52 protein-coding genes and 1 tRNA gene (1 of these 53 running past the window's edge) are annotated in these 57,671 nt (G+C 44.9%); 11 read left to right on the top strand and 42 right to left on the bottom strand.

The genetic code is table 11. From position 1 onward, the window contains the following. Positions 1–1,430, bottom strand: partial view of a glutamine-hydrolyzing GMP synthase gene (gene guaA, locus R7F07_RS22475; protein WP_005383721.1) — the 5' portion only. Its footprint begins 124 nt before the window's first position; the window shows 1,430 of its 1,554 coding nt (coding positions 1–1,430); the start codon lies at positions 1,428–1,430; its stop codon lies off the left edge, out of view. A gap of 99 nt (positions 1,431–1,529) precedes the next feature. After that, positions 1,530–2,996, bottom strand: coding sequence for an IMP dehydrogenase (guaB, locus tag R7F07_RS22470; protein ID WP_017633908.1), 1,467 nt, complete (start codon positions 2,994–2,996; stop codon positions 1,530–1,532). 231 nt (positions 2,997–3,227) lie between these two features. Here guaB and xseA point away from each other — a divergent pair, with 231 nt between their 5' ends. Beyond that, entirely contained in the window at positions 3,228–4,559 is a 1,332-nt protein-coding gene (gene xseA / locus R7F07_RS22465; protein ID WP_017633909.1) for an exodeoxyribonuclease VII large subunit, read from the top strand. A 13-nt stretch (positions 4,560–4,572) separates the two neighbouring features. On the opposite strand, the gene R7F07_RS22460 is transcribed toward xseA, so the two are convergent. From R7F07_RS22460 to trmJ, 20 genes are all read right to left on the bottom strand, one after another. Then, positions 4,573–4,797 carry a zinc ribbon domain-containing protein gene (locus tag R7F07_RS22460; protein WP_005381691.1) on the bottom strand — a complete coding sequence of 75 codons (225 nt, stop codon included), beginning with the start codon at positions 4,795–4,797 and terminating at the stop codon, positions 4,573–4,575. A gap of 309 nt (positions 4,798–5,106) precedes the next feature. Further along, entirely contained in the window at positions 5,107–5,982 is an 876-nt protein-coding gene (locus R7F07_RS22455) for a metal-dependent hydrolase (protein WP_025768864.1), read from the bottom strand. 59 nt (positions 5,983–6,041) lie between these two features. After that, complete coding sequence (gene der / locus R7F07_RS22450; protein ID WP_005381694.1) at positions 6,042–7,538, bottom strand: ribosome biogenesis GTPase Der; 1,497 nt, start codon at positions 7,536–7,538, stop codon at positions 6,042–6,044. A gap of 167 nt (positions 7,539–7,705) precedes the next feature. Further along, positions 7,706–8,866 (bottom strand): outer membrane protein assembly factor BamB, encoded by a 1,161-nt coding sequence (bamB, locus tag R7F07_RS22445; RefSeq protein ID WP_005381696.1) that lies wholly within the window; start codon positions 8,864–8,866, stop codon positions 7,706–7,708. Positions 8,867–8,878: 12 nt separating this feature from the next. Then, on the bottom strand, positions 8,879–9,493 hold the full coding sequence (locus tag R7F07_RS22440; RefSeq protein ID WP_005381697.1) for a YfgM family protein: 615 nt from the start codon (positions 9,491–9,493) through the stop codon (positions 8,879–8,881). Positions 9,494–9,619: 126 nt separating this feature from the next. Next, positions 9,620–10,888, bottom strand: coding sequence for a histidine--tRNA ligase (hisS, locus tag R7F07_RS22435; protein ID WP_054579028.1), 1,269 nt, complete (start codon positions 10,886–10,888; stop codon positions 9,620–9,622). Positions 10,889–10,914: 26 nt separating this feature from the next. Beyond that, the gene (gene ispG, locus R7F07_RS22430; RefSeq protein ID WP_005381699.1) at positions 10,915–12,033 is read right to left on the bottom strand and encodes a flavodoxin-dependent (E)-4-hydroxy-3-methylbut-2-enyl-diphosphate synthase; all 1,119 of its coding nucleotides are present in this window, start codon (positions 12,031–12,033) and stop codon (positions 10,915–10,917) included. A gap of 6 nt (positions 12,034–12,039) precedes the next feature. Beyond that, positions 12,040–12,990: a cytoskeleton protein RodZ gene (rodZ, locus tag R7F07_RS22425; protein ID WP_136976155.1), complete on the bottom strand. Its 951-nt coding sequence runs from the start codon at positions 12,988–12,990 to the stop codon at positions 12,040–12,042. A gap of 435 nt (positions 12,991–13,425) precedes the next feature. Beyond that, the gene (locus R7F07_RS22420) at positions 13,426–14,553 is read right to left on the bottom strand and encodes a bifunctional tRNA (adenosine(37)-C2)-methyltransferase TrmG/ribosomal RNA large subunit methyltransferase RlmN (RefSeq protein WP_017633913.1); all 1,128 of its coding nucleotides are present in this window, start codon (positions 14,551–14,553) and stop codon (positions 13,426–13,428) included. Positions 14,554–14,926: 373 nt separating this feature from the next. Beyond that, positions 14,927–15,352, bottom strand: coding sequence for a nucleoside-diphosphate kinase (ndk, locus tag R7F07_RS22415; RefSeq protein WP_005381702.1), 426 nt, complete (start codon positions 15,350–15,352; stop codon positions 14,927–14,929). Between the two features lie 95 nt (positions 15,353–15,447). Further along, the gene (gene pepB / locus R7F07_RS22410; protein ID WP_005381709.1) at positions 15,448–16,746 is read right to left on the bottom strand and encodes an aminopeptidase PepB; all 1,299 of its coding nucleotides are present in this window, start codon (positions 16,744–16,746) and stop codon (positions 15,448–15,450) included. Positions 16,747–16,907: 161 nt separating this feature from the next. Continuing rightward, a complete protein-coding gene (iscX, locus tag R7F07_RS22405) occupies positions 16,908–17,102 on the bottom strand; it encodes a Fe-S cluster assembly protein IscX (RefSeq protein ID WP_005381711.1) in 195 nt (64 codons plus the stop codon). Between the two features lie 44 nt (positions 17,103–17,146). Beyond that, positions 17,147–17,485, bottom strand: a complete 339-nt coding sequence (fdx, locus tag R7F07_RS22400; protein WP_171342993.1) for an ISC system 2Fe-2S type ferredoxin — start codon at positions 17,483–17,485, stop codon at positions 17,147–17,149. Positions 17,486–17,498: 13 nt separating this feature from the next. Next, complete coding sequence (gene hscA, locus R7F07_RS22395; protein WP_017820567.1) at positions 17,499–19,352, bottom strand: Fe-S protein assembly chaperone HscA; 1,854 nt, start codon at positions 19,350–19,352, stop codon at positions 17,499–17,501. A 21-nt stretch (positions 19,353–19,373) separates the two neighbouring features. Next, on the bottom strand, positions 19,374–19,889 hold the full coding sequence (hscB, locus tag R7F07_RS22390; protein WP_171342992.1) for a co-chaperone HscB: 516 nt from the start codon (positions 19,887–19,889) through the stop codon (positions 19,374–19,376). A 55-nt stretch (positions 19,890–19,944) separates the two neighbouring features. After that, positions 19,945–20,268, bottom strand: coding sequence for an iron-sulfur cluster assembly protein IscA (gene iscA / locus R7F07_RS22385; protein WP_005391554.1), 324 nt, complete (start codon positions 20,266–20,268; stop codon positions 19,945–19,947). Between the two features lie 70 nt (positions 20,269–20,338). Beyond that, positions 20,339–20,722: a Fe-S cluster assembly scaffold IscU gene (gene iscU, locus R7F07_RS22380; protein ID WP_005381718.1), complete on the bottom strand. Its 384-nt coding sequence runs from the start codon at positions 20,720–20,722 to the stop codon at positions 20,339–20,341. 38 nt (positions 20,723–20,760) lie between these two features. Further along, on the bottom strand, positions 20,761–21,975 hold the full coding sequence (locus R7F07_RS22375; RefSeq protein ID WP_025768862.1) for an IscS subfamily cysteine desulfurase: 1,215 nt from the start codon (positions 21,973–21,975) through the stop codon (positions 20,761–20,763). A gap of 28 nt (positions 21,976–22,003) precedes the next feature. Then, positions 22,004–22,510 (bottom strand): Fe-S cluster assembly transcriptional regulator IscR, encoded by a 507-nt coding sequence (gene iscR, locus R7F07_RS22370; RefSeq protein ID WP_005381720.1) that lies wholly within the window; start codon positions 22,508–22,510, stop codon positions 22,004–22,006. Positions 22,511–22,635: 125 nt separating this feature from the next. After that, complete coding sequence (trmJ, locus tag R7F07_RS22365; RefSeq protein WP_005383693.1) at positions 22,636–23,355, bottom strand: tRNA (cytosine(32)/uridine(32)-2'-O)-methyltransferase TrmJ; 720 nt, start codon at positions 23,353–23,355, stop codon at positions 22,636–22,638. Positions 23,356–23,586: 231 nt separating this feature from the next. Here trmJ and suhB point away from each other — a divergent pair, with 231 nt between their 5' ends. Continuing rightward, positions 23,587–24,390 (top strand): inositol-1-monophosphatase, encoded by an 804-nt coding sequence (suhB, locus tag R7F07_RS22360; protein ID WP_171342991.1) that lies wholly within the window; start codon positions 23,587–23,589, stop codon positions 24,388–24,390. Between the two features lie 209 nt (positions 24,391–24,599). Here the strand turns inward: suhB and secF are convergent, their stop codons facing one another. The 6 genes from secF to R7F07_RS22330 all read right to left on the bottom strand — a co-directional run bounded on the left by secF (position 24,600) and on the right by R7F07_RS22330 (position 31,718). After that, positions 24,600–25,547: a protein translocase subunit SecF gene (gene secF, locus R7F07_RS22355; RefSeq protein ID WP_005383689.1), complete on the bottom strand. Its 948-nt coding sequence runs from the start codon at positions 25,545–25,547 to the stop codon at positions 24,600–24,602. 14 nt (positions 25,548–25,561) lie between these two features. Further along, complete coding sequence (gene secD / locus R7F07_RS22350) at positions 25,562–27,418, bottom strand: protein translocase subunit SecD (protein WP_005381724.1); 1,857 nt, start codon at positions 27,416–27,418, stop codon at positions 25,562–25,564. A gap of 21 nt (positions 27,419–27,439) precedes the next feature. After that, positions 27,440–27,769, bottom strand: a complete 330-nt coding sequence (gene yajC / locus R7F07_RS22345) for a preprotein translocase subunit YajC (RefSeq protein WP_005381725.1) — start codon at positions 27,767–27,769, stop codon at positions 27,440–27,442. A gap of 177 nt (positions 27,770–27,946) precedes the next feature. Then, positions 27,947–29,083, bottom strand: a complete 1,137-nt coding sequence (gene tgt / locus R7F07_RS22340; RefSeq protein ID WP_054575095.1) for a tRNA guanosine(34) transglycosylase Tgt — start codon at positions 29,081–29,083, stop codon at positions 27,947–27,949. Positions 29,084–29,230: 147 nt separating this feature from the next. Further along, positions 29,231–30,283, bottom strand: a complete 1,053-nt coding sequence (gene queA, locus R7F07_RS22335) for a tRNA preQ1(34) S-adenosylmethionine ribosyltransferase-isomerase QueA (RefSeq protein WP_318110561.1) — start codon at positions 30,281–30,283, stop codon at positions 29,231–29,233. A 268-nt stretch (positions 30,284–30,551) separates the two neighbouring features. Next, positions 30,552–31,718, bottom strand: a complete 1,167-nt coding sequence (locus tag R7F07_RS22330) for a trypsin-like serine protease (protein WP_053302967.1) — start codon at positions 31,716–31,718, stop codon at positions 30,552–30,554. Positions 31,719–32,030: 312 nt separating this feature from the next. On the opposite strand from R7F07_RS22330, the gene R7F07_RS22325 reads away from it, so the two are divergent. Further along, entirely contained in the window at positions 32,031–32,480 is a 450-nt protein-coding gene (locus R7F07_RS22325; protein WP_017820562.1) for a CBS domain-containing protein, read from the top strand. Positions 32,481–32,603: 123 nt separating this feature from the next. On the opposite strand, the gene aceA is transcribed toward R7F07_RS22325, so the two are convergent. The 3 genes from aceA to R7F07_RS22310 all read right to left on the bottom strand — a co-directional run bounded on the left by aceA (position 32,604) and on the right by R7F07_RS22310 (position 37,178). Further along, positions 32,604–33,917: an isocitrate lyase gene (gene aceA / locus R7F07_RS22320; RefSeq protein ID WP_005381733.1), complete on the bottom strand. Its 1,314-nt coding sequence runs from the start codon at positions 33,915–33,917 to the stop codon at positions 32,604–32,606. Between the two features lie 120 nt (positions 33,918–34,037). Further along, positions 34,038–35,666, bottom strand: a complete 1,629-nt coding sequence (gene aceB / locus R7F07_RS22315) for a malate synthase A (RefSeq protein WP_017820561.1) — start codon at positions 35,664–35,666, stop codon at positions 34,038–34,040. Between the two features lie 606 nt (positions 35,667–36,272). After that, on the bottom strand, positions 36,273–37,178 hold the full coding sequence (locus tag R7F07_RS22310) for a hydrogen peroxide-inducible genes activator (protein ID WP_005383681.1): 906 nt from the start codon (positions 37,176–37,178) through the stop codon (positions 36,273–36,275). 199 nt (positions 37,179–37,377) lie between these two features. On the opposite strand from R7F07_RS22310, the gene R7F07_RS22305 reads away from it, so the two are divergent. The 3 genes from R7F07_RS22305 (at position 37,378) to ppk2 (ending at position 39,863) form a co-directional block, all read left to right on the top strand. Next, on the top strand, positions 37,378–37,989 hold the full coding sequence (locus R7F07_RS22305; RefSeq protein WP_005381738.1) for a peroxiredoxin C: 612 nt from the start codon (positions 37,378–37,380) through the stop codon (positions 37,987–37,989). A 283-nt stretch (positions 37,990–38,272) separates the two neighbouring features. Next, positions 38,273–39,016 (top strand): copper homeostasis protein CutC, encoded by a 744-nt coding sequence (locus R7F07_RS22300; protein WP_086026665.1) that lies wholly within the window; start codon positions 38,273–38,275, stop codon positions 39,014–39,016. A gap of 70 nt (positions 39,017–39,086) precedes the next feature. Continuing rightward, on the top strand, positions 39,087–39,863 hold the full coding sequence (gene ppk2 / locus R7F07_RS22295) for a polyphosphate kinase 2 (RefSeq protein ID WP_005381743.1): 777 nt from the start codon (positions 39,087–39,089) through the stop codon (positions 39,861–39,863). A gap of 62 nt (positions 39,864–39,925) precedes the next feature. On the opposite strand, the gene phoU is transcribed toward ppk2, so the two are convergent. Genes phoU through R7F07_RS22275 form a run of 4 tightly spaced genes read right to left on the bottom strand, consistent with a single transcriptional unit; the run spans position 39,926 to position 45,384 of the window. Continuing rightward, positions 39,926–40,624: a phosphate signaling complex protein PhoU gene (phoU, locus tag R7F07_RS22290; protein WP_005381744.1), complete on the bottom strand. Its 699-nt coding sequence runs from the start codon at positions 40,622–40,624 to the stop codon at positions 39,926–39,928. Positions 40,625–40,654: 30 nt separating this feature from the next. Continuing rightward, positions 40,655–41,473 (bottom strand): phosphate ABC transporter ATP-binding protein PstB, encoded by an 819-nt coding sequence (gene pstB, locus R7F07_RS22285; RefSeq protein ID WP_005381745.1) that lies wholly within the window; start codon positions 41,471–41,473, stop codon positions 40,655–40,657. Positions 41,474–41,475: 2 nt separating this feature from the next. Further along, positions 41,476–43,149, bottom strand: coding sequence for a phosphate ABC transporter permease PstA (gene pstA / locus R7F07_RS22280; RefSeq protein WP_318110560.1), 1,674 nt, complete (start codon positions 43,147–43,149; stop codon positions 41,476–41,478). Positions 43,150–43,179: 30 nt separating this feature from the next. Next, positions 43,180–45,384, bottom strand: coding sequence for an ABC transporter permease subunit (locus tag R7F07_RS22275; RefSeq protein ID WP_171342990.1), 2,205 nt, complete (start codon positions 45,382–45,384; stop codon positions 43,180–43,182). Between the two features lie 207 nt (positions 45,385–45,591). Between R7F07_RS22275 and ppk1 the strand changes: the two genes are divergently transcribed. Together ppk1 and ppx are read left to right on the top strand one after the other, a co-directional pair. After that, entirely contained in the window at positions 45,592–47,682 is a 2,091-nt protein-coding gene (ppk1, locus tag R7F07_RS22270) for a polyphosphate kinase 1 (RefSeq protein WP_171342989.1), read from the top strand. Next, positions 47,666–49,171, top strand: coding sequence for an exopolyphosphatase (gene ppx, locus R7F07_RS22265; RefSeq protein WP_171342988.1), 1,506 nt, complete (start codon positions 47,666–47,668; stop codon positions 49,169–49,171). The genes ppk1 and ppx overlap by 17 nt, the downstream gene beginning before the upstream one ends. 34 nt (positions 49,172–49,205) lie before the next feature. Here ppx and R7F07_RS22260 read toward each other — a convergent pair whose 3' ends face one another. From R7F07_RS22260 to phoB, 3 genes are read right to left on the bottom strand one after another with little or no spacing between them, the layout of a single operon-like run. After that, positions 49,206–50,165 carry a PstS family phosphate ABC transporter substrate-binding protein gene (locus R7F07_RS22260; protein WP_054579024.1) on the bottom strand — a complete coding sequence of 320 codons (960 nt, stop codon included), beginning with the start codon at positions 50,163–50,165 and terminating at the stop codon, positions 49,206–49,208. Next, a complete protein-coding gene (gene phoR, locus R7F07_RS22255) occupies positions 50,165–51,463 on the bottom strand; it encodes a phosphate regulon sensor histidine kinase PhoR (RefSeq protein WP_005383667.1) in 1,299 nt (432 codons plus the stop codon). Before phoR ends, R7F07_RS22260 begins: the two co-directional genes overlap by 1 nt. A gap of 40 nt (positions 51,464–51,503) precedes the next feature. Next, entirely contained in the window at positions 51,504–52,193 is a 690-nt protein-coding gene (gene phoB / locus R7F07_RS22250; RefSeq protein ID WP_005381752.1) for a phosphate regulon transcriptional regulator PhoB, read from the bottom strand. Between the two features lie 224 nt (positions 52,194–52,417). On the opposite strand from phoB, the gene rdgC reads away from it, so the two are divergent. From rdgC to R7F07_RS22235, 3 genes are all read left to right on the top strand, one after another. After that, positions 52,418–53,332: a recombination-associated protein RdgC gene (gene rdgC, locus R7F07_RS22245; RefSeq protein WP_171342987.1), complete on the top strand. Its 915-nt coding sequence runs from the start codon at positions 52,418–52,420 to the stop codon at positions 53,330–53,332. 165 nt (positions 53,333–53,497) lie between these two features. Then, positions 53,498–54,898: a tRNA 5-hydroxyuridine modification protein YegQ gene (gene yegQ, locus R7F07_RS22240; RefSeq protein WP_005381754.1), complete on the top strand. Its 1,401-nt coding sequence runs from the start codon at positions 53,498–53,500 to the stop codon at positions 54,896–54,898. 2 nt (positions 54,899–54,900) lie between these two features. Next, complete coding sequence (locus R7F07_RS22235) at positions 54,901–55,155, top strand: YfhL family 4Fe-4S dicluster ferredoxin (protein WP_005381763.1); 255 nt, start codon at positions 54,901–54,903, stop codon at positions 55,153–55,155. A 42-nt stretch (positions 55,156–55,197) separates the two neighbouring features. On the opposite strand, the gene R7F07_RS22230 is transcribed toward R7F07_RS22235, so the two are convergent. The 4 genes from R7F07_RS22230 to R7F07_RS22215 form a co-directional block, all read right to left on the bottom strand. Beyond that, positions 55,198–55,506, bottom strand: a complete 309-nt coding sequence (locus tag R7F07_RS22230) for a hypothetical protein (protein WP_005381765.1) — start codon at positions 55,504–55,506, stop codon at positions 55,198–55,200. A gap of 323 nt (positions 55,507–55,829) precedes the next feature. Further along, positions 55,830–56,666, bottom strand: coding sequence for a penicillin-insensitive murein endopeptidase (gene mepA, locus R7F07_RS22225; RefSeq protein ID WP_005381766.1), 837 nt, complete (start codon positions 56,664–56,666; stop codon positions 55,830–55,832). A gap of 12 nt (positions 56,667–56,678) precedes the next feature. Further along, entirely contained in the window at positions 56,679–57,011 is a 333-nt protein-coding gene (locus R7F07_RS22220) for a DUF1904 domain-containing protein (RefSeq protein ID WP_104975873.1), read from the bottom strand. A 476-nt stretch (positions 57,012–57,487) separates the two neighbouring features. Next, positions 57,488–57,564: transfer RNA gene (locus R7F07_RS22215), tRNA-Trp, on the bottom strand. Positions 57,565–57,671: the final 107 nt, after the last annotated feature.

Here is a 57,671-nt window from a genome sequence, read left to right as displayed (position 1 = left end):
CAATGAGCAGTCATGAAGTCGATAGTTTCTACCGCACGTAGAGACACAACCCAATCGTACTTACGGCCATCGCCCATTACACCAACAGAACGAACTGGTAGGAATACCGTGAACGCTTGAGATACTTTGTCATATAGGTCTGCAGCGTGAAGCTCTTCAATAAAGATAGCATCAGCACGACGTAGCAAGTCACAGTATTCTTTCTTGATTTCACCAAGAACACGAACACCTAGACCTGGACCTGGGAATGGGTGGCGGTAAAGCATGTTATAAGGCAGGCCTAGCTCTAGACCAATCTTACGTACTTCATCTTTGAACAGCTCACGTAGTGGCTCAACAAGACCCATTTCCATGTCATCTGGAAGACCGCCCACGTTGTGGTGCGATTTGATCACGTGCGCTTTACCAGTCTTAGATGCAGCTGACTCGATTACATCAGGGTAAATCGTACCTTGAGCTAGCCATTTCGCGTTTTTCAGCTTCTTAGACTCTTCATCGAATACATCTACGAATACGTGACCGATAGTCTTACGCTTCTCTTCTGGGTCAGACTTGCCTTCAAGTGCTTTGAGGAAGCGTTCTTCAGCGTCAACTTTGATAATGTTCAAACCAAATTGGTCGCCGAACATATCCATAACTTGTTGACCTTCGTTTAGACGAAGTAGACCGTTATCAACAAATACACACGTTAGCTTGTCGCCGATTGCGCGGTGAACCAGCATCGCAACTACCGATGAATCAACACCACCAGATAGACCTAGGATAACTTCGTCGTCACCCACTTGCTCTTTAATACGAGCAACCGCATCTTCGATGATAGATTCCGATGTCCATAAACGCTCACAGCCACATACGCCAAGAACAAAGTTCTCAAGCATTTGTAGGCCACCTTTTGTGTGTGTCACTTCTGGGTGGAACTGAACACCGTAGTATTTCTTCTCTTCATTCGCCATCGCAGCGTAAGGACAAGTGTCTGTCTCACCAACTTTTACGAAATCGGCTGGGATCTCTACTACTTTGTCGCCATGGCTCATCCAAACGTCTTGAGTTGCTTCAAGGTCTTTAAATAGAGCACATTCACCAGAAACTTTAACCTGAGCGTAGCCAAACTCACGTTCGTTAGAGCCCGCTACTTTGCCTCCTAGCTGTTCCGCCATGGTTTGCATGCCGTAACATACGCCAAGCAAAGGAACACCAGAATCAAACACATATTGAGGCGCGCGTGGAGAGTTCTCTTCCGTTACGCTTTCTGGACCGCCAGATAGGATAATGCCATCTGGGTTGAATTCGCGAATATCCGCTTCTTCTACATCCCAGCTCCATAGTTCACAGTAAACGCCGATTTCACGTACGCGGCGTGCTACTAATTGAGTGTACTGAGAACCGAAGTCCAAGATCAGAATACGTTGGTCATGGATATTTTTAGTCATTTTGAGCAGTCTTTTTAAGGCTAAGTGATTAAAACCGAGGCGAGTGTACTCGCCTCTTCTTAATGCTTCAAGGAAAAAGCAAACGTTTCCGTTGGGTAATTAGTTCCCTAGACGGTAGTTCGGCGCTTCCTTAGTAATTTGAACATCGTGTACATGAGACTCTTGCATACCTGCACCAGAGATACGTACAAATTCAGCTTTCGTACGCATATCTTCGATAGTTGCAGAACCAGTTAGACCCATGCTTGAACGTAGACCACCCATTTGTTGGTGTACGATCTCTTTTAGACGGCCTTTGTATGCGATACGACCTTCAATGCCTTCTGGTACTAGCTTGTCCGCTGCGTTGTCAGACTGGAAGTAACGGTCAGAAGAACCTTGAGACATAGCACCAAGAGAACCCATGCCGCGGTAAGACTTGTAAGAACGGCCATTGTATAGAATCACTTCACCCGGCGCTTCTTCAGTACCAGCAAACATAGAACCAACCATCACACATGATGCGCCAGCTACGATTGCTTTACAGATATCACCTGAGAAACGGATACCACCGTCAGCAATAACCGGAATACCATAATCATTAGCCACTTCTGCCGCATCTGCGATTGCAGTGATTTGTGGAACTCCCACACCCGTTACAATACGAGTTGTACAGATAGAACCAGGGCCGATACCAACTTTCACTGCGCTTACGCCAGCTTCGATTAGTGCTTTAGCACCAGCACCTGTTGCTACGTTACCACCGATGATGTCTAGATCTGGGTAAGCAGCGCGAGTTTCGCGGATGCGGTTTAGTACACCTTCAGAATGTCCGTGTGAAGAGTCGATAAGTAGAATGTCAACGCCTGCTTCAACTAGAGCAGCAACACGCTCTTCGTTACCAGCGCCAGCACCAACGGCTGCGCCAACACGTAGGCGACCACGCTCATCTTTACATGCGTTTGGTTTACGTTCTGCTTTGTGGAAGTCTTTCGCAGTAATCATACCGGTTAGTTGGAACTCATCATTCACAACCAATACTTTCTCTACACGAGCTTCGTGCATTTTCTCTTGCACTTCTTCTCGTGTTGCACCTTCTTTAACTGCTGCCAACTTCTCTTTTGGCGTCATTACTGAAGATACTTTCTTAGAAAGGTCCGTCACAAAACGAACGTCACGACCAGTGATAATACCAACAAGCTCATTGCTCTCAGTGACAACAGGGAAACCTGCAAAACCATGCTTTTCAGTGAGTGCAACAACATCAGCGATGGTCGCGTCAGGGTTTACAGTAACCGCGTCAGTTACCATACCAGCTTCGAACTTCTTAACTTTACGAACTTCGGCTGCCTGCTGCTCAATAGACATGTTCTTGTGGATAAAGCCAATGCCACCCTCTTGCGCTAGCGCAATTGCTAGACGAGCTTCAGTAACAGTGTCCATAGACGCTGAAATCATTGGGATGTTTAGGGTGATGTTCTTAGTTAGCTGAGTGCGAAGATCAGCTGTGTTTGGGAGAACGGTGGAGTGTGCTGGCACAAGTAGTACGTCATCGAATGTCAGCGCTTCTTTGGCAATTCTTAGCATTTGCAATATCTCACAATTAGAGGAGTAAAAAGAACAATCCAATCTCATCGTTTCGCATAATGAGGGTAACCTGCGTTAGCAACTAGCTACATTTGGATTAGATATTGCGGAGGGATTATACGGTTAACGCAATCGCTTGACCACAAATTTTTTAATTTTTTTCTTGCAATTACCCCCTTGCTATGTATTATATTGCCGCTAATTTCCATACTCACGTCTAAGAGATTAGCTGTGCTCTCCAAGACCAATCAAAACATCTTTACTGTTTCTCGTCTCAACGCGGAAGTTCGTTTACTCCTTGAAAACGAAATGGGGATCGTTTGGCTCGTCGGAGAGATATCCAACTTTTCAGCTCCTGTCTCTGGTCACTGGTACCTCACTCTTAAAGACTCTCGCGCTCAAGTTAAATGTGCCATGTTTCGTGGTAACAATCGCCGCGTTACTTTCAAACCCGCTAACGGTAATCAAGTCCTAGTAAAAGCTCGTCTGTCTCTTTATGAGCCTCGCGGTGACTACCAATTGATCATCGAAAGCATGCAACCGGAAGGTGATGGCCGTCTTCAACAAGAGTTTGAAGAGCTGAAAATGAAGCTTGCAGCAGAAGGGTTGTTCGCGCAAATCAATAAGCAATCTTTGCCTGAGCACCCTAAACGTGTTGGCGTCATCACATCGAAAACTGGTGCCGCGCTTTACGATATCTTAGACGTATTGAAACGTCGTGATCCTTCCCTACCTGTTGTGATTTATCCGACAGTGGTACAAGGTGAGGACGCAGCCATTCAAATTGCACAAGCCATTGGTCGCGCTAACAGCCGTGATGAATGTGATGTACTAATTGTGGGCCGAGGTGGTGGTTCATTAGAAGACTTATGGTGCTTTAACAACGAGATATTAGCTCGCACGATTGCAGCAAGCCAAATTCCTATTATTAGCGCCGTTGGACATGAAGTTGACGTGACAATAGCTGATTTTGTCGCCGACGTACGCGCGCCTACTCCATCAGCAGCCGCTGAGCTAGTAAGCCGTGATAACAGCCACAAAGATCAAGCTTTAGTTACCCGCCAGCATAAGTTAGCGAGCGCGATGCGTTACTACCTAGCACAACAAAAGCAGCAATCTGCTCAATTAGTGCACCGTCTAGAGAGACAGCACCCAAGCTATCGCTTGCAACGTCAGACGCAACAGTTAGATGAGTTGGACATGCGCTTACAGCGAGCGATGAGTCGTTTTATTGCCTTGCGTCAACAGCGAATCGAGCGTCAACATTATCGGCTGCAATTAAATTCTCCTGTAACACGCCTTGCCGAGCAGAAGTCGAAGCTAGAACGTGTTGAGCAAAAGCTCATGGATGCAATGGATCGCAAATTACTGACTATGCGCCATCAACTCGCGATTGCCGCAGAAAAGTTGGACACCGTCAGCCCACTAGCGACATTGAAACGAGGTTACTCAATTACTCAAACTGAGCAAGGTAAAGTAATTACGCAATCTTCAGATGTAAAGTCGGGAGATGTATTGATTACCCGGTTAGCCGAAGGCGACGTTCGTTCTACCGTTAACTGAATACAAACTCTGGTTAACTGACTTTCTGGAACTCAAATCGGACACGTGATTTTGATTTGAGTTCATTACACACATTACAAAAGTAACTCGCAGCACCGCATGCTTGCAGCTTCTCCAGCTCCGCCTCACAATCAGGGCAAAAACCTACTTTTTTAAAATCCGATTCACACTGTGCACAATGGTATTGTCCTGTCCATTCCAGTTCGACATTGCAAGTCGGGCAAATGTTCTGCTGCATATCCCGTTCCTCTCTCTAAACTAAGCAATTTCGAGTAACGCATGCTACTCAAAATAACGAACAAGTATGTTGATCTTCATCACCGCCCCAACAAGTTTCACGAGGCGTTAACCATACTTGATACGTAGGATCTTATACTGATCGTCTGATATTTACTCCTTGATCAGCGATCACCCCTTAAAAGAATATTTATATAACCACACACCGAAAGCATAAGTTACATATTCTGCATTCCAATTTAAAAGAGAATAAAAAACCTTAAAGAGATTTAATTAAACGAAAAATCAGAGTTTAATAAAAAGATCTTATTCAAAAAGCAGTGTTTACATTGGTGTGCATTTCGATAGTTTGAGCGTCGAGCTTAACGAGTTTAACTTGGATAAAAGCAAACTCATTTAAATGGCTCGCATGCGTTCCACCACAAGGGATTACCGCTAATTGACCTTCCCCTAAATCGCACTTCCAATAGCGAGAATCCGTTAATCTGTCACCGTGGCATTCCATGGTGATCATCGCATCTCGTCGAAGCCATTCCACAAGTTGGCTATTCACTTTTTTTGCAATCGCCTGGAGGTCATTCAGCATATCTGCACTGTTTAATCCTCTTTTACGGAGTGTTTTGCCTAAACGGTACGTATCGAGGCACTTGTCTGGAGTAACATAACTCGTAACTTGTGCATAGCTATTAAAGTCATAATAACCATGTGGGTCTTTGCGGTCTGCGTCTTTTCGCCAATAGTCTTCCGCTAGTACTTTATTCAACGCCAAATACGCTAAGTGTCCTGCAGTGTGGCCTCGACTCAAAGCGCGTTGGTAATCCTTATCTACCGCCAATGTCACCAAATCATCAGTAACAAGTGATTCCGTACGTGATAAAACATGCACGACGACAAACACCCAACCTTCAGCATCACGCTTTACAGGGATGTCACTACCCACATACAGAGCACCACTTTCCTGCTCCACTGCCCCAACTTGGCAATCTACTACGTCATGCTCAGCCCCATTCACCTTCAACGTTCCTTTGTCTGCAGGGTGATCCGGCCATATGTGACTAACGGGATGGAACGGCGTGACATCTGTAATAACGTAAGTCACTTCTTCCGTATATTGAACGAGCTGTATTTGTGCTTCTAATTGCCATGTTTGATGACAAAAACGAGTCTTTGTTGCTGTGATAGTCATTTTTACGATTACTTTTGATAAAAAAATACCCAAGTAGAAACTTGGGTATTCGAATTTCATTATTTATTGCGGTTTTTCACCATCGACATCATACGCTTACGTTTACGCTCTTGTGATAGCGTAAGCTTATTCGTACGGTTCTCGTATGGGTTATCACTGTTGTGGAAGTTAATGCGAATCGGTGTTCCCATAATTTCCAGAGACTTACGGAAGTAGTTCATCAGATAACGTTTATACGAATCTGGCAATTCACGAACCATGTTACCGTGGATAACAACGATCGGTGGGTTGTAACCACCTGCGTGTGCGTATTTGAGTTTGATACGACGACCACGAACCATTGGCGGTTGGTGATCATCCACAGCCATCTTCATGATACGCGTCAGTACTGACGTACCCACACGCGTTGTCGCCGAGTTATATGCTTCTTGGATAGATTCAAACAAGTGACCAACGCCAGTACCGTGCAGCGCAGAGATAAAGTGGATACGCGCGAAGTCGACGAATCCTAGACGGCGGTCCAGTTCTTTCTTCACGCTTTCTTTCACGTCACTGTCTAGACCATCCCACTTGTTAACGGCGATGACAATTGAGCGGCCAGCATTCAGTGCAAAACCAAGCAAGCTTAGGTCTTGGTCTGAAATATTTTCACGAGCATCAATCACCAGTAGAACGACGTTTGCATCTTCTACCGCTTTCAGCGTCTTAACAACAGAGAACTTTTCAACCGTTTCATTGATACGACCACGACGACGAACACCTGCGGTGTCAATTAGTACGTATTCACGTCCATCACGTTCCATCGGGATGTAGATAGAATCGCGCGTTGTACCTGGCATATCGTATACAACTACACGTTCTTCACCCAGAATACGGTTAGTCAGTGTCGATTTACCTACGTTCGGACGACCGATGATCGCCAACTTAATCGGCTGCTCTTGAAGGCGCTTGAATTCAGCTTCTGCGTCTTCTTCAGTGTAATCTTCAACAAGAGGCTCTTCGTCTTCGAATCCAGTCAGGTCTTCAATCTCACCGTCTTCAGATTCACTTGTTAATAGATCATCAAAGAATGGAGATAAAGCACGCTCAAGCAAAGCGGTCACACCACGGCCATGAGCGGCCGCAATCTGGTACATATCATCCACGCCGAGCTGCCAAAAGTCAGCACACGCCGCATCGGCATCAATACCATCGATTTTGTTTACTACCAGCATCGCTGGCTTTTCAATTTTACGCAGATGAGCAGCAATTGCTTCATCTGAAGGTGTCAGACCAGCACGACCGTCAACAAGGAACAACACAACATCAGCCTCATCAATCGCGGCTAATGACTGTTCTGCCATCTTTGTTTCCACGCCTTCTTCTGTGCCATCGATACCACCAGTATCAATCACAATGAATTCGTGCTCTTCACCAAGTCTCGCCTGGCCATATTTACGGTCTCGCGTTAGGCCTGGAAAGTCCGCAACCAACGCGTCACGAGTGCGAGTCAATCGGTTAAATAGTGTAGATTTACCTACGTTCGGACGCCCTACTAGAGCTACAACAGGTACCATAACAACCTCTACAATAATCTTTCTTCTGTAGTTATAGGTAACGACTTGCTCGATGCCAAATCAAACCAGCTTTTTACCTATAACCACGTCAGGGTTAATAAATTCAAACAACAAAACGGCTCCTAGCTGTCACCAGCCAGGAGCCGAATGTGAATTATATCACGATATTATTCGTTAATGGTTAGTTTCTTTACATCGCCGTTGCGAGTTGTAATCACATAACCATCCGACAATAACGTCGGGCCAACTGCCAAGCCACTATCATCGACAAACTGCTGCGCAACAAATTCGCCCGTTGAACGATCCATCCAGTGAAGGTAACCAAGCGTGTCACCGACAACGAGATAATTGCCAACAATAACTGGCGCTGTAAGTTGTCGGTGCTCAAGCAAGCTGTTTTCCCACAACTCAGTCCCGCTTCGTGAATCAACGGCAACAACATGATCTTTTTCCGTTATCACAAAGATGCGACTACCATCTGTAGAAATGTCTGTCGCAGATGAGTAGTTACGCTTCCAAATCGGGTTCGCTGAACGCAAGTCAATGGCGATAAGTTGACCATTGTATCCAATGGTGAAAAGAGTACCGCCTAGCACAATTGGCGATGAATCAACGTCAACCAAACGATCAATTTCTGTCGCGCCTTTTGGCGTACCAACAGGCTGTTGCCAAATCAACTGGCCACGCTCAACGATAGCAGCTGCGAGTCGGCCATTTGCCGTTCCCCAAAATACACCGCCACCAATTGCAGTCGGAGTACTATCGCCACGTAAAGTTAAGTTCGGCACTTCTGTACTCAATGCCCAGCGTTGCTCACCTGTACTCTCATTAAGGGCTATCAACATGCCTCGGCTAGTATTGATGATAATAAGGCCTGAATCTGCAACTGGCTTCGCCAGTACCTCACCACCAACTTTTACACGCCAAACAATTTCACCTGTTTCTTGGTCAAGAGAGATGACTTCACCATTCTCAGAGCCAATGTAAAGGTTTCCGTATGCCGCTGTGATACCACCAGAGAGACGAGCAATGACATCTTCTTCTAGGTCCGTTTGCCAACGTTGTTTACCATTCTCAGGATCCAGCGCTTTTACTAAGCCATCACGACTTGCCACGAACAATGTATCATTCGCAAATACAGGGGATAGCTTTGAAAAGTAATGACCGACACCATCGCCAACCGATGTGCTCCACTCACTACTGGTTGTAAACTGACTGTCTACCTGAGGTAGTGGCGCCATTACAATGGTGTCTTTCTCACCTGCACAACCGGCAAGTACTCCCATTGTTAACGCCCCTAGCAAGGCTTTCTTAAAGACTCTTTTCATCCAATGCGGTCCTTATTTCGCCAGATCGTCCAATTTCATTTGTAGTGTCGGGCTTGCATCTGCCGCTTGCTGAGCTTCAGTATACGCAGCGTACGCAGCATCTTTGTCACCTTGGCGAATCGCAATATCGCCACGAAGTTCAGCAATACGGCCTGTCCATGCTGTATCAGTGACGTTACTTAGCTCTGCCGTTGCAGCGTCGAAGTTACCCATTTCCGTCTCAATACGCGCAATGCGGTAACTAATCAATGGTAACAACGCAGCATCTTGAGTGTTGCTTTGCGCCCACTTCAGTTGCTCCAATGCAGCAGAAAGGTCTTGAGCTTCAACTTGTGCTTTAGCAAGTTGTAGTGCAGCCAATACTGAATATTCTTTTACTTCATTTGACTCAATGAAAGCTTTCACGTCAGCTTGAGCATCAGTGCCTTTGTCTTGCAAAGCATTCATTGCTGTCGTGTAGCTTTGAGAAGCTGCTTCACTCGCCTGAATCACAGAATCCTGGTAGTAACGCCAGCCAAATAGACCACCTAAACCAACAACCGCACCGATGATGACGGCTTTGCCGTTTTCCTTCCACCAGTCTTTAATGGCTTCAACTTGTTGTTCTTCAGTATCGTAAAGTTCCACTTCCTGTCCTCTTAAAACATGTAAATGGCAGCTTAGCTGCCATTGTTCCTATTTCGTTTAAAGGCTCCACATTTGGGAGCCTTAGCTTACGAACTAGGATGTAATTTTGTTAGATTACTAAAAGACTTAAATCAGTGCTGCGATCTTTTCTGCAACTTCTGCTTGGTTGTAAGTCTCTTGCTCACCACCAGCTAAGTCTTTCAGTACTACGGTATTATCCGCAACTTCGTTTTCGCCCAGAACCAATGCTACAACAGCACCAACTTTGTCTGCGCGTTTAAACTGTTTCTTGAAGTTACCGCCACCGAAGTGATTCATCACACGAACGCCTGGAACAGACTCGCGAAGCTGTTCTGCTAGCTTCATTCCTGCCATCATGGTGCCTTCACCCGCTGTGACTACGTACACGTCAACACTGCGACGAACGTCTGTCAGTTCCAACGTTTCTAGCATCAGTACTAGACGCTCTAGGCCCATTGCAAAGCCAACCGCTGGTGTTGGTTTACCACCTAATTGCTCTACAAGGCCATCGTAACGACCACCGCCACATACAGTGCCTTGAGCACCTAGGCTCTCAGTGATCCACTCAAATACCGTGCGATTGTAGTAATCCAGACCACGAACTAGACGTTCGTTAACTGTGTATTTGATACCTGCGGCGTCTAAAAGTTCACATAGACCTACGAAGTGTGCTTTAGATTCTTCACCCAAGTAATCTGAAAGGCGAGGCGCATCACCTAAAATAGCTTGAACGTCTGGGTTCTTCGTATCCAGAACACGCAGTGGGTTCGTGTGCATGCGACGCTTACAATCTTCATCTAGCACATCAATATGTTGCTCAAGGAATGCAACCAGTGCAGTACGGTAGTCTGCGCGGTCTTCTTGAGAACCGATAGAGTTCAGCTCAAGACGAACATGTTCATTGATACCTAGCTCACGCCATAGACGCGCCGTCATCATGATAAGCTCTGCATCAACATCTGGACCATTTAGACCAAACACCTCAACACCACACTGGTGGAATTGACGGTAACGACCTTTCTGCGGACGTTCATGGCGGAACATAGGTCCCATGTACCACAGACGCTGTTCATCACGGTTGATCAGGCTGTTTTGGATACATGAACGTACACAACCCGCCGTACCTTCAGGGCGAAGTGTTAGACTGTCGCCGTTACGGTCATCAAAAGTGTACATTTCTTTTGAAACGACGTCTGTTTCTTCACCAACAGCGCGGCTGAATAGGTTTGTTTCTTCAACGATTGGCATGCGCACTTCGTTATAACCGTATGCGCTAATTACATTTTTCACTGTGTTTTCTAGTTTTTGCCACAGTGGCGACTGAGTTGGGAGGCAATCGTTCATGCCTCGAATTGCTTGAATTGTTTTTGCCACAATACTTACCGTAATTCTCGTTGAGATTAATCTTGTACTTTAACTTCGATGCGGTTTTCGCCATTCATCATAGCTGCTTTCGCACGGATCTTAGCTTCTAGCTTATTCACAAGGTCATCGTTATCAAAGCGCTCTTTCTGGCGTTTACCATCTTCGTAGAATGCGCTCTTCTTGTTACTACCTGCTAGACCTAAGTGAGAAACTTCTGCTTCACCAGGGCCGTTTACCACACAACCGATGATAGACACATCCATTGGCGTGATGATGTCTTCTAAACGTTGCTCCAGTGCATTCACCGTACCAATCACATCGAATTCTTGGCGTGAGCAGCTTGGGCACGCAATAAAGTTGATGCCTCGAGAGCGAATGCGCAGAGATTTAAGGATGTCGAAACCGACTTTGATTTCTTCAACTGGATCGGCAGCCAAAGAGATACGCAGCGTATCGCCTATCCCTTCAGATAACAGCATACCTAAGCCAACAGATGACTTAACAGCGCCAGCTCGAGCACCACCCGCCTCTGTGATACCTAAATGAAGAGGCTGATCGATTTTCTTCGCCAGCAGACGATATGAATCCACCGCAAGAAAAACGTCTGAAGCTTTCACGCTAACTTTAAATTGGTCAAAGTTAAGACGATCGAGATGGTCTACGTGACGCATCGCCGATTCAACCAAGGCTTCTGGCGTTGGCTCACCGTATTTCATCTGTAGGTCTTTTTCCAAAGATCCACCATTGACACCAATACGGATCGGGATGTTTTTATCGCGAGCGCAATCAACAACAGCGCGAATGCGCTCTTCATTGCCGATGTTACCAGGGTTGATACGTAAACAGTCAACTCCGTACTCCGCCACTTTCAGCGCGATACGATAGTCGAAATGAATATCAGCCACTAATGGTACAGAAACTTGCTGTTTAATCAGTTTGAAAGCTTCTGCTGCGTCCATCGTAGGTACAGAAACTCGAACGATATCTGCGCCGACTTTTTCTAGTGCTCGGATTTGAGCGACTGTCGCTTCTACGTCAGTCGTGCGAGTGTTAGTCATTGACTGTACTGCAATTGGCGCACCATCACCAATTGGCACATCACCCACATAAATACGCGTCGATTTACGACGAATAATTGGAGATTCGTGTTGCATAATTTTTTATAACGGTAGAGTGAATCTAGCTACTTTGCCTGAAGTATACCCAGAAAGGTCGACAGGTTCACTTGCAAATGTCATTGTAACCCCTTCCGGTGCGCCTAATATCACTTTAAATGGCGCTTTTCCGGTAAGTTCTACATCTTGTCCTGGCTTATGAGTACCACTTACCAGCGTTTTACCATTGGTGTCTTTCACTTGAATCCAACAGTCCGCTTTAAACTTCATAGTAAGAAGTGTCATGCCTTCAGGTACTACTGGCGCAGGCTGTTCCTCTTCCGCCGCTTCAATCACGGCAACAGGTTCTTCAGAATCTACGCTTGTTGTATTTTCAGTTTCAGTCAGCAAAGGATCCGCCCCTTGCTCAACGGGTGCTTCAGTCGATTCAGCAACGCCTTCATTAGTTGAAGCAACTTCTTCAGGAGTGCTTGCGATTAACTCTTCAGCCGTCATCAAATCGATATCAGCTAATTCTTGAGCAGTGGGCTGCGGCGCTTCAACACTTGAATCCGTTACTTCCTTAGTTAGGCTATTCTCTTGTTGGTTTTGCCACCACCATGCCGCTGAAATGCCAATAATGACCAGCCCGATAACCCAAGTAAGGAGCATAATACGGCTATTGTGCTTCTCGTCTTTTGTTTTACGAGAGAAGCTTTGCATTTCAATTTCTTGCTCTTGAGGCTGAGCATCGGCAGTCTGCTCTAACGCCGTCAAAACCACCTTCTCATCAAGACCTACGAATTTAGCGTAAGAGCGTAAGTAACCACGCGTAAATGTCGCGACTTGTTGAGATTCAAATCGGTTATTTTCAATATCTTCAATCACAGAAATGCGAAGCCTCAGGCGATCGGCAACTTGCTTTTGGCTCATTCCCAAGGATTCACGTTTGTTTTTCAGTAATGTGCCAGCTTCAATAGAGAGTGGCACTTCATTCGTATTTTCGTGTTCTGTCATAATGGCGGTATTTAATCTGTTTTAGTGGCTAACGTGGTCATGTATTTTCGTTATTGTTCTTAAGCCTCTTTAAAGATAGCTAGCCTAAACGCGTTAACCAAAAATAATAATTTTAAGAAACTCTCAGCGATCTGAGTGCGAATACCCGTTTTGCAAAAATCAGCAAAACGTATGTGAGAAAGTGCTGAGAATTATCGGTGTCATCGTTAGTGTTACATATCATGATAAGCGAATGCGCAACGAAGACAAAAACTCTTTACACTCAAACTAACAGATAGCTCAAGCTTTTGTCCAAACTTTGACAAAGGAATTCGAAATTATACCCAAATAACCTTAGGTTGAAGAGTGATAGTCCCAAATCTTGGCGAAAATGTCCTAAACAATAAACAAAATAGCCAGAGCGAATGGCTCTGGCTATTTTTGAATTCCGGTCGTTTATACAGCTTTCACTTCAATGGTATCGGCACCGCGTGACGCTTTCAGCATTGCCGTACGTTTAGTTCGGTCAATTACATCACCGACCAACTGACCACATGCGGCATCAATGTCATCACCACGTGTTTTACGAACCGTAACTGTGTGCTCGTATTGCATCAATGTTTTTTGGAAGCGATCAATACGTGAGTTACTTGGTTTCTTGTAAGGTGAACCTGGGTACGGGTTAAACGGAATCAAGTTAATCTTACATGGTGTGTCTTTCATCAGCTCAGCCAGTTCACGAGCATGGTCCATGTCATCGTTCACATGATCAAGCAACACGTACTCGACTGTTACCTTGCCACGGTTTGCATTCGATGAAGCAATGTAACGACGAACGGATGCTAGGAAATCTTGAATATCCCAACGATCGTTAATTGGCATGATTTCACTACGCAGCTTATCGTTTGGCGCATGAAGAGAGATCGCCAACGCAACGTCGATTTTGCCCGTCATCTGATCAAGACCAGAAACCACACCTGATGTTGATACGGTTACGCGACGCTTCGACAAACCAAAGCCAAGGTCATCCAACATTAACTCCAGTGCTGGAATCAAGTTCTTCATATTAAGAAGCGGCTCACCCATACCCATCATCACGACGTTCGTAATTGGGCGACGGCCTGTTTCTTTCTCAAGACCAATTTCACGTGCAGCACGCCACACCTGACCGATGATCTCTGAAACTTTCAAGTTACGGTTAAAGCCCTGCTGTGCTGTTGAGCAGAACTTACATTCCAATGCACAACCTACTTGAGAAGATACACAAAGCGTTGCGCGATCATCTTCTGGAATGTAAACCGTTTCTACATCCTGATCACCAACCTTCATTGCCCACTTGATCGTGCCGTCTGAAGAATGCTGAGCTTCTGCTACAGTTGGTGCTTTAATTTCACACTTGTGTAAAAGCTTTTCGCGCAGCTTCTTGTTGATGTTTGTCATTTTTTCGAAGTCATCTACACCGAAATGGTAGATCCACTTCATAACCTGATCGGCACGAAACGCTTTCTCGCCAAGTTCTTCCGCGAAAAACTGACGCATGCCTTTGCGATCAAAGTCGAGTAGATTGATTTTTTCAGTGGTCATGTTGCCTCTCAATGACTGAAACAAGAATAAGGGCGCGAATTGTACAGCCTTTATGCAGCTACAACAAGGGGTGTAAGACCCTGAGTTTGCTAAGGCATTAAAATAAAAACGATTAAATTTTAATCAGACTTTACGGTGAGAATAATGATTAGACAACCGACAACAAAAGCGTAGAAGTGGTACAGAGAAAACAGTGAGAACAAACACACGTAACTAAGCTTTCACCTCTGTAAAATGCTCAGATTAGCCAATATCTTCGCGAATAATTACGAATGAACTCGCCGGTGAAATGGAGAATGCGGAATAAAAAACCTCGGACAATTCCGAGGTTATTACGTACTAGATCATCACGCAAAAGTGATGCATGAACGAGTTAGCGAGAGAAAACTTCTGATTCAGGGAAGAAAAACTCAATTTCACGAGCGGCAGACTCAGGGCTATCTGAACCATGAACTGAATTGTGACGCATGCTGAGTGCGTAATCAGCACGCAAAGTGCCACATGCCGCGTCCTCTGGGTTGGTTTTACCCATTAGCTCGCGGTAACGTGCAATCGCATTTTCGCCTTCCAATACCTGAACCATAATAGGACCAGATGTCATGAACTCTTTTAGAGGAGGGAAAAACTCTTTACCTTCATGCTCTGCATAAAAGCCGCTTGCCTGATCTTCTGTCAGGTGAACCATTTTGGCAGCGATGATACGTAGGCCAGCCTTTTCAATACGATTGTAGATTTCACCAATTAGGTTTCGCTCTACAGCATCAGGCTTAATGATTGAAAATGTTCTTTCTAGAGCCATAAAATTTCCTTTCTGTACTTGTAATAATAGTTGTGCTTTTAAAGTGACTTACTGGGTAAGAGCAGCACTCAAACAAGAGAGTGCTGCAATCAATCTTATTTTCCAGCTTGCTCATTGAGGAAACGAGCAAGTGTACGAACACCCATACCCGTTGCTCCCGCAGCCCATTTATCAGAAGCGGCTTTACGATACGTACCCGCACAGTCGAAATGTAACCAGCCTTTTTTGTAGTCCTCAACGAAGTAAGACAAGAATGCAGCTGCAGTACTTGCACCCGGAGAATAATCACCAGAGCTGATATTCGATAAATCGGCAAAATTAGATGGCAGCATTTCTCGATGGAAATCAGCAAGTGGTAGCGGCCACAAGCCTTCTTTTTCCTGGTTTGCCGCCGTAAGCGCTTGATGCGATAGCTCATCATCAAAGCTCATTAGCGCATGGTAATCGTTACCTAACGCATTCTTCGCTGCGCCTGTTAGCGTCGCGCAGTCAATAATTAACTCAGGCTTTTGCTCACTAGCGTAGATAAGACCGTCTGCAAGCACCAAGCGACCTTCCGCGTCGGTATTCATAATCTCAACGGTTTTGCCGTTTTTGTAAGTGATGATGTCGCCAAGCTTAAGGGCACGGCCAGAAACCATGTTCTCAGCACAACACAAGATCAGTTTTACGCGCTTGTTCAAACCGCGTAAGATAGCTAACCCTAGGCCACCAGTGATAGTACCCGAGCCACCCATATCTGCTTTCATTGCACTCATGAAGGTAGAAGGCTTCAAGCTGTAACCACCGGAATCAAAGGTGATGCCTTTACCCACAAGACATGCGAATACAGGTGCGTTTTCGTCACCAGTTGGGTTGTAGTCTAACTGAAGCATCGCAGAAGTACGCTCAGAACCACGGCCTACTGCGTAAATACCTTCCCAACCTTCTGCCAACAAGTCTTTGTCTTTGACGATACGAGCTGTCACCGTGCCTTTCGGCGCAACAGATTTGATGAATTCAGCAGCCATTGTCGCTAGCTGACGAGGAGCAACTTCTTCTGCCGTTTTGTTGATAATATCGCGGGTAAAATCAGTCGAAGTAATACGAGCTTGAAGCTCTGCTTGATCTTCATCAGACAATGCTGCCCACTCAACTGAGCCATGTTTTTTAGGGTTACGGAACCCTTGGTGGAAAGCCCATACGCTCTCTAGATCCCAGTTATCACCAGAAAGAAAAATAGAACGAATTCCTTGGCCATCTAGCTGACGAGCTGCACGTTGAATTGCGCCGAGATCATGACCTTCACCTAAGTGAATAGTTGCGCCGTTTTCAGCGAATGAAAGCAGTGCTTTTTCACCCCAATGTGGTGCTGCCGACTCTTGACTTAAAAATACAGACATCTGTGTAGACATGGTTTCTCCTTGTCTTATAGCAGCGTTGCCTACGCTGCTTCTTTTTAATAACTCACGGATGTTAGCATTATGTAGGGCAAAAATGTCAATTGGATAAAAAAACGGACCTAAAGGTCCGCTTTTTTTAGTAAGAATTGTTAACTAGGCTGTGTTTTACAGACTTAGTCCGCTTCGTCCATCCAGCACATGATAACGGCTTCTAGAATCTTTTCATTAGAACGGTTTGGCTCATCGTCAAACTCATCTAACTCCATGATCCATTGATGAAGATCGGTAAAACGCACTGTTTTTGGATCGACATCTGGAAACTTGTCACAAAGTTCAATCGCGATATCGCGAGAATCTGTCCATTTCATTGCTCATCTTCCTTTTGCTTCTTCCCTATATTGGGAAGATAGTTTTAGTGATCTTCTGAAGCGTGGTTTAGTGTGTATTTAGGAATTTCTACCACCAAGTCTTCATCAGCAACTCTCGCCTGACACCCTAGGCGTGACTCAGGCTCTAGACCCCACGCTTTATCTAGCATGTCGTCTTCTAGTTCTTCACTTTCTTCTAGTGAATCAAAACCTTCACGGATGATTACGTGGCAGGTAGTACACGCACATGACTTCTCACACGCATGTTCAATACCGATACCGTTTTTTAGCGCTACGTCTAGAACGGTGTCACCAGAGTTTGCTTCCAACACTGCACCTTCTGGGCACAAATCGTCGTGTGGTAATACAATAATCTTAGGCATAACTACTTATCTCTTATATATCGTCTACTGATTGACCTGACAACGCAGCTCGAATCGATTTATCCATACGGCGTGATGCGAAATCTTGGCTCGCTTTATCGGTATCTTTAATGCCTTGCTCTATCGCATCTGCATCATCACCATTACGCAGCTCAATCAAGGCTTCGATGGCTTTAATCAAGTTTTGTTTCTCTTGTTCTGATAGTAAGTCATCACCATCAGCTTGCATCGCTGCAATCAAACCTTCTATCACTCGGTCGGCTTCAACACGCTGCTCAGCTAAGGCACGAGCTTGCATGTCTTCTTTTGCGTGCGTCATTGAATCACGCAACATATCCGCCACTTCATTGTCACTTAAGCCGTAAGAAGGTTTTACTTGAATCTCTGATTGAACACCAGTGCTCTTCTCCATTGCCGTAACAGAAAGAAGGCCATCAGCGTCAACTTGGTAAGTCACGCGAATATGTGCCGCACCCGCTGCCATCGGAGGAATACCTTTTAACGAGAAGCGAGCAAGTGAACGACAGTCATCAACCATTTCACGTTCACCTTGTACCACATGAACACTCATCGCCGTTTGGCCATCTTTGAATGTGGTAAATTCTTGCGCACGCGCAACGGGAATCGTAGTGTTGCGGGGGATGATCTTCTCGACCAAACCACCCATGGTTTCAATACCGAGCGACAGTGGAATCACATCAAGAAGCAACATTTCAGAGTCAGGCTTGTTACCCGCGAGAATGTCTGCTTGGATACCCGCGCCGATTGCAACAACTTCATCAGGGTTAATGCTTGTCAGGGGTGTGCGACCAAAAAACTCGCCTACCATTTCACGAACCAGCAATGTACGGGTTGAGCCACCAACCATGACGACCTCGAGTACTTCATCTGCGTCGACATCCGCATCTTTCAGCGCACGGCGGCAAGACATCAGGGTTTTCTTCACTAGCGGACGAATCAGATCTTCGAACTGCTCGCGAGTCACGGTGCCTTTCCAACCAAAAACGTCAACGTCAACACTGTCTTGCTCAGAGAAAGCAATCTTAGCTTCAGTAGCAATGTTCAACAGTGTACGGTTCTTTTCTGCAGAAAGCGGCGCTTCTAGACCCGCTTGCTCCATTAAATAATCGGCAAATAGATGGTCGAAGTCGTCACCGCCTAATGCAGAATCGCCACCTGTTGCTAATACTTCAAATACGCCTTTCGATAAACGTAGGATAGAGATATCAAAAGTACCGCCACCTAGATCGTAAACCGCAATCACACCTTCTTGACCAGAGTCTAGGCCATAAGCAATTGCCGCAGCGGTTGGTTCGTTAAGTAGACGGAGAACATGAAGACCAGCTAATTTCGCCGCATCTTTTGTACCTGCACGTTGCGCGTCATCAAAGTAAGCAGGAACGGTAATAACTACACCAGCTAACTCACCACCTAACGTATCTTCAGCTCGCTTACCCAATACTTTTAGGATGTCCGCAGATACTTCAATCGGGTTTTTGTCACCTTGAGGTGTTTGCAGAATTGGCAGGCCGTTTTCACTCTCTTTAAAACGATAAGGAAGTGAAGAGTAACGGGACTGAATGTCCTTTAATGAACGACCGATCAAACGTTTTACAGAGATAATCGTGTTCTCTGGTTCAAACTCTGCTTTGGCTTTGGCTTCGTGGCCGACCGTTAACGTTTCCTCAGCGTAATTAACGACTGAAGGTAAAATAGTACGGCCCTGCTCGTCCGCAAGTGGAGTTGCATCGCCGCTACGTACAGAAGCAACCAAAGAGTTGGTAGTACCTAAGTCGATACCCGCTGCTAACTTATGCTCATGAGGTGCCGAGCTTTGGCCCGGTTCTGCGATTTGAAGTAGTGCCATGATAGGTCCTTGTCACGCTTACTAGCCGAGGAGTTTGTCTTCGACTAGCTCAATTTCGTTCTTTAGTTTGGCAATGAATTTTAGCTTACGAACTCGGTCTGCGGCTTCAGCCCATAGACCATCATCAAGCTCTTGCTCGACGCTTGCCAGATGCTGTTTGTACATTTTGCTGACCTTAGAATCGAAGTCAAAAAGCGCCGATTCAGGATCGGTGTTGTCAGCAATTTCTTCCAGTTCTTCGCGCAGCTCCATTTGCTCCATTAAGAACATTGGATCTTGCATTGTCTGCTGTTCACCTCGGATCTCAACACCCTGCTCTGCGAGGATGTACTCGGCACGGGAGATAGGATTTTTCAGAACTTGATAGGCATCGTTGATTTGCGCTGCCTTTTGCACCGCCATCAAACGGTCACGTTCAGATCCCGTTGCAAAGTTATCTGGGTGGAAGCGTTTTTGTAGTTCTCGGAACTGAGAAGAAAGAAGGCTACCATCCAGCTTAAACTGACTTGGTAGCCCAAATAATTCAAAGTGATTCATTAAGTTCGGGTCCTAGTAAAGCCTTCCGGACTCGCTTGCCCAGAAGGACAATCAATTAGACGTTGAAGCTTTCACCACAACCACATTCACTTTTCGCGTTAGGGTTGTTGAATTCAAAACCTTCATTCAACCCTTCTTTCACGTAATCCAATTCGGTACCGTCTAGGTACACTAAGCTTTTTTTGTCGATGATGATTTTCACTCCAGAGAGTTCAAATACTTCGTCTTCTTCATTGAGCTCATCAACAAACTCAAGTACGTATGCCATGCCGGAACAACCAGTCGTCTTCACTCCAAGACGTAAACCGATACCTTTGCCTCGGTTATCTAGGAATGCTCTTACGCGACTTGCCGCTGATTCTGTCATTGTGATGGCCATACTGCACCTTAGTCTGTCTAAATTTCGATTGGAATGGGAGCGTCAAAGCTCCCATTATATTACGGAATAATTATTCTTGGTGTTTTTTCTTGTAGTCAGCAACCGCTGCTTTGATTGCATCTTCAGCAAGAATAGAACAGTGAACTTTCACTGGTGGAAGCTCTAGCTCTTCAGCAATCTCAGAGTTTTTAATTGCTGCCGCTTCATCAACTGACTTACCTTTTACCCACTCAGTTACTAGTGAGCTTGATGCGATTGCACTACCACAACCGTATGTTTTGAACTTCGCATCTTCGATGATACCTTCAGGTGTCACTTTGATTTGAAGCTTCATTACGTCACCACACGCAGGAGCGCCAACCATACCGCTACCTACTGATGGGTCTTCTTTATCGAATGAACCAACGTTACGTGGGTTCTCGTAGTGATCAATTACTTTTTCGCTGTATGCCATGATAAATTACCTCGAATCCTCTATTTCAATCCCTGAGATTAATGGTGAGCCCATTCAACAGTGCTCAAATCAATCCCTTCTTTGTACATATCCCATAGAGGAGACATGTCGCGTAGCTTAGTCACTGCAACGCGGATTTGTTCAATTGCGTAATCAATTTCTTCTTCAGTCGTGAAACGACCAAACGAGAAACGAACCGAGCTGTGAGCCAATTCGTCATCCATGCCTAGGGCACGAAGAACGTAAGAAGGCTCAAGACTTGCAGACGTACAAGCACTACCAGAAGATACCGCTAGATCTTTAAGCGACATTAGTAGTGATTCACCTTCTACGAATGCGAAACTGATGTTTAGGTTGTGTGGTACACGCTGCTCAAAGTCACCGTTTACCGTCACTGCTTCTAAGTCTTTCACGCCATCAAAAAGACGGTTACGCAGCGCTAAAGCGTGATCGTAATCTTTTTGCATGTCTTCCTTTGCAATGCGGAATGCTTCACCCATACCTACGATTTGGTGAGTAGGAAGTGTACCAGAGCGGAAACCACGCTCATGACCGCCACCGTGCATTTGCGCTTCAAGACGAATACGAGGCTTACGACGTACGTAAAGTGCACCGATACCTTTAGGGCCGTATACTTTGTGAGCAGAAAGTGAAATTAGATCAACTTTCATCTCTTGAACGTCGATTGGTAATTTACCTGCAGATTGCGCAGCGTCCACGTGGAAAACAATTTTACGCTCACGGCACAGTTCGCCGATCGCTGTAATGTCTTGAACCACACCAATCTCGTTGTTTACATGCATAATAGACACAAGCACGGTGTCATCACGCATGGCTGCTTTAAGCTTCTCTAGATCGATCAAGCCATTTGATTCTGGCTCAAGGTAAGTCACTTCAAAGCCTTCACGCTCAAGTTGACGACATGGGTCAAGAACGGCTTTGTGCTCTGTTTTACAAGTGATTACGTGCTTGCCTTTCTTCGAGTAAAAGTGCGCTGCACCTTTAATCGCAAGGTTGTCTGATTCTGTCGCACCAGATGTAAATACGATTTCGCGAGGATCTGCATTTAGAAGGTCAGCAATTTGCTCACGAGCAGTATCGACCGCTTCTTCTGCCTGCCAGCCGTAACGGTGCGAACGTGACGCTGGGTTGCCAAATGTGCCATCCATTGTCATGTACTGAACCATTTTTTCAGCAACACGTGGATCAACTGGACATGTAGCGGAATAATCAAGATAAATCGGCAGTTTCATTCTCTACTCCAATGTAAAAAGCTGACCGCTAAGAGCGGACGTTTACACCGATGGGCGCGGCGGTTGTATTTTTGTTTGATAGCCCATGGGTTACCGCCAGATCAATGTCCTGACGATCAGAAATTTCGAGTACTTCATTGTCTGTCATCAACTCACCAAGAGTGATGTTATTCAAAAAGTCACTAATGCGAGAGCTTAGGTCACGCCACAGCGTGTGAGTAAGGCAACGTGTTCCACCTTGGCAATCTCCTTTACCTTGGCATTTGGTTGCATCTACTGACTCATCAACGGCAGCAATCACGGTACCAATAGCGATACTGTGAGCGTCGGCACCAAGTCGGTAACCACCACCAGGACCACGAACGCTGGCAACGAGACCTGCTTTACGCAATTTTGAAAATAGCTGCTCTAAGTAAGAGAGCGAGATCCCTTGACGCTCTGAAATATCAGCCAGAGGTACAGGGTTTTGTTGCGAATGCAGTGCCACATCCAGCATGGCTGTCACCGCATATCTTCCTTTAGATGTAAGTTTCATACCACACCGTATCCACATGGTTTGTAATGGTTAAGATTTTTCCATACCTGAGTAATTTGGTCAAGTATTTATTTGACCATTTTACTCAGGTATTCATCCTTACACCTAAAGCGGTTATTATTCACTCAGAACTTCTTTTCTATCGAAGTCAAAACGCCTCGTAGAATATTAAGTTCTTGGGTTTCTGGTCGAGCACGAGAGAACAAACGGCGCAACTTATTCATCACCTGTCCAGGTTGCTCTTTGTTAATAAACTGGGTCTCAACCATCACCTTTTCAAGATGCTCGAAGAACATTTCGAGTTCTCGATGACGCGGGTATTCTTCCGATTCATTTGGGGAAAACTGGCTTTGCTCTAAGTTCAAGTGTGCAACTCGCACTTCGTAACTGAGAGTTTGTACAGCCATCGCTAGGTTAAGCGAGCTGTACTCAGGATTAGCGGGAATACAAACATGGTAGTGGCACTTTTGTAGCTCTTCGTTTGTCAAACCAGTTCTTTCTCGGCCAAACACGAGCGCAACCGGATGCTTTCGGCCTTCAACTGCAAATTTCTCACCGCATTCACGTGGCTCGAGCATTGGCCATTCTAATGTACGAGAGCGGGCGCTAGAACCCACAACAAGGCCACAATCTTCAACCGCTTCTTCTAATGTGCCGACAATCTTTGCATTTTGAGCAATATCACCAGCACCCGCAGCTAAAGCAAGAGTTTGTTCATCCACTTCACATTGTGGATCGACTAATACTAGTTGGTTTAAACCCATCACTTTCATTGCTCGAGCTGCTGAGCCAATATTGCCTGAATGAGAGGTACCTACGAGTACAATTTTTACTTGATCCAACATCTGTGTTTGCTACCTAAATTAAAACCGCAGAATGTTATCATAGTTTTTTAAGACACCCTAGAGGCAAGCAGACCTCTCTTCTCATTCTTGGTTATTGTTCTCGTCCGCAGTATGCTCTGTACACTCAACCAGCCGCATTTAGAACAAAAAATAACCACTTCCCTTTTTAATTATCTCTGGTATACTCGCCGCCGCTTTCATTTGTTCTTTAACATCCGTTGGGAAATTCGTATGCATCCAATGCTAAACATTGCTATTCGCGCTGCGCGAAAGGCAGGCAATCATATTGCTAAATCATTAGAAAACACTGATAAAGTAGAATCTACTCTTAAAGGCACTAATGACTTTGTCACTAACGTAGACAAAGAAGCAGAATACATCATCATCGATACTATCAAGCAGTCTTACCCTGAGCACTGTATCGTTGCTGAAGAACAAGGTCTTATCGAAGGTAAAGATAAAGACGTACAATGGATCATCGACCCACTGGATGGCACCACTAACTTTGTAAAAGGTTACCCAACTTTCGCGGTTTCTATCGCTGTTCGTATTAAGGGTAAAACTGAAGTTGCTTGTGTTTACGATCCAATGCAAAACGAGCTATTCACTGCACAACGCGGTGCCGGCGCTCAAATAAACAGTGCGCGTATTCGTGTTGCTCAACTAAAAGACCTTCAAGGTACTGTTCTAGCAACAGGCTTCCCATTCAAGCAGAAACAACACGCTGAGTCTTACATCAAGATCGTTGGTGCGCTATTCACTGAATGTGCTGATTTCCGTCGTAGCGGCTCTGCTGCTCTTGACCTTTGTTACGTGGCTGCTGGCCGTGTTGATGGCTACTTCGAACTAGGCCTAAAACCTTGGGATATGGCAGCAGGTGAGCTTATTGCTCGTGAAGCTGGCGCAATCCTAACAGACTTTGCTGGCGGCACTGACTACATGAAGTCTGGTAACATCGTTGCTTCAAGCGCTCGTGGCGTAAAATCTATCCTTAAGCACATCCGCGAAAACGGTAACAGCGCGATCCTTAAGTAAGATTTGAAAGTCATATTTAGCCCGTCACGCTGATGACTTTAGAAAGCCCCGCTCAATGAGCGGGGCTTTTTTGTATCTACCGAACCGTATCTACTTAGCTGCAATGTAAGGCTCTCCATACAATGAGGTTCGGCAAGCTCACGACTCTATTCAGATACAAAAAAACCGCTGATTGTTCAGCGGTTTTTGTTTTCGGTTCTCAATCTGCCTTATGGCATTTCGTCGAACTCTGCACCTTCTTTTTCTACTTGAGGTGGCATCAAGTGCTCTTTCTGGATACCCAGTTTTAGAGCCAGTGCTGATGCTACGTAGATAGAAGAGTAAGTACCTACAGTGATACCGAGTAAAAGTGCGGTTGCAAAGCCGTGAATCATAGCACCACCCTGCATGAACAGTGCAATTACCACGAACAACGTCGTACCAGATGTAATCAATGTACGGCTCAATGTTTGAGTGATTGAAGCGTCCATGATGTCCGAAGGTTCACCCTTACGCATCTTACGGAAGTTTTCACGAATCCGGTCAAATACAACGATGGTATCGTTGAGTGAGTAGCCCACAACCGTCAGTAGCGCAGCTACGATAGTCAGGTCAACTTCAATTTGTAGAAACGAAAAGACACCTAGCGTGATAATTATATCGTGAGCCAATGCCATTACCGCACCAGCCGCTAGACGCCATTCAAATCGCATCGATACATAAAGCAGGATACAGATCAGCGATACCAAGATCGCTAGACCACCAGCTTCTGTTAGCTCATCACCAACGTTGGGACCTACGAACTCAATACGACGCATTTCTACGCTTTCGCCAGTACCATCTTTGATAGCACCAATGATTTGGTTACCTAGCGTTTCACCAGAAACGTCATCACGTGGACGAAGACGGACCATGACTTCACGAGCACTACCGAAGTTTTGTACTGTCGCATCGCCAAAGCCTTTTGAATCTAGTGCTGCACGAATCTCTTCAAGGTTTGCTGGCTGTTCAAAACCGACCTCGATAAGCGTACCGCCAGTGAAATCTAGACCCCAATTAAGCCACTTGGTTGACAAAGTGAAGATAGAAGCAGCAATCATTATAATTGAAAAAACGAATGCTACTTTCGACCAACGCATAAAGCCGATCGTCTTCTCTGCTTTTAGAATTTGAAACATATTAATTCCCAGCCTTAGATCGACAATTTATCAACGCGTTTGCCACCGTAGATCAGGTTCACGATACAACGTGTACCAATAATGGCGGTGAACATTGAAGTTAAGATACCGATAGATAGAGTAACTGCGAAACCTTTCACCGCACCTGTACCGACCGCAAATAGAATGATTGCAGTAATTAGTGTTGTGATGTTCGCATCAGCAATCGTGCTGAATGCATTCGCGTAACCTTGGTGAATCGCTTGTTGTGGACTGCGTCCATCACGAATCTCTTCACGGATACGCTCGAAGATCAGTACGTTCGCATCAACCGCCATACCGACTGTTAACACGATACCGGCTATCCCCGGAAGCGTCATGGTAGCGCCTGGAATCATCGACATAACACCAATGATAAGCACTAAGTTTGCCATTAGAGCGATGTTTGCAATCAAACCAAAGCCGCGGTAGTAAAGCAGCGTAAATAGCATTACGGCAACCATACCCCAGATACATGCTTGGATACCCATATCGATGTTTTGCTGGCCCATTGATGGACCAATGGTACGTTCTTCAACGATAGAGATAGGTGCAATCAGTGCACCAGCACGTAGTAGAAGTGCTAGGTTGTGTGCTTCTGCAGCAGAATCGATACCTGTGATACGGAAGTTACGACCAAGAGCCGATTGAATCGTTGCTTGGTTGATGACTTCTTCATGCTTATCCAGAATAACTTTGCCTTCAGGCGTACGACGGCCACTGTCTTTGTATTCTGCAAACACGGTAGCCATTAGCTTACCAATGTTCTTCTTAGAGAACGCAGACATCTTATTACCACCTTCGCTGTCTAGCGAGATGTTAACTTGTGGACGACCATATTCATCAACACTTGAGCTTGCATCTGTGATGCTTTGACCGCCAAGAATAACGCGCTTCTTAAGCACAACTGGGCGACCATCACGGTCCATCTTGATTTCACTACCTGCTGGCGCACGACCATTTGCCGCTGCCGATAGGTCAGCTTTATCATCAACTTCGCGGAATTCAAGCGTTGCCGTAGCTCCGAGAATTTCTTTTGCACGAGCAGTATCTTGAACACCAGGCAGTTCAACTACAATGCGACTAGCACCTTGACGTTGAACCAATGGTTCCGCAACACCTAGTTCGTTGACACGATTACGTAAAATCGTAATGTTTTGCTCAACAGCATAGTTACGGATCTCTTGTAAACGTTGCTCAGTAAAGGTTGCAGTAAGAGCGTAACGGCCATTTGAATCAGAATCGACAAAAATCATGTCCGGGTGATTCTTTTCTAGCGTTGCTTTCGCTTCTGCTAATTGCTCTTCGTTACGCAACAACACTTCTACCGCTTCTTTTCCAGAAGGGCGGATTGCACGGTAACGAATCTTGGCGTCACGAAGTTCGCTACGGAAAGCTTCTTCTTGTTGACCAACAAGCTTTTCCATCGCTGCATCCATATCCACTTCCATTAAGAAGTGAACACCACCGCGAAGGTCAAGACCTAGCTTCAATGGTGACGCGCCAATCGCTTCTAGCCAATCGGGTGTAGAAGGTGCAAGGTTAAGTGCAACAATTGTGTCTTTGCCTAGCGCTTCGCTGATGACATCACGAGCACTGATTTGTGTGTCAGTGTCGTTAAAACGAACAAGAATTGATCCATCTTCGAGAGCAATGGATTTATGAGAAAGTTGCTCTTTGTTAAGAGCAGTAGTGACAGCATCCAGCGTTGACATATCTACAGAGGCGCCACGCGCCCCTGTAACTTGAATAGCCGGATCTTCACCGTAGATATTTGGAAGTGCGTATAACGCAGCGGTGATGATGGCAAAAAGCACCATCAAGTACTTCCATAATGGATAACGGTTTAGCACAGCGAGGATCCTTTAGCTGTTTTATAGAGACTTAAGCGTACCTTTTGGTAGCACTGCAGTGATGAAGTCTTTCTTGATTACTACTTCATTGTTCGCGTTAAGCTCAATTGAAATGTAGTCATTGTCTTCAGCAATCTTAGTGATTTTACCCACTAGGCCACCGCTAGTTAAAACTTCGTCGCCTTTGCCCATAGAAGCCATTAGGTTTTTGTGTTCTTTTACGCGTTTCGCTTGTGGGCGGTAAATCATGAAGTAAAAGATCACTGCGAACATGCCAAGCATGATTAGCATTTCAAAACCACCGCCTGCTGGCGCGCCTTCTGCTGCTGCGTGAGCCTGAGAAATAAACATTAAAACATCCTCATTATATTTTATTGATAATCAAACAAATTGGGCTTTCGCATTTTAGATTCAAGTCTGAGAGTAACTAATAGAGATCGCTCTCTCAAAAATAACGTGCGTTAGCCTACTTTATTAGCAAAAGCCTCTGGCGACATGCCAAAGGCTTTAATTCTTTTAGTTTTTCAATTACTGCTCTTTTGCCAGTGGTGGCACTTCACGGCCACGACGATCATAGAACTCAGTAACAAATTCATCGAAGCGATCTTCATCAATTGCTTTACGAATGCTTTCCATCAGACGCTGGTAGTAACGCAGGTTATGGATTGTATTCAAGCGAGCGCCTAAGATTTCATTACAACGCTCTAAATGGTGAAGGTACGACTTGCTGTAGTTTTGACAAGTGTAACAGTCACAATGCGGATCCAATGGTGTTGTATCCGTTTTATGTTTCGCATTACGGATCTTGATCACACCACCAGTCACAAATAAGTGACCATTACGTGCGTTACGCGTTGGCATTACACAGTCAAACATGTCGATACCACGACGAACACCTTCAACCAAGTCTTCTGGCTTACCTACGCCCATCAAGTAGCGAGGTTTGTCTTCAGGAAGTTGAGGACAAGTATGCTCAAGAATACGGTGCATGTCTTCTTTAGGCTCACCTACTGCCAAACCACCAACCGCGTAACCGTCAAAACCGATTTCCGTTAGACCTTTTACCGACACATCACGTAAATCTTCGTAAACACCACCTTGAACAATACCAAATAGGTTGTTCGGGTTTTCTAGCTTCTCGAAGTGGTCACGTGAACGCTGTGCCCAGCGTAATGACATTTCCATCGATTTCTTCGCTTCATCGTGTGTCGCTGGGTAAGGCGTACACTCGTCAAAAATCATAACGATGTCAGAGCCCAGGTCTTTTTGAATTTCCATCGACTTTTCTGCGTCCATGAAAATCTTGTCACCGTTTACTGGGTTACGAAAATGGACACCTTCTTCAGTGATCGTACGCATCTTACCAAGGCTGAATACTTGGAAGCCGCCTGAATCAGTAAGAATAGGACCGTGCCAGTTCATAAAATCGTGCAGGTCACCGTGCATTTTCATCACTTCTTGACCAGGACGTAGCCACAGGTGGAACGTATTACCTAGCAGAATTTCTGCACCAGTACCTTTTACTTCTTCTGGTGTCATACCTTTAACGGTACCGTAAGTACCTACTGGCATGAACGCAGGAGTTTGAACAGTGCCGCGTTCGAAAGTCAGTTGACCACGACGTGCATTGCCGTTTTTCTTCTTAAGATCGAATTTTAATTTCACGATGCCTCCGGGTGTCAGAGAAACAGTCTGACTGAGTGTTTAGGGCTCTACCCTACTTTAAGGAGCGGTCGCTTTTCCTTGCGAGAGACAAAGCAATGGATGCTTTATTTCCTAGCTTACTGCTAGCACTCGTAAATCTATTTTTAACTACGCCGTTTTCTTCTTGATGAACATTGAATCGCCATACGAGAAGAAACGGTATTTGTTTTCCACCGCATGTTTGTAAGCATTCATGGTGTTCTCGTATCCAGCAAATGCACTCACCAACATGATCAGTGTTGATTCAGGCAAGTGGAAGTTTGTGATCAAGCAATCCACTAGCTGATATTCGTAACCAGGGAAAATAAAGATTTCAGTATCGCCAAAGAATGGGGCCAGCTCAGTCCCTTTTTGCAATGCGTCTTGCGCTGCACTTTCAAGTGAACGCACAGATGTGGTACCAACAGCAATAATTTGTCCGCCACGCGCTTTCGTCGCTTTAATTGCGTCGACGACTTCTTGTGGTACTTCTACGTACTCGGCATGCATGTGGTGATCGTTGATATTTTCCACTTTTACTGGCTGGAATGTACCCGCCCCAACGTGCAAAGTAACGTAAGCAAACTCTGCACCTTTCGCTTTGATTTTCTCCAAGAGAACATCATCAAAGTGAAGGCCCGCCGTCGGTGCCGCAACCGCACCTGGCTTTTGATTATATACCGTTTGGTAACGCTCTTTATCTGCATCTTCGTCTGGACGGTCGATGTAAGGAGGAAGCGGCATATGGCCGATTTCTTCCAGAATTTCTAGTACCGTCTTATCAGAACTAAATTTCAGTTCAAATAAAGCATCATGGCGTGCAACCATTTCTGCTGAATATTCATCATTCTCGCCAACAATAATGGTTGTACCTGGTTTTGGTGATTTAGAGCAACGAACGTGCGCGAGGATGCTTTTCTCATCCAACATGCGCTCCACTAGCACTTCTAATTTACCGCCCGATTCCTTGCGGCCAAAAAGACGAGCAGGAATAACACGTGTATTATTAAACACCACTAAGTCACCGGGTTGAACTTGGCCCAATACATCAGTAAATGTGCCATCAATGAGCTCTCCGGTATTGCCGTCCATTTGCAGCAGTCGGCTAGCGGTACGCTCTGGTTGAGGGTAGCGAGCGATGAGTTCATCTGGAAGGTCGAAATGGAAATCTGATACTTGCATGTTACTTGTCTTATCTATTGGTCAAATCACGTCTAGGCGACGATAAAATTGCGACGAGTTTTTCGCAGCAGACTAGTATATGTTTACATGCTGCAATAGCAAGCAAATCACCAGAATATAGCAGTAAAAGCCATGGTGAAGAGTGTAATAAAACGTGAAAAGCCTCGATTACTTGGCACTATTTTTAATTTGAGCCCAAAAGAGAGAACATGAAAAAAGCAAAGCAGCGTATACCGCTGCTTATTAGTTTGGCATTCCAATCGCCCTATCAAACCTCACGCTTTCGCCACAAGAATAACGGCACGAATAAACCCAATAACCAAAACCCTAGACTGCCACCTTCATCATCTGAGCCTTTGAAATCACAGTTATTGGTCGCAATGCCATCGTGACACTCTTTATTGTCACCACTTTCATTGTTAGCACTTTTGATAAAATTCGGCGCAATGATGTAACGACTTGGTGGCGCATCGGCAGTGATGTAAGACTGTACCCAGTCGTAATAGTGGCTCACCTTGGTGTAGAAACTTGGGATCGTCAAAGAGCCACACGTTGGTAGAATAAGGGGGCCGCCACTAACAATACCAATTTGTTTGCCGGTCGCCACATCGACCAACGGGCCACCACTGTCACCTTTACATGCAGAGTTGCCATATTGAGTATGGCTATCTGGCTCCAATACATGGTTTTGTGTTGGTAGCGTACAAATTTTGGTTTGGTTGTCTCTTGAATCAATGATCCCCGGAAAACTGCTGCCAATTTCTAAACGCTCATAACATTTGTCGATGGGTAAAAATGTGCTAATGGTGGTTTTGAGCGTATTAGAAGGTTCAGAAGCATCCGGCTGAGTAGTCCCCCATCCAAACACTTGCACATTTTCGACACGTTGATTGGTCAGGTAATTATCATTCCAATCCGCCACCAAACGTGCTTCGATACTCTCCATGTCAACTTTACTCGCTAGGTCAGCAAAGCTCGCGTTTGCCACTGGGCGCGTGAGATACAGCAACGCGATGTCTGAATCTAAACCGGTTTGGATAGGTTTCACGTTGCCATTACTGTCGGTCTCAGCTTTTGAAATCCGAGTGTAATCCGGATGAACCACAACGTGAGACACCGGATAGAAGTTATCAAGCCCTGCAGAATTAAGTTCATACACATTCGCATTCACCGACAGCTCACCCGGCGGGGTCACATAGTAGGTTGCTTCATTGGTTCCTTGTCCCATCACCACACAGTGCGCCGCAGTCAGTACCCATTGCTCTGTCAGCATCGTTCCACCACACAGCGGAAACTCTGCCATATTACTTGCTCGCAAAGTAACGCGGTCAACAGGATCGGTTTGTTCATCTCCTAACACAATCGCCTGTGTTGATGGCACACTGAATGCCGCCACTGCCAGCGCAATAAGTTTGTTACACGTTGTTCGTTTCATCTAGGTTGCTGTCTTCAATTTGGTAAGCCTGGACGTATCTTCTTCGAGAGAAGAATCTTGGAAAATCCAGCGAATAAAAATGTGCGATTCAATTCATTGGATTACCTTGGGAACACATTCAATATTAACTAAAAATGCCAACTGACTCGCACACAAACCGACTTATTCAAATTAATAAAAACACCAATAAAACACAGATTACGCAGCCCATCAGCATTGTGCTATTTAATTGATGAAAAACGAGTTAGCTCCCAGATATACAGAAAAATATTCTCTATATTTAAGAGAAGGACAATGCCGCTGGAGGTCTCTATGATCAAGGTTGAAGACATGATGACTCGTAATCCTCATACCTTACTGCGCACGCACACCTTGCGTGATGCAAAAAGCATGATGGATGCGCTTGATATTCGACACATTCCGGTTGTTGATGCCAATAACCACTTACAAGGCTTGGTGACTCAACGCGACATTCTTGCTGCTCAAGAATCGAGCTTGCACCCAGATGAGGCTGAACAATCTTTTACTTTAGACACACCGCTCTACGAAATGATGCACACCAACATCATGACGGCAGAGCCTATCGCGGGGCTCAAAGAGAGCGCTATCTATATGCAAAAGCATAAAGTTGGCTGTCTACCTGTTGTCACCAAAGGTCGATTGGTCGGCATTATTACTGATAGTGACTTCGTGACGATTGCGATTAACTTATTGGAACTACAAGAAGAAGTGGAACCTGAAGAAATCGAGCAGGAAGAGTAGTACGCAAGCGTATTCTCTTTGTTGTAAGTTTCGTTTTTACACCGGTTAAACGAAAAAAGAGCGGCAGGGTTGCCGCTCAAAATGCCATTACTGACGCTGATTAAGGAAGTGTTTCTCTGCCAATTAGAATTGGTCTTCTTCGGTCGAACCTGTCAATGCTGTCACTGAAGAGTTACCACCTTGGATAGTATTGGTCATTCTATCGAAGTAACCTGTACCTACTTCTTGTTGGTGCGCAACAAACGTATAGCCTTTTTCAGCTGCTTGGAATTCAGGACGCTGAACTTTCTCAACATAATGACGCATACCCTCACCTTGAGCGTAAGCGTGTGCCAGTTCAAACATGTTGAACCACATGTTGTGAATGCCTGCTAGCGTGATGAATTGGTACTTGTAGCCCATGTCTGCAAGCTCTTGTTGGAACTTAGCAATGGTTTCTGCATCTAGGTTTTTCTCCCAGTTGAATGAAGGCGAGCAGTTGTACGCCAACAATTGATCTGGGTATTCAGCGTGAATTGCTTCTGCAAACTTACGTGCTTCTTCCAAACATGGCGTAGCCGTTTCACACCAAATCAAGTCTGCATATGGTGCGTAAGCCAGACCGCGAGAGATAGCTTGGTCGATACCCGCGCGAACGCGGTAGAAACCTTCTTGAGTACGCTCACCTTCAATAAAGTCTTTATCATATGGGTCGCAATCTGAAGTAATGAGATCCGCCGCATTCGCATCAGTACGAGCAATAACTAATGTTGTTGTTCCCGCTACGTCAGCAGCCAAACGAGCTGCAACGAGCTTTTGTACCGCTTCTTGCGTAGGAACTAATACCTTACCCCCCATATGACCACACTTTTTCACCGATGCTAACTGGTCTTCAAAGTGAACGCCCGCGGCACCGGCTTCGATCATCGATTTCATTAGTTCGTAAGCGTTAAGCACACCACCAAAGCCCGCTTCAGCATCCGCTACGATAGGTAGGAAGTAATCAATACCACCTTCATCTTCAGGCGTCTTACCAGCAGCCCACTGAATTTGGTCTGCACGACGGAATGAGTTGTTGATACGCTTTACTACTGACGGTACAGAATCTACTGGGTAAAGAGATTGGTCTGGATACATCGTCGAAGCGGTGTTGTTATCCGCCGCTACCTGCCAGCCTGACAGATAGATCGCTTCAATACCTGCCTTAGCTTGTTGAACGGCTTGACCACCCGTTAGCGCACCAAGACAGTTTACGTAACCTTTTTTCGCACTACCGTTGACCAGTGACCAAAGTTTGTCTGCACCACGTTGTGCAATTGTGTTTGCAGGCACCATAGAGCCACGCAGTTCCACCACTTCCTCGGCAGTGTAAGTACGCTTCACATTTTTCCAGCGTGGGTTAGTTGCCCAGTCTTTTTCCAGAGCTTCAATTTGTTGGCGGCGAGTTAAGTTAGTCATTGGTCTATCCCTCTTTATAATTTGCACTTTATGCGTGTGCGTTGAGTTTCCGTTCTCAGGCAGTACTTCCCTATCTGCCTTGAAAATCCTTCACGTTATTGGTGTTACAGTTATTCTTTATTAATCCAGGTAGTCATAACCAGGAACTGTCAAAAAGTTGGTCAGTTCATCGCTCGTCGTGAGCCTTGCCATTAAGTCTGCTGCTTCTTCAAATCGACCCGCATGGTAGCGCTGCTCGCCAATTTCTTGCTTCACGACTTCAATCTCCTCTTTGAGATAGAGCTCGAACAGCTCTTTAGTGACCTTTAATCCGTTGTCTAGCGACTTGCCGTGTTGAATCCATTGCCAGATAGAGGCGCGTGAGATTTCTGCCGTTGCTGCGTCTTCCATCAGTCCGTAAATCGGCACACAACCATTGCCAGAAATCCAAGCTTCGATGTATTGCAGCGCAACGCGAATATTGTGGCGCATTCCGCCTTCAGTGCGCTCGCCTTCACAAGGCTCAAGCAGTTCAGCTGCTGTAATAGGCGCATCCTCTGCACGGCTCACATCCAACTGGTTGGTGCGTTCACCCAGCACAGCACTAAAGACTTCCATAGCAGTGTCAGCCAAACCTGGATGAGCCACCCAAGTACCGTCGTGGCCGTTGTTAGCTTCTAACGATTTGTCAGTCTGGATCTTGTCTAATACTTTTTGATTCTCTTTCGGGTCTTTAGCTGGGATAAATGCGGCCATTCCTCCCATCGCGAAAGCACCTCGTTTATGGCAAGTACGTACCAATAATCGCGAGTAAGCGTTTAAGAATGGCTTGTCCATCGTTACCACTTGGCGATCTGGCAGTACTCGGTCTGAGTGTTTTTTCAATGTTTTGATGTAGCTAAAGATGTAATCCCAGCGACCACAGTTCAAACCAACGATGTGTTCTTTAAGCGAGAACAGAATCTCGTCCATTTCAAATACCGCTGGTAAGGTTTCAATCAGCACAGTCGCTTTGATCGTGCCTGTATCCAAACCGAAATAGTCTTCCGTGAAATGGAACACTTCGCTCCACCACTTCGCTTCGTGATGCGATTGCAGTTTTGGAAGGTAGAAATAAGGGCCGCTGCCTTTTTGAAGTAACGCTTTGTAGTTGTTATAGAAATACAGAGCGAAATCGAATAGCGCACCTGGAATGATCTGACCGTGCCACGTAACGTGTTTTTCTTTTAAATGAAGGCCGCGAACACGGCAGATCAACACCGCTGGGTCATCTTCCAGCTGATAATGTTTGCCATTGCCAGGATTGGTGTAACTGATGGTGCCATTAACAGCATCGCGCAAGTTAATTTGACCATCTAGCACTTTACTCCATGCAGGAGACATTGAATCTTCGAAGTCTGCCATGAACACTTTTACATTCGCATTCAGTGCGTTAATCACCATCTTGCGGTCAGTTGGTCCGGTAATCTCCACACGGCGATCTTGCAGATCTTGTGGGATTCCTAGGATCTTCCAACTTCCTTCACGGATGTCTTGTGTCTCTGGCAGAAAATCTGGTAGCTCACCAGCATCAATACGTGCTTGCTTCTCTTCTCTTGCTTCCAGCAACTGTTCAACACGTCCGGCAAATTTTTCACACAGTAGAGATAAAAAGGTTTGGGCTTCAACAGGGAAAATTGCTTGATGTTCTGGAGCAACGACTCCATTCACCTCAAGCATGCCTTGGGTTTGCTTTAGTTGTTGTGTTTTTTGTTCTGTCTGAGCAAGCATAATTATTCATCCTTAACGTGCTTTATCAATCTTGGGCAGTCAGCGTAAAGCTACATTTGTAAGTTATGAACAACAAATTACATCCTTTAACTTTGTGTTCAACTCGTCTAGCCATGCCGATAGATTGCGTAATGCTACGTGTATTTTCAATCTAGACATAAGTCGTATCGGCCTTTAAATAAGCTATATCAACAAAGGGTTTAGTGAAACCCCCAATATAAACAAAACAGAAAATTCAAAGTTTTATTCCGCAAGGTAAAAACCATCTATCAAGCGCCTTATTTTGTAAGTTATTACGTAATAAAATTACATTAAATTTAAAGTCGCTTTATCATTTCAAACAAGCGTATGAATATTGACAGGTAAACAAACACCTTGTATTCACAAGGGCTGAAGAGATGGATTTAAACAGGGGTCAAACAAGGTATGCAGGGCTTTGTGTAAAATTAACATTGTGAAATTTCACTATTTTATGAAAGCTTCATCAAAGAAGAGCTGTAAAATTTTACAAGTCAAAGTTTACCAACAGAATAAAATACTAGAAAGCGCACTGTTTCCAGTGCGCTTTTAGATAAATAATGGAGAAGTAAGGGCTAATACTAATAGCTAAAGCAGCTCTGAAACGACTTCTGCAAGTTGATTAAATGTTTTCGTTCTTGACGAGCTCGGACGCCAAACTAAGCCGATTTCGCGATAAGCTTGTTTACCAGGAGGATCGATCACGACTAAATTCTGGTTATGCAGCAAGCCATGGTCGATAGCCATTTGAGGAATGAACGTTGTTCCCAAACCATTCGCAACCATTTGCACCAGTGTATGGAGGCTGGTTGCCGTAAACGGATTGATTTTTTCTTTGTCTGTTAATTTACACGCTGATACCGCATGTTCCGTTAAGCAATGTTCTTTCTCTAGTAGAAAGACGGATTCGTCAGGTAAATCCGCGTAACGAATCGGCACAGGGACCGATTGGGCTTGATTAGCGCTTATAACCATTCGAAACGGATCCTTACCCACTACTCGGCTTTCCATCCCATCAATTTCGACTGGTAACGCTAAAATAAGCACATCCAGCTCACCATGTCTGAGCGCTTGAAGTAAGTTTGTCGTCGTGTCTTCTCTTAATAAAAGATTCAGTTGTGGAAAACGGTAGTTCACCTCTTGTACCAAATCACACAGTAAAAACGGAGCAATTGTTGGTATACATCCTACTTTTAGCTGGCCTTGCATATCGTCGCCTTGGCACATACGTCCAAGCTCGACCAAATCTTGCCCTTTTGCTAACAGCTCTCGCCCCTGCTTTACTACCATTTCTCCTGTTTGGGTAAAAACCAGTGGACTTTTCTTATCTTTCTTTTCATATAAGGGACAACCTATCAATTCCTCTAAGTTTTGAATACCCTTACTTAAAGTCGACTGACTGACAAAACAACGCTCTGCAGCGTCACTAAAATGTCTTGTTTCATGCAGTGTGACTAAATAGTGTAACTGCTTCAAACTGGGCCATTTATTCATAATTGTATTTGTATCTACCGCCGTTCCAGTGATCGAGTTAAGAGTTTTGTTATTATCGTTTTTTTCGATTAACTCAATCTATTTATTTCGCTTTTTTCAATACTACAATCTGTACTATAGTTTGTCTCGTACAAACACGAACCAAACCGACACAACTGAATTCGGTTTGGAGCTAACCATACTTTTTAGGAGCAAAAAAATGGTACTAGTAGGTCGTCAAGCCCCTGATTTTACTGCAGCAGCTGTTCTAGGTAACGGTGAAATCGTTGAAAACTTCAACTTTGCAGAGTTCACTAAAGGTAAGAAAGCAGTAGTATTCTTCTACCCACTAGATTTCACTTTCGTTTGCCCATCTGAGCTAATCGCATTCGACAACCGTCTAGCTGACTTCCAAGCTAAAGGTGTTGAAGTAATCGGTGTTTCTATCGATTCTCAGTTCTCTCACAACGCATGGCGTAACACTGCTATCGAAGATGGCGGTATCGGTCAAGTTAAGTACCCACTAGTTGCTGACGTTAAGCACGAAATCTGTAAAGCTTACGACGTTGAGCACCCAGAAGCAGGCGTTGCTTTCCGTGGTTCTTTCCTAATCGACGAAGAAGGCGTTGTACGTCACCAAGTAGTTAACGACCTACCACTAGGCCGTAACATCGACGAAATGCTACGCATGGTTGACGCTCTTAACTTCCACCAGAAGCACGGCGAAGTATGTCCTGCACAATGGGAAGAAGGTAAAGCAGGTATGGACGCATCTCCAAAAGGTGTTGCAGCGTTCCTATCTGAGCACGCAGCTGACCTAGGCAAAAAATAATAGACCTTCACCCTAGCTCAACGGGTGTGATGGTTGGATGTATATAAAGCAATAAGCTAATGCGGAAAACCGCAAACGCCAATCAGTCTAAGTAAAGTCCTATCAAAGCCCAGAGCCTCTGCTCTGGGCTTTCTTTTTCCTTCAGATAAACCGCCAAAATGAGGTAACGCTTTAGCGTAAACTTTACCTCTATTTATCATCTCCTCCATACAGATTCTGCTTACTGGCCCTGTTAATATCTTAGCCACAACACTTATTTGTAACGTTAGCAGGATGAATGAACGTGGTTACTCACCTAGAAGTCTGTATTGATAATATTGAATCTCTGCACTACGCCATTGCTGGCGGCGCCACTCGGATTGAACTTTGCTCCTCTTTGGCTTTAGGCGGACTAACACCCAGTTATGGTTTTATGCAGCAAGCGGCTAAGCTTTCGAGTGTTCCAGTTTATGCCATGATCCGCCCACGCCAAGGTGACTTCTTCTACAATGAAGAAGAGATCGAAATGATGCGTTGGGATATTGAAGCGGCTCACCAATCAGGCTTGAGCGGTGTCGTGTTCGGCGTGCTCACTCAAGACGGTGATATTCATATGCCTTACGCGGCTGCGCTGTGTGAATTTGCTCAAGCGCTTGGCTTAGGCGTGACCTTCCATCGTGCCTTTGACCAGTGTCGTGACGCTGAAAAAACTTTGGAAGAAGTGATCAGCTTAGGTTGTGAACGTATTTTAACCTCCGGTCTTGCGCCTTCAGCACCACAAGGGATCGATGTGCTTAGAGCTTTGGTTAAGCAAGCCCAAGGACGCATAGCAATCATGGCGGGGGCTGGCGTTAATGCGAGTAACGTACGTGCGTTAGTAGAAGACACTCAAGTTCCTGAAATCCATCTGTCAGGCAAAACCACACGCCCTAGCCAAATGACCTTTGTTGCTGAACAAAGCAAAATGGGCGCATCCGATGTCGATGATTTTTTAATCCCCATCACAAGTACACAAGCCATAACCGATGTCGTAGCAACTCTCAAATAGACCACCGTAACCTCACGCGCATAGCTTTTGAGTGCTAACATATTGTTTATCAAGGAGTGAGGAAAGGTGTATGTCTAAATTGAAGAAAAAGGAATACGAAAAGGAGCTCAAAAACCTTCAAGTTGAGCTCGTAAAACTTCAAGAGTGGGTCAAACACAAAGGGTTAAAAGTGGTTGTTCTGTTTGAAGGCCGTGATGCTGCGGGCAAAGGCGGAGTGATAAAGCGAATTACAGAAAAGCTAAACCCGCGTGTTTGTCGCGTAGTGGCTCTGCCTGCACCGACCGAAAAAGAAAAAACGCAATGGTACTTCCAACGTTACGTCGCTCATTTACCATCTGCTGGTGAAATCGTTTTATTTGACCGAAGTTGGTATAACCGAGCAGGTGTCGAAAAAGTCATGGGGTTCTGTACTCCAGACGAATACGAGGAGTTTTTACGCTCTTGCCCTGAATTCGAGAGAATGTTGCAACGCTCTGGGATTATTCTGATTAAGTATTGGTTTTCGGTTTCAGACGAAGAGCAGGAAAAACGTTTTCTAGGTCGAATTAATACGCCGATCAAACGTTGGAAATTCAGCCCAATGGATTTAGAGTCACGTCATCGCTGGGCGGAGTATTCGGAAGCAAAAGATAAGATGTTTGCCTATACAGACACGAAAAACTGCCCTTGGTGGGTCGTCCCTTCAGATGACAAAAAGAAAGCGCGCTTGAACTGTATCAGTCATTTACTAAGCCAGATTGATTACAAAGCACTTGAGTACTCACCCATCGAATTACCTGAACTCAATAAAGAAGGTTACGTCAGAGCGCCCATTGATGATCAGACCTTCGTTCCTGATAAATATTAACGTGCTTTCCTTCTCTCTAATAAATAGGCCAGCCTAAAAGCTGGTCTATTTGTTGAAGTCAGTTACTTCAGTACGTCATCAATACTTTGATCACCTAGGTGGCGTACATCTTTCCCTTTCACAAAGTAAATAATGTATTCACAGATGTTCTGGCAGCGGTCCCCCACGCGTTCAATCGCGCGTGCAGACCACATCACTTGCAGAATATTAGGGATATTTTTTGGATCTTCCATCATGTAAGTCATCAACTGACGAATCACCGCTTCATACTCGGCGTCTAGTTTGTCATCTTGTTTGTGCACCTCTGCTGCCGCTTCTACATCCATACGGGCAAACGCGTCTAAAACCTGATGCAGCATATTAATTGCCTGACGGCAGAGAGGCTCTAACGACACTTGGAATTGTCGTTCTTTTGATGATGGGCTTTCAATGGCAACGTAAGCAATACGTGTCGCCACGTCACCGATACGTTCTAAATCAGTGATCGTTTTGATGATAGCCATAATTAAGCGCAAGTCTTTTGCCGTTGGCTGACGCTTAGCAATAATGCGTGTACAGGCGTCATCGATCGAGACTTCCATCGCATTCACTTTATGATCGTCACGCACAACCTTACGCGCCAGTTCGATGTCTTCTTTATGCAAGGCTTGAATAGCATACGAAAGCTGCTGTTCTACCAAGCCCCCCATGGTTAATACATGAGTACGAATCGATTCTAGCTCTACGTTAAATTGTCCTGAAATATGACGTCCAAAGTGCATGATGTTCCTTATTCCGTATAGAGTCGCGACTTAACCGTAGCGACCCGTAATGTAATCTTCGGTCTGTTTCTTCATTGGCGAAGTGAAGATCGAATCCGCGTCAGAGTATTCAATTAACTTACCCATATGAATGAATGCAGTATGATCACTCACTCGCGCCGCTTGTTGCATATTATGGGTAACGATAACGACAGTATATTGAGTCTTCAGCTCATTGATAAGCTCTTCAATAGTTAAAGTTGAGATTGGATCCAACGCTGATGTTGGCTCGTCCAATAACAGGACTTCCGGCTCAATCGCCACCGCACGTGCAATGACCAAGCGCTGTTGCTGACCACCAGATAAGCCAAATGCGTTCTCATGCAAGCGGTCTTTTACCTCATCCCACAACGCCGCCGAGCGCAAGGATCGCTCCACTGCGTCATCTAAACTGCGGCTGTTTTTTACACCTTGTAAGCGTAAGCCATAAACTACGTTTTCATAAATAGACTTAGGAAATGGATTGGGTCTTTGAAACACCATCCCCACTCGGCGTCGAAGTGTCGCAACATCGACATTAGGATGATAAACATTCTTGCCGTGGAGACGCACTTTACCTGTGACTCGACACCCTTCCACTAAGTCGTTCATGCGATTGATGCAACGTAATAACGTCGACTTTCCACACCCTGAAGGACCGATAAAAGCGGTGACTCGCCCTTTGGGAATTCGCATCGAAATATCATGCAGCGCCTGAGTTTGACCATAGAACAGATTAAGGTTCTCGATTGAGATGGCTGTTTGTTCATCCGTTAAATTATGAACATCCAATGGTGGCTCATAACCTAATGTACTATCAAAATTAAACATACTTAATCTTGTCCTAACGTTCTGTATTTTTCTCGTAAATTATTGCGAATACTGATTGCTGTTAAGTTTAGCCCGACAATCACTGTCACGAGTAAGAAAGAGGTAGCATAAACTAATGGTCGCGCCGCTTCGATGTTGGAGGTTTGAAAGCCAACATCGTAAATGTGAAAACCTAAATGCATGAACTTTCTATCCAAATGCACATTAGGGAATTGTCCGTCAACCGGTAAACTGGATGCCAATTTCACGACCCCCACCAGCATCAGTGGCGCTACTTCGCCAGCTGCACGTGCAATCGCAAGGATCAAACCTGTGATAATAGCTGGCGTCGCCATAGGTAAAACCACACGCCATAGTGTTTCGAACTGAGTTGCACCAAGCGCCAGAGAACCATGTCGTACTGAGCTCGGAATACGAGTTAAACCTTCTTCAGTAGTCACAATCACAACTGGAAGCGTCAGCACGGCAAGAGTTAGTGCAGACCATAACAAACCCGGCGTACCAAAGGTTGGTGCCGGTAGCTTCTCCGCATAGAATACGTTGTCGATAGAGGCACCTATCGTATAAACGAAGAAGCCTAAACCAAACACGCCATAAACAATCGATGGAACACCCGCTAGGTTTATAACCGCAATACGAATAACTCTGGTTAGAGCGTTATTCTTAGCGTATTCATGTAGATAGATAGCGGCGATCACCCCTAGTGGCATCACAATGATCGACATGATGAGTACTAAGAAAACCGTACCAAATATCGCAGGGAACACGCCTCCTTCGGAGTTAGACTCTCTTGGATCTTCAGATAAAAACTTCCAAACCTGTTTTCCCCAATGCATGACTTTATCAGGCAGTGACATTTGGTTTGGATACCAGTAGTCCAAAATATCTTCGAGCGGAATCGATACTTGTGACCCCGTCATATCCTCGGCAATCAAGGCATAGTCAGAGAGCTGAAGTCGTAAACCATCAAGTTGCAAATCTAACGTCGCAAGCGCTTTTTCTATCTGCTCTTTTTTCGTCTGATTTTCCTTTAAGAAGCTTTCTGTCAGCGTGTCATTCAATTCATGCTTGCGCTTTTCTAATCGCAACTGCTCTAGCTTCCAACCAAGCTCTTTAAGCTGATCGACCACCAAAGAATCAATCTCATGGCGCAGAGTTTCTGCATCATCAAGCTTTTTATTTAGTATCGATTGAATATCACTGGTGTATATATTATCGCCATCTTGAAACGCCACCAGCTTACCAAAGAAATAACCACCGCTACTGCGCTCTATCACCGCCCACTCTTTTGGCGTCGTGGGCTCATCCAACTGCATTTGCAATACGGAGATAAAATCGGCGGGATACAACTCTCGGTTAGCGATTTTGATGTTGAGTCGCGTGGCAAAATCTTCATCGTCTTCTAACTGTTGTGCTGCGCTTTCAGGCAAATAACTCTTCGGTACAAAGCTGCGCTCATACACTTGACCAATCAGAATAGTATTTTCATGTAGCACTTCGCCTTGTACAGGAGTCAGCGCTGCAACATTCCACTGATACAAGGGCGCTGGCCAAAAGTAAGTCAGGCCTTTCCAGCCGATAAGGAGTAACAACCCTAATACCGACAACAAACTGATGCTGACTGCACCGCCTGTTAGCCATATCCACGGTGCGCCAGAACGAATCCAATTTAACACGTTATTACTCGCTCTTTATTCAAACCATTATTACAACGCACGGTACTTATCTCTCAGTCTCTGACGAACCCACTCCGCAAGCGCGTTTACTGCAAACGTAAACACAAACAAAATCAATGCAGCTAGGAACAGCAGGCGATAATGCGAACTTCCAACTTCCGACTCTGGCAACTCAACGGCGATGGTCGCCGACAGGCTGCGCAATCCTTCCAAAATATTCCAATCCATTAATGGCGTATTGCCCGTTGCCATTAACACAATCATGGTTTCGCCAACAGCGCGTCCCAGGCCCATCATAATGGCAGAAAAAATACCTGGGCTTGCAGTAAGCAAGACAACATAGATTAAAGTTTGCCAAGGCGTGGCCCCTAATGCCAAAGAGCCATCCGATAAATGCTTCGGTACAGAGAAAATAGCATCTTCGGCAATGGTAAAAATCGTCGGGATAACAGCAAACCCCATCGCTAGCCCCACCACCAATGCATTGCGTTGATCGTAACCAATACCATGCTCGGTTAAGAATAAGCGCATATCGCCACCAAAGAACGTCTGCTCAATCGTAGGCGAAATCCACACTCCAAGCCCAATCAGTACCAATATGACAGGCATGAGCACTAAAGCATGCCAACCATTAGGCAGACGATTCCGCAAAGGTTGCGGTATTAATGCCCATAGCCCGCCCATAATCATGGTGCTCAAGGGCAAAACAAACAGCATAACGACGATCGTAATCAGGTGATCTTCGACAATAGGCGCGAACCACAATCCCGCGAGGAAACCAATGATCACCGTCGGCAGTGCTTCCATTAGCTCAATCGACGGTTTTACTACACGACGCATGCGTGGCGACATAAAGTAAGCCGTATAAATAGCACCTAGCACTGCGAGCGGTACTGAAAACAGCATCGCAAACATCGCCGCTTTTATCGTTCCAAACGCAATAGGTACTAGGCTGAACTTAGCCTCAAAGTTATCGCTCGCCGAAGTCGATTGCCACACAAATTCAGGCTCAGGATACCCTTCGTACCACACATCTTGCCATAATGAAGACAATGAAATTTCCGGATAGGCATTGTCCACTTCCGCAACATTTAACGCATTATTTTGCCAAGTGATTAAGTAGCGTTCATTGTTAGACATTGCTGCGATTGCGGGCGCTTGATTGTACGCACGCTTAAACAACACCAGTTTTTCACTGGTTGTATAATGGCTTTGCAACGTGCCGTTGGTGTAAAAGCTATAAAATCCTTTTCGATGAGAATCCGGCAACAAATACTTAAGCTCTGATGCCAATTTAAAATCACGAATATGCGTTAACGTGCGTTTTTCTTCTTGCAGCGTATCAAACCATTGCGACACCCGACCATCGTTGTGCGTCACCAAAAGCGAGTAAGCACCAGCCAATAAGTCTATCGTACGAACGGAATGCTTCTTATCACCTTGAGTGAGATCGACCACCTCTCGCACAGCAAATTTACGTGCGGTTTTCTTTAACACGATCAACTCAGAGCCATCGCGCAAATAAAGCGTTTCACCGTCAGGTGTCAACAACATTTGCTGAGGCGTATTAAAGCCTGAAGAGAACGTAAAATCGATCGTTGTAGGAGGCGTACCCAAAGACGAAGCCACTTGCCAGCGAGCTTTCACTTCACCGCTTTGCTTCTGCCAAACAATCGTTGGTAAGGGCGTCGAAGCTGCAAATACAAACTGAGTCACAGGATCTTGAGGCGTACTTAGTGTCAGATCCATGCTGGTGTCTAGCTCAATCACTTCCGGAGGACGTGTATTTTCTCTCAATGTAGCATTAAATTCTGGCTTGAAAAGGTTCGCTTTACCCTGCCCATCAACAAATCCATACCAACCTAGCCCAGGAGCAGATTGAGAGAAAGCGACGGGTTTCTGGACGATTTGCTGTGTATACACCGCAGGTTTCGTAGGATCGTCCATCGACAAATATTGAATCTCACCACTTTGGGTTAGAACGAACGCGAGCTGAGCGTAATCATCCACTGAAATCGCAAGTGGTGTTTCAATATGAGTGGCTCGAATGGCTTGGTTGGTTTTGATCTCCGCATCAGAAAAAAGCGGAATGATCACCATGGCGAGGTAGACAAAGATCAAAATAAGCGCCGCGAGTACGCCGACACCACCGGATGTCACTGCAAGTCGAACTAAACGATCTTTTATCAGTCGTTTCTTATCTTTTTCCTGCAATGAAAACTCGGCTTGTGCCATTTATATCTCTACCTTTTTTGACTTAGTACTAGAATATGTCGTTAAGATGACAATTATATTACAGATCACATTAAACACCTGAAAAGAATACAACTCTTATGCAATGCGTGGTATGAAATAAATCTGTAATGAAAATCTCATAATGTTCTCACTCATCCATTTTTCCAAGATGAGTACGTAATACTTCACTTTTGGCTAGGTAAGGTTATGAGCGCAGAAAAACTATATATAGAAAAAGAGCTGAGTTGGTTGTCTTTCAACGAACGAGTATTACAAGAAGCTGCCGATAAAACCGTCCCTTTGATCGAACGTATTCGCTTTCTTGGGATCTTTTCCAACAATTTAGATGAATTTTACAAAGTACGCTTTGCGGACGTGAAGCGCAGAATCCTAATCAGCCAAGAGCGCGGTGGCAGTGATAGCCCTAAACGACTGTTAACCAAAATGCAGTCGAAAGCACTAAAGCTTAACGAACAATTTGATGAGCTTTACAGCGAGTTGATTCGAGAAATGGCGCGACGTCGCATTTTCTTGGTCAACGAGCAACAACTGGATGAATCGCAACAAAAGTGGATCGCGAAATACTTCCGTAGAGAGGTAATGCCGCATATCACTCCCCTCCTAATGAAAGACGAGATCGATGTTCTGCAATTTCTCAAAGACGAGTACGCTTACATCGCCGTAGAACTGCGTAAAGAAGAACATTACCAGTACGCTCTGATCGAAATTCCGACCGATCACCTTCCCCGCTTTGTGATGGTACCAGAACAGAAAGGAAAGCGTCGAAAAACCATCATCTTACTTGATAATATTATCCGCCACTGTTTGGACGAGCTGTTCAAAGGCTTTTTTGATTATGATGAGCTTAGCGGCTATGCGATGAAAATGACGCGTGACGCTGAATACGATTTACGCAATGAAATCGAGTACAGCTTGCTTGAACAAATGTCAGAGGGTGTCAATCAGCGACTGACAGCAAAGCCCGTTCGCTTCGTCTACGAACGCGATATGCCGCCTCAAATGTTAGAGTTTCTGTGTAACAAACTTAATATCTCTAACTACGATAATCTTATCCCCGGCGGACGCTATCACAACTTTAAAGACTTCATCGGGTTTCCAAATGTTGGACGAGAATATCTTGAAAATAAACCTCTCCCGCCAATGAAATGTGCCGATTTCGAAGGTTATGCCAACAGCTTTGACGCGATTAAAGCGAAAGATATTCTGCTCTATTATCCCTACCACACTTTTGACCACATTAGTGAGTTAGTGCGCCAAGCCTCCTTCGATCCCAAAGTACTTAGTATCAAGATTAACATTTATCGCGTCGCGAAAGATTCTCGCTTGATGAACTCTTTAATTGATGCAGTGCACAACGGCAAAAATGTCACTGTGGTCGTCGAACTGCAAGCTCGCTTTGATGAAGAAGCCAATATCGAATGGTCAAAAGTATTAACCGAAGCGGGTGTGCACGTCATCTTTGGTGCGCCTGGTCTTAAGATTCACTCAAAGCTACTGATGATTAGCCGCCGCGAAGGTGAAGAAATTATTCGCTACGCACACATCGGCACAGGCAACTTCCATGAGAAGACGGCACGAATTTATACCGACTTCTCCCTGCTTACGGCAGATCAAGAAATCACTAATGAAGTCCGTAATGTCTTCGGTTACATTGAGAATCCATACCGACCAGTGAAGTTCAATCACCTTATGGTATCTCCTCGTAATTCTCGAACCCAAATCTACCGCTTAATTGATAATGAAATTGCGAATGCCAAGCTAGGGAAAAAAGCCGCTCTTACGATCAAGGTCAATAACCTAGTCGATAAAGGCATCGTCAATAAGCTTTATGGAGCAAGTACTTCCGGTGTAAAAATAAACATGATCATTCGAGGTATGTGCTCATTAGTACCGGGCATTGAGGGGATCAGCGACAATATTCGCATCATCAGTATTGTTGACCGCTTTCTTGAGCACCCTCGCGTGGTGATCACCCACAATGATGGCGATCCGCAAGTTTATATCTCCTCCGCAGACTGGATGACAAGAAATATTGATCACCGTATCGAGGTAGCAGTACCAGTCCGTGATCCACGTTTGAAACAGAGAATTATTGATATAACGAATATCCATTTTACCGATACAGTAAAGGCTCGTTTGATAGATAAAGAAATGAGTAACGCTTACGTACCACGAGGTAATCGCAAAAAAGTTCGCTCTCAAATCGCTATCTATGACTATCTTAAAAATATAGAAAAGCAAACTAGAAAACAAAATTCAGATGTCTCAAATACTTGAACAAGATACTCGCTACATTGCCGCGATAGACCTCGGCTCAAACAGTTTCCATATGGTGGTGGCCAAAGTTGTCGGCAGTGACCTACAACTGGTTAGTCGTCATAAACAACGTGTTCGCTTAGCATCAGGACTCGACAGTGAATTGAACTTAAGTCACGCCGCAATGGAGCGTGCGCTAGAATGCTTAGCCATGTTCGCTGAGAGGCTGCAAGGGCTTGATGAGTCAAATGTACGTATCGCCGCCACACACACACTAAGACGCGCTAAAAATGCCCACCTTTTCATCGAGCGTGCGAAAGAAGTGATGCCTTTCCCAATAGAAATTATCCCTGGAGAAGAAGAAGCCCGCCTGATTTACTTAGGCGTCGCGCACACTCAAGTAGAATCCAACTCCAAACTAGTCATCGATATCGGAGGCGGCAGTACCGAGATGATTATTGGACAAGAATTTGAGCCTGAACTTCTCAACAGTAAACAGATGGGATGCGTCAGTTTTACAGAGCAATACTTTAAAAACGGCAAACTGTCAGGAAAAAACTTCAGCAAGGCGATGTTAGCTGCCGAACAAAAACTCGAGTCCATCGCTTCAACATATCGTAAAAAGGGCTGGGATATTGCTCTCGGCTCATCAGGAACCATCAAAGCGATTCAAGAAGTGCTAGTAGGATTAGGTTTTGAAGATGGCCTGATCACAGCGAATCGACTGGATACACTTATCGAAACTCTGTGTAAATTTGATTCAATTGAAGATATTGAACTGACTGGTCTAACAGAAGAACGTAAACCCGTATTCGCAGCAGGCGTAGCGATTTTGTCCGCGATTTTCAAAGCGCTTCGCATTGAGCAAATGTTTTTCTCCGATGGTGCTCTACGCGAAGGCCTGTTGTACGAAATGGAAGAACGTTTCGCACGCTCCGATATTCGCATGCGCACCACAGAAAATTTAGCCAACAAGCACCGAGTCGACTTAGAGCATGCCGCTCGTGTTAAGGGGCATGCACGTGAGATGTTATGTCAGGTACGCTCTGAACTAGGCATTAAGAAAAAGAGTGAGTTATTTGACTTACTAGAATGGGCAGCGTTGCTTCATGAAGTCGGATTAAGTATCAACTTGCGTAGTTTCCATCGCCACTCTTTTTATATTCTGTTGCACTCCACCCTACAAGGCTTCAACCGTGAGCAGCAATTAGTGCTTGCAACATTAGCTCGCTTCCAGCGTAAAGCGCTCAAATTGCAAGAACTACCAGATTTCAACCTCTATAAACAGAGTGACGTTATAAGCCTCATCAAAATATTACGACTTTCTATCGTATTAAATGGGCAGCGTAATGAAGATCCATTGCCTGATATCACCTTATCTATCAAAAATGACGAATGGATTCTCACATGCACAGATGAAGCATGGCTAGAAAACAATAAATTACTTCACGCGGATTTACAGGAAGAACAAGAACGTTGGGACAGCGCGAAGTGGACACTCACTTTCTGATCTCGTACAGTCCATACCTAAATAAAAAGTCGGCTTACAGGCCGACTTTTTTTAACTCTTCTTCTGCAAAGTCTGCCGTAATGGGCACATAACCATCTTTCTCAACCAACGCTTGTCCCTGAGCAGAAAAGATAAAGCGAATAAACTCAGCTTCAATTGGTGTTAATGGGTAATCAGGGTGCTTATTCACGTAAACATATAAGTAACGTGATAGTGGGTACTTACCACTAACAATATGTTCTCGCGTTGGAGTCACGTAGTCATTTCCCATTTTAGCCACAGGGACTAAGCGCACGCCTGCCACTCGATAACCGACACCGGAATAACCAATTCCACTGATGGTTGACGCTACAGCTTGCACAACTGACGCGGAGCCTGGCTGCTCGTTAACTCGAGTCTTGAAATCGCCGCCACACAAGGCATTGCTTTTGAAGTAACCATAAGTTCCAGAAACGGAGTTACGACCAAACAACTGTACGTTTCGCTTTGCCCACTGTGATTCAAGACCGAGTTGCTGCCAGTTTGTGACAAATTGACTTTCACCACAGCGCAGAGTTGCAGAAAACAAAGCATCTAACTGACTAAAGTTGAGCCCTTGAATTGGATTGTCTTGATGGACAAAAATACCGATAGCATCGATGGCTACCCTAAGCGCCGTTGGCTTGTAACCATGTTCACGTTCAAACGCTTCAACCTCTCTTAAACGCATAGGACGGCTCATGGGACCAAACTGAGCTGTTTGTTCGGTCAATGCTGGGGGAGCAGTGGAAGAGCCAGACGCTTGGACTTGCGCATTAATATTCGGGTAAATGGATTTAAACTCTTCCACCCAAAGTGTTGTCATGCCTGCAAGTGTATCGGATCCAACAGAGAGCAAATTCCCGACAATCCCAGTCGTTTTATGATAATTCGGCAATGGTTTATCTTGAGCGATAGCCATACCGGAACAAGCAAGAGCCAGGAGACTGAACACTTTTGCGACTCTTAATGCCATTATTTCACCACCAAACGTTCAGGCAATACAAAAGAAAACTTACTGCCCACGCCCACTTCACTGTGAATTTCCAAATGAGAATCATGGTGGCTCAGCGCATGTTTCACAATAGCCAACCCTAACCCACTCCCTCCGGTATCGCGTGATCTTGCTTTATCGACGCGATAAAAACGCTCAGTAAGTCGATGGAGGTGCTGAGGCTCTATACCATCACCACTATCCTCCACCTCTAAGCATGCGCCTTGAGAGGTCTGGAACCAACGAACATTAATGTTCGCGCCAGGCGGTGTGTATTTGACAGCATTATAAACGAGGTTAGAGATAGCACTACGTAACTGGTCATCATCGCCCAGTACGCGTAGGCTAGCATCAACATCAAATTTCAATTTATGTTGATTGTCCCCACTAAGGCTAACTGCCTCTTTTTCTAACACTTCAAGCATCGCAGGCACATTCACGACTTCCTCAAGTTCATGCATAGGTGCCGCTTCAATTTTAGATAGTGTCAGTAGTTGGTTCACCAAACTGTTCATGCGGTTGAGCTGCTCCGTCATGACACCATGAGCTTTGCTCCACATTGGACCCACGACCATATCAGGGTCTTCAGTCATCTCCAAATAACCTTGTAGCACCGTCATTGGTGTACGCAGTTCATGAGATACGTTGGCAAAGAAGTTGCGACGCATTCCCTCAAGTTGTTTTAATTGGCTCACATCACGCACTACCATCAAATGTTCACCTTCGGTATACGGTACGATACGTAGTTCTAGCATGCGTTCGACATTGAGTGGTGAACGCATTTCTAATGGCTCTGAGAAGTCTTTCTTGTTGAGGTACTTGATAAAATCAGGTGTACGAATGAGATTGGAGATAGGTTGACCTGAATCTTCTGGCCAATGGAAGCCCAGTAAGTGCTGAGCCAGCTTGTTGCACCAAACAATATTGCCTTCAGCACGGAATACCACTACCGCATCGGGTAGCGATTCTGCACCATTTCGGAATCGACGAATAAGATTAGTAAGCTCTTTTCGTTTGCGGCGTTGGCGCTGTTGTAAGCGATACAACCCATTGAACAAAGATTCCCAATTACCGCTACCAGATGGTGGCGTGAGGCGTTTTTCATCCCATAACCAAGAAGATAAACGTACTTGGTTATGCAAATGCCACACAAGCTGCAATGCCGTAGCAGCCAAAAGCAACCACGGCATATAACCGAATATCCAACCTACTATCACCCATGGGGTGTAAAAAAAAGCCAGCTCCCAGGCCAGCTTTTTCCACGTTAATCTTTCAACCACTCATAACTCCAGAAATGGTACCGATAAGCTGCGTGTTAATTTATGCCTTCGTCGAGAAGCGGTATCCAGCACCACGAACAGTTTGGATCAGCTTATCATGCCCTGCAGCTTCCAATGCTTTACGCAGGCGGCGAATGTGAACATCGACTGTACGGTCTTCGACATACACGTTGGTGCCCCAAACATTGTTTAATAGCTGCTCACGGCTGTATACGCGTTCTTGATGCGTCATGAAAAAATGAAGCATCTTAAATTCTGTAGGGCCCATGTCTAATGGCGCATCATTAGCCGTAACACGGTGCGATACAGGGTCAAGCTTCAATCCCTGTACATCAATTACATCTTCTAGTGCAGTCGGAGTAACGCGACGAATGACCGCTTTTAAGCGTGCAACCAACTCTTTAGGAGAGAATGGCTTAGTAATGTAGTCATCCGCACCAACTTCTAAACCACGCACTTTATCTTCTTCTTCACCACGAGCGGTAAGCATCACAACTGGAATGTTGCGCGTTAATTCCTCTCGCTTCATATGTTTGATGAAGTTAATGCCACTACCGCCTGGTAACATCCAATCCAGTAAAACTAAATCAGGGAAGGGTTCAGCCAGTTTGGTTACTGCAGTATCGTAATCTTCCGCTTCTACCGCTTGGTAACCTTTCTGCTCAAGTACGAAGCACAGCATTTCGCGAATAGGAGCTTCGTCTTCAACAACCAGAATCCTTCTAGACATAATTGAGTAACCTTATGTTCGTTGAGCTAATGAATTTAAGAGACAAAGCGCCTCTCTATGCATAAGCATTATCACTACCAATTATGACACTTTTGTGACCTTTGAAAACAAATTTTCATATAACTTTCTTTTGAGGTTCATTCGGATATTTTTCATTTCTATTAAGACATCAGCACAAAAATTCCCTATGATTAGTCCCTTGTCATCAAGCCTAGAGAAGATTTATGTGGTTTAAAAACTGTCTGGTATACCGCGTTAACCGCGAGGTTACTTTTAACGCCGAACAACTAGAAACTCAGCTGTCTGAATTCCGATTCACCCCGTGTGGCAGTCAAGACAAACAGAAATTTGGCTGGGTCAGTGCAATGGGTAGACATGGCGATATGATGACTCACGTGTCAGAAAACCGCATTCTGATTTGCGCCAAGAAAGAAGAGAAAATGCTACCTGCCTCTGTGATCAAAGAATCATTGAATGCAAAAGTAGAAGCAATGGAAGCGCAAGAAGGTCGTCCTCTGAAGAAGAAAGAGAAAGACAACCTGAAAGATGACATCGTAATGGATTTACTGCCGCGCGCATTCAGCCGCAGCAGCCACACTCACGTGCTCATCATGCCAAAAGAAGGTTTTATCCTTGTTGATGCAAGCAGCTATAAAAAAGCAGAAGATGTATTAGCATTGCTTCGTAAAACCATGGGTAGTTTACCTGTTGTTCCTGCTATTCCAGAAGTGGCGATTGAAACTACGCTAACCGAGTGGGTGAAAAGCGGTGACACACCTCAAGGTATCAGCATGATGGACGAAGCTGAGCTAAAATCCGTACTTGAAGAAGGTGGTGTGATTCGCTGTAAGAAGCAAGAGCTAACCACTGATGAAATCCGCAACCACATCGCTGCGGATAAAGTCGTGACAAAACTTGCGCTTAATTGGCAAGATCGTATTGAGTTCATTATGACGGAAGATGCAGGCATCAAACGTCTAAAATTCTCTGATGAATTGAAAGATCAAAACGATGATATTCCACGTGAAGATCAAGCAGCTCGATTTGATGCAGACTTCTCTCTAATGTGTGGAGAGTTCAGTGCTTTCCTTCCCAACTTATACGATGCGCTAGGCGGCTTAGCGAATCCTAACGCATAATATTGTATAAAGGTTAACCATAACGCCCTCACTTTTTTTGAGGGCGTTTTTCTATCTGAAGCACAATTACCCTAGTCACAGTTCACATTTTGACGTAAAATTTGCGCCCCATTTCCATTAGGTGGAATTGGCCTGACTTGTGATCAGATAAAAGAGAATTGAGCAATGACAACTGAGAAAGCATTCGTGCCTGAGCTACTATCTCCAGCGGGCAGCCTGAAAAACATGCGTTACGCATTCGCCTACGGGGCAGATGCAGTTTACGCTGGCCAACCTCGCTACAGCCTTCGCGTACGTAACAACGAGTTTAACCACGAGAACCTAAAAATCGGTATCGATGAAGCCCACGCCCTAGGCAAAAAGCTTTATGTGGTATGTAACATTCAACCACATAACTCGAAGCTAAAAACGTTCATCCGTGATCTTAAGCCAATCGTAGAGATGGGTCCTGACGCATTGATCATGTCAGATCCAGGCCTAATTATGATGGTTCGTGAAGCTTTCCCAGAAATGCCAATTCACCTTTCTGTACAAGCAAACGCTGTAAACTGGGCGACCGTTAAGTTCTGGGCAGCGAATGGCGTGGAACGTGTGATCGTTTCTCGCGAGCTGTCTCTAGAAGAAATCGAAGAAATTCGTGAGCATTGCCCTGAAACTGAGCTTGAAGTATTCGTTCACGGTGCATTATGCATGGCTTACTCAGGTCGTTGCCTACTTTCTGGCTATATCAACAAACGTGACCCTAACCAAGGCACTTGCACTAACGCATGCCGCTGGGAATACAAAGTTGAAGAGGGTAAAGAAAACGACGCTGGTGACATCGTAGAGAAATTCGACCCGACTGAAGCACAGCCTGTCGAAGTACAAGACGAGCGCCCTGAAACCACAATTGGTCGCGGCAAACCAACAGATGAAGTCGTTCTGCTTTCTGAAGCGCACCGTCCAGAAGAAAAAATGGCGGCTTACGAAGATGAGCATGGTACTTACATCATGAACTCTAAAGACCTACGAGCGGTTCAGCACGTTGAACGCTTAACTAAGATGGGTGTTCACTCATTGAAAATTGAAGGTCGTACTAAATCGTTCTACTACTGCGCACGTACCGCTCAAGTTTATCGTAAAGCGATTGATGATGCTGTAGCAGGTCGACCATTCGATGAAAGCCTAATGGGTACACTAGAAAGCCTAGCTCACCGTGGCTACACTGAAGGCTTCCTACGCCGTCATACACACGATACTTACCAAAACTACGATTACGGTTACTCAGTCTCTGATGCTCAACAGTTTGTTGGTGAATTCACTGGCAAACGTCGTGGTGACATGGCTGAAGTAGAAGTAAAAAATAAGTTTCTTGTCGGTGATAGCCTTGAACTGATGACGCCAAAAGGCAATATTGTTTTCACGCTAGAGGCAATGGAAAACCGCAAATCAGAGTCTATTGAAGACGCGAAAGGAAACGGTCACTTTGTATTCATTCCAGTACCAGCAGAGCTAGATTTAGAATATGGCCTATTAATGCGTAATCTAAACTCAGGGCAGGACACCCGTAACCCGACTGGTAAGTAACCATGGCCTTGCTCATTACTGATAAATGCATTAACTGCGACATGTGTGATCCCGAATGCCCCAATGGGGCAATCAGTATGGGAGAGAGCATTTTCGAAATTGATCCAGCGCTATGTACAGAGTGTAAGGGGCATTACGAAAAGCCGACCTGTCAGTCAGTGTGTCCAATTACAAAATGCATAATCACTGATCCGAACCATGTCGAAACTGAAGAGCAGTTGCTTGAAAAATTCGTGATTATTCAAGGGTTAGCATAAGAGCAATTAGGTTCAACTTTGACATCAAAGTTGAACCTTTTCTCAACCTGATTTTTCAATAGGGATAATATTGCAGAATAGCTCTTTTTCAAAATGATACTCTAGTCTCTCACGCCAATTCTCCGCTTGAGAAACAGGTATTAAATAAAAGTTTTCTCGGCTCGTATCAGTAACGAAAGCCATCCCATATTGCATCAGCTCATAATGCACATCATTAACAAAACCCGGATCAAGGCGTTGACGCCCAGTCAGGTGATTCACATCCTCTCGAGTCAAAGAGACTCCTTTAGTATCACTGCTAAATCTGTGTCTTAACCACTCTGCAAATTCTTTTGCACAAATCATAGTCATGGTTTTGTCCTTGATTTACTCTTCTAACAGGAAAAGGGCATATCCCTGCCTTACACACTTGTCTGCGTTGTTATCGCTTTTTAGCCAACTGACAGACATATTGCTAAGAAACCAGAGTATCGTGACGAAAGATCTTTTTCTAAACAGAGAAGTTACAACTTACCCATACTACAACTCTTTGTTTAATTTAGATTTCTATAATATGTCCCCAAAACTAATTGGGTTAGTTTTTGTATTGGTACTATTCAATGTAGACAAAAGTATGATGTTTCTCCAGTTTCATAAAAGAGATCACCAAGTACAGATAAACCTGAAGAGTAACACTAATTAGGATTGATAAGCGGCAAGCATTGAGGTGGAACGACTTTTTTTCGTTTGGGCTTAGAGGTTGTTTTTACCCGTTGAGGGGTATCAGTAGGTTTTGCTTTCGGGGCCCAACTTGCAAGCTCAGCACCGCAACCATCACCTACTGGAGGTGGTGCTTGATCAACACAATAGTCGCTCGAATCAGGACAAGATAACCTGACGTGAAAGTGGTAATGATGCCCCCACCATGGACGTACTTTACGTAACCAAGAACGATCTTTGCCGTTTTCTTGCAAGCAAAGTTGCTCCTTAATAACAGGATGTACAAAAATTCGTGCAACATCCTTACTTTTTGAAGCGTACCGAATTAGCTTAAAGTGCCGTTCTTCCCAGCGATGATTAAGTATGGAATAACCTTTTAAATCCACCACACTCATGGGCTTAGGAAGTTGTAATTCGTTATAAGAAAGCGGTTGGTCAGCAAGCCTTAACCAGATATCGATATCTAACCCGGTTTGATGACTAGAATGACCAGAGGAGAACCTTCCACCTCTAGGTAAAGACAAATCACCAATCAACAGAGTGGTGTTGAGATTTTGATGAGCTTTAAGCGCCAGATTTTCAATAAACTCTATCGTTTTAGGGTGCCCATAGTAGCGCTTCGTTTTACTACGTAAGACTTGATAACCAACGCCATCGAGAGGCAAGGGTAATGCACCATCTAAACAACCGTTAGCATAACTACCAATAGAGGAGGAAGAGTTTCGGGTAGGATTAACCGCAGACTCCCAAGGAGTAGAACATACTGAAGCTGAGAAACATAAACCCAAAGTTACAATGAAACTCAGCCTCATAGCCTTTAACCTTTAGTAGTGTTCGCCATTATCGTAATAAGCTTTAGGAGATAAGGCGGAAAAGATAACTGCAACATCAATATCGGCACCAGCGATAGCGCGCACTTGTTGCGTAATAAGCTTGGCAACTTCATCTTGCACTACCTGGCCACGGTCGAACCAAAGCACTTCGACAAAAGGATATGCAGCACTCACCTCACCCTCATTGAAAAACGTAGTGTAGATATACTCAAAAGTAAAATCCTCACGCGGACAGTCCATTAGAGGCTGAAGTTCATCCGTAAGGGGTTTTGATAATGCCTGAACAGCTTGTGGCTCTACAGCACGGAATCGAAAATGTGGCATAAACTTACTTCCTAATTATTAGCATCAATGCATGATGATAACAGGAACCAAGTCAGTAATCATCCAAGCCAATGTAACCACTGACCTTTCAATAGATTGTGAATCAGATGTGCTCGATAACGAAGAAAAAGCGTTATGAAAATTCGAAGGTAAAACAGAAAGAGCAAAGCGATACATCAACATTTAATAATTACATTACTAGAAAATAAAACTATCTGAAGCAAAGGTATGCCATATTCGTTGGATAAACATACACCTGACGTCGAAACTATACGTTAGGAATAAAAGAGCCCCTGACCTAAGCCAGAGCTTATGAACATGGGGGATAGGTGAAGTGGACCAATATCCCGGAGATATGAGCTTTCAATCCCCCCGATACTTTGGTATCAGAGGAATCGACAACTCTTCCAACTAGTCAGCTTCTCTTTTCTTCAGATGCAAAAAAGCCCCAGCATTACTGCTGAGGCTTTAGAGTATGGCAGGGGTGGAGAGATTCGAACTCCCAACACGCGGATTTGGAATCCGCTGCTCTGCCAATTGGAGCTACACCCCTGTAATTCGTGTTTATTGAGACGACGCTCAAATAAGTGGCGGAGTGGACGGGACTCGAACCCGCGACCCCCGGCGTGACAGGCCGGTATTCTAACCAACTGAACTACC

It is taken from the genome of Vibrio sp. YT-16 (assembly GCF_033337405.1).
Taxonomy (GTDB): Bacteria; Pseudomonadota; Gammaproteobacteria; order Enterobacterales; family Vibrionaceae; genus Vibrio; species Vibrio alginolyticus.
The sequence above is the reverse complement of the archived record's forward strand: the minus strand, read 5'-3'. Positions and strand labels throughout refer to the sequence as shown.

What these genes read in the sequence shown, in the direction of transcription:
- guaB (WP_017633908.1), bottom strand. Translation starts at nt 2,996, where the DNA reads ATGCTAAGAATTGCCAAAGAAGCGCTGACATTCGATGACGTACTACTT.
- R7F07_RS22460 (WP_005381691.1), bottom strand. Translation starts at nt 4,797, where the DNA reads ATGCAGCAGAACATTTGCCCGACTTGCAATGTCGAACTGGAATGGACA.
- R7F07_RS22455 (WP_025768864.1), bottom strand. Translation starts at nt 5,982, where the DNA reads ATGACTATCACAGCAACAAAGACTCGTTTTTGTCATCAAACATGGCAA.
- der (WP_005381694.1), bottom strand. Translation starts at nt 7,538, where the DNA reads ATGGTACCTGTTGTAGCTCTAGTAGGGCGTCCGAACGTAGGTAAATCT.
- bamB (WP_005381696.1), bottom strand. Translation starts at nt 8,866, where the DNA reads ATGAAAAGAGTCTTTAAGAAAGCCTTGCTAGGGGCGTTAACAATGGGA.
- ispG (WP_005381699.1), bottom strand. Translation starts at nt 12,033, where the DNA reads ATGCAACACGAATCTCCAATTATTCGTCGTAAATCGACGCGTATTTAT.
- rodZ (WP_136976155.1), bottom strand. Translation starts at nt 12,990, where the DNA reads ATGACAGAACACGAAAATACGAATGAAGTGCCACTCTCTATTGAAGCT.
- R7F07_RS22420 (WP_017633913.1), bottom strand. Translation starts at nt 14,553, where the DNA reads ATGACCACTGAAAAAATCAATCTACTCGACTTTGATCGCAAAGGCATG.
- ndk (WP_005381702.1), bottom strand. Translation starts at nt 15,352, where the DNA reads ATGGCTCTAGAAAGAACATTTTCAATCATTAAGCCTGATGCTGTAGAG.
- pepB (WP_005381709.1), bottom strand. Translation starts at nt 16,746, where the DNA reads ATGTCTACACAGATGTCTGTATTTTTAAGTCAAGAGTCGGCAGCACCA.
- iscX (WP_005381711.1), bottom strand. Translation starts at nt 17,102, where the DNA reads ATGAAATGGACAGATTCTCGCGATATCGCGATTGAACTTTGTGACAAG.
- fdx (WP_171342993.1), bottom strand. Translation starts at nt 17,485, where the DNA reads ATGCCTAAGATTATTGTATTACCACACGACGATTTGTGCCCAGAAGGT.
- hscA (WP_017820567.1), bottom strand. Translation starts at nt 19,352, where the DNA reads ATGGCACTACTTCAAATCGCAGAACCGGGCCAAAGCTCGGCACCTCAT.
- hscB (WP_171342992.1), bottom strand. Translation starts at nt 19,889, where the DNA reads ATGAATCACTTTGAATTATTTGGGCTACCAAGTCAGTTTAAGCTGGAT.
- iscA (WP_005391554.1), bottom strand. Translation starts at nt 20,268, where the DNA reads ATGGCCATCACAATGACAGAATCAGCGGCAAGTCGCGTAAGAGCATTC.
- iscU (WP_005381718.1), bottom strand. Translation starts at nt 20,722, where the DNA reads ATGGCATACAGCGAAAAAGTAATTGATCACTACGAGAACCCACGTAAC.
- R7F07_RS22375 (WP_025768862.1), bottom strand. Translation starts at nt 21,975, where the DNA reads ATGAAACTGCCGATTTATCTTGATTATTCCGCTACATGTCCAGTTGAT.
- iscR (WP_005381720.1), bottom strand. Translation starts at nt 22,510, where the DNA reads ATGAAACTTACATCTAAAGGAAGATATGCGGTGACAGCCATGCTGGAT.
- trmJ (WP_005383693.1), bottom strand. Translation starts at nt 23,355, where the DNA reads ATGTTGGATCAAGTAAAAATTGTACTCGTAGGTACCTCTCATTCAGGC.
- suhB (WP_171342991.1), top strand. Translation starts at nt 23,587, where the DNA reads ATGCATCCAATGCTAAACATTGCTATTCGCGCTGCGCGAAAGGCAGGC.
- secF (WP_005383689.1), bottom strand. Translation starts at nt 25,547, where the DNA reads ATGTTTCAAATTCTAAAAGCAGAGAAGACGATCGGCTTTATGCGTTGG.
- yajC (WP_005381725.1), bottom strand. Translation starts at nt 27,769, where the DNA reads ATGTTTATTTCTCAGGCTCACGCAGCAGCAGAAGGCGCGCCAGCAGGC.
- queA (WP_318110561.1), bottom strand. Translation starts at nt 30,283, where the DNA reads ATGCAAGTATCAGATTTCCATTTCGACCTTCCAGATGAACTCATCGCT.
- R7F07_RS22330 (WP_053302967.1), bottom strand. Translation starts at nt 31,718, where the DNA reads ATGAAACGAACAACGTGTAACAAACTTATTGCGCTGGCAGTGGCGGCA.
- R7F07_RS22325 (WP_017820562.1), top strand. Translation starts at nt 32,031, where the DNA reads ATGATCAAGGTTGAAGACATGATGACTCGTAATCCTCATACCTTACTG.
- aceA (WP_005381733.1), bottom strand. Translation starts at nt 33,917, where the DNA reads ATGACTAACTTAACTCGCCGCCAACAAATTGAAGCTCTGGAAAAAGAC.
- aceB (WP_017820561.1), bottom strand. Translation starts at nt 35,666, where the DNA reads ATGCTTGCTCAGACAGAACAAAAAACACAACAACTAAAGCAAACCCAA.
- R7F07_RS22310 (WP_005383681.1), bottom strand. Translation starts at nt 37,178, where the DNA reads ATGAATAAATGGCCCAGTTTGAAGCAGTTACACTATTTAGTCACACTG.
- R7F07_RS22305 (WP_005381738.1), top strand. Translation starts at nt 37,378, where the DNA reads ATGGTACTAGTAGGTCGTCAAGCCCCTGATTTTACTGCAGCAGCTGTT.
- ppk2 (WP_005381743.1), top strand. Translation starts at nt 39,087, where the DNA reads ATGTCTAAATTGAAGAAAAAGGAATACGAAAAGGAGCTCAAAAACCTT.
- phoU (WP_005381744.1), bottom strand. Translation starts at nt 40,624, where the DNA reads ATGCACTTTGGACGTCATATTTCAGGACAATTTAACGTAGAGCTAGAA.
- pstB (WP_005381745.1), bottom strand. Translation starts at nt 41,473, where the DNA reads ATGTTTAATTTTGATAGTACATTAGGTTATGAGCCACCATTGGATGTT.
- R7F07_RS22275 (WP_171342990.1), bottom strand. Translation starts at nt 45,384, where the DNA reads ATGGCACAAGCCGAGTTTTCATTGCAGGAAAAAGATAAGAAACGACTG.
- ppk1 (WP_171342989.1), top strand. Translation starts at nt 45,592, where the DNA reads ATGAGCGCAGAAAAACTATATATAGAAAAAGAGCTGAGTTGGTTGTCT.
- ppx (WP_171342988.1), top strand. Translation starts at nt 47,666, where the DNA reads ATGTCTCAAATACTTGAACAAGATACTCGCTACATTGCCGCGATAGAC.
- R7F07_RS22260 (WP_054579024.1), bottom strand. Translation starts at nt 50,165, where the DNA reads ATGGCATTAAGAGTCGCAAAAGTGTTCAGTCTCCTGGCTCTTGCTTGT.
- phoB (WP_005381752.1), bottom strand. Translation starts at nt 52,193, where the DNA reads ATGTCTAGAAGGATTCTGGTTGTTGAAGACGAAGCTCCTATTCGCGAA.
- rdgC (WP_171342987.1), top strand. Translation starts at nt 52,418, where the DNA reads ATGTGGTTTAAAAACTGTCTGGTATACCGCGTTAACCGCGAGGTTACT.
- yegQ (WP_005381754.1), top strand. Translation starts at nt 53,498, where the DNA reads ATGACAACTGAGAAAGCATTCGTGCCTGAGCTACTATCTCCAGCGGGC.
- R7F07_RS22235 (WP_005381763.1), top strand. Translation starts at nt 54,901, where the DNA reads ATGGCCTTGCTCATTACTGATAAATGCATTAACTGCGACATGTGTGAT.
- R7F07_RS22230 (WP_005381765.1), bottom strand. Translation starts at nt 55,506, where the DNA reads ATGACTATGATTTGTGCAAAAGAATTTGCAGAGTGGTTAAGACACAGA.
- mepA (WP_005381766.1), bottom strand. Translation starts at nt 56,666, where the DNA reads ATGAGGCTGAGTTTCATTGTAACTTTGGGTTTATGTTTCTCAGCTTCA.
- R7F07_RS22220 (WP_104975873.1), bottom strand. Translation starts at nt 57,011, where the DNA reads ATGCCACATTTTCGATTCCGTGCTGTAGAGCCACAAGCTGTTCAGGCA.